Below are 55,194 nucleotides of genomic sequence, written 5' to 3' on the forward strand. Positions count from 1 at the left end.
AYAGGGCCTGGCGCAGCAGGTCGGTGTCGAGGGCGTCGAGGCCGCCCTCGTGGCGCTTCTCACCGAGCTGCAGGCTCAGCTGGTAGATGCCGTAGAGGCGCTGCAAAAACCACCGGTCGATGCGCGTCAGCTCGTACACGCGCTCCACGTCGTAGCCGGCCTGGAAGGCCTCGTTGATGGCGAAGATGCGCTCCTCGTTCGGCTCGCTCAGCAGCCGGTCGAGGTCCGCCAGGTCGATGGGCTCGGGCTTGTTGGCCACGAAGCCGCGCCGGCCGGTGTCGAGCATGCGCAGGCCCTTTTGCACGGCTTCCTCGAAGGTTTTGCCGATGGCCATAACCTCGCCCACGCTCTTCATGGCCGAGCCGATCTGGCGTTGCACGCCCGAAAACTTGCTCAAGTCCCAGCGCGGCAGCTTCACCACCAGGTAGTCCAACGACGGCTCGAAGAAGGCCGAAGTGGTCTGCGTGACGCTGTTTTTCAGCTCGGCCAGCGAGTAGCCCAGGCTCAGCTTGGCGGCCACGAAAGCCAGCGGGTAGCCCGTGGCCTTGGAAGCCAGGGCCGAGGAACGCGACAGACGCGCATTCACCTCAATCACGCGGTATTCCTCCGAGTGCGGGTCGAGGGCGTACTGAATGTTGCACTCGCCCACGATGCCCAGGTGGCGGATGGTCTTGATGCCGATGCTGCGCAGCTTGTGGTACTCGCGGTTGCTCAGCGTCTGCGACGGAGCCACCACGATGCTCTCCCCGGTGTGAATCCCGATGGGGTCGAAGTTCTCCATGTTGCAGACGGTGATGCAGTTGTCGAACTGGTCGCGCACCACCTCGTACTCCACTTCCTTCCAGCCCTTCAACGACTCTTCCACCAGAATCTGGTCCGAGGTCGAGAAGGATTTCTGGGCCAGGGTGCGCAGCTCGTCCATGTTGTTGGCGAAGCCGCTGCCCAGGCCACCTAGGGCAAAGGCGGCGCGCACGATAATGGGGAAACCAATCCGCTCCGCCGCGGCCAAGGCGTCTTCCATCGTCGTTACGGCTTCGCTGCGGGCCGTGAGCACGCCGATCTGGTCGAGCTTTTCCTTGAAGATGTCGCGGTCCTCGGTGTCGATGATGCTCTGCACGGGCGTGCCGAGCACGCGCACGTTGTACTTCTCGAACACGCCGGCGCGGTACAGGGCCACGGCGCAGTTCAGGGCCGTTTGGCCGCCGAAGGCCACCAGGATGCCGTCGGGCTGCTCCTTCTTGATGACTTCCTCCACGAAGTAGGGCGTCACGGGCAGGAAGTACACGTCGTCGGCAATGTCGTCCGACGTCTGCACGGTGGCAATGTTGGGGTTGATGAGGATGGTGCGGATGCCTTCCTCTTTCAGCGCCTTGAGGGCCTGCGAACCGGAGTAATCGAACTCACCGGCCTCCCCAATTTTGAGGGCGCCGGAACCGAGGATGAGGACTTTCTGCGGTTTTTCCATCTATCGTGTGCGGTGGTGGGAGCTACGCTCCCGGCTAGCCCGGCAACTGCCGGCGTGAGGTTTTGTGTTTGTTAGAACGACGTCGTTAGAGCGTCATGCTGAGCTTGTCGAAGCATCTCTACCAGTTTGCTCTTGCGTTTCCGGAGGTTATGCTCTAAATCGGCAACAATGTCAACGTACCTGTCTACTGCAGAACTAAAAGCTCGTGTCCATCTTGGAAAGGAAGTCGAGCAATGGCTTTCCTATGAGCAAGAAGCTGAGTACTCCTTTATCAGATGGTTATCCATTGGCAAAGACAGAAGTCAGTTTACTATCACCTACTTCGAATCCCTTGATGAAGGTGACCAAGACTTTCACGACGTGCATGAGTTTTCCGTGCTGGACCCGGAGGATGCTCCTTATGGGGTAACCCACGAGTTCTATTCAGTAGAAGACGCGCTTTCTTTTGCTGCTGAAGCTTATGGTGCTTCTGCTGACAAATTCGTAGCAGGCGGCATGATTTACACCGAGTACGCGAAGCATCTGCTTCAGCCCCGTTCTTAATTCAGCGAAGCGGTAGAGATGCTTCGACAAGCTCAGCATGACGTTCTTTTTCGTCGTGCTGAGCTTGGGCTTTCGGCTACTTGCCAGCCTTGTACTTCTCTACCTCGTCCAGGAACTGGTCGAAGAGAAACTCCGTGTCCTGGGGGCCGCCGGCGGCTTCGGGGTGAAACTGGGTGGAGAAGAAGGGCTTGGTTTTATGCTTGATGCCTTCGCAGGTGCCGTCGTTGAGGTTTTCGAACAGCATGTCCCACTCGGCGGGCAGCGTGGCGGTGTCCACCGCGAAGCCGTGGTTCTGGCTGGTGATGTAGCTGCGCTGAGTGCCCGTGAGCTTCACCGGCTGGTTGTGGCTGCGGTGGCCGTACTTGAGCTTGAAGGTGTCGCCGCCGGCGGCCAGGCCCATGAGCTGGGAGCCCAGGCAGATACCGAAGATGGGCTTGTCCTGCTGCAGGGCTTTCTGCAGGTGCTCGATGGTGGGCACGCACATTTTCGGGTCGCCGGGGCCGTTGCTTAGGAACAGGCCGTCGTAGTCGAGCTGGGTGAAGTCGTAGTCCCAGGGCACGCGGATCAGCTCCACGTCGCGCTCCAGGAAGCAGCGGATGATGTTGGTCTTGGTGCCGCAGTCCACCAGCACGATTTTGTTTTTGCCGGTGCCGTAGTGCTGCACGCCTTCGGGGCTCACCTGGGCCACCAGGTTGTCCTGGTTGGGGTCGTGCAGGGGCACGTCCTGCTCGGCCACGATTTTGCCGAGCATGGCGCCCTTCTCGCGCAGCTTCTTGGTGAGCATGCGGGTGTCCACGCCGTAGATGCCGGGTATGTTGTACTCGGCCAGCCAGTCGCCGAGGCTCTTGGCGGCGTTCCAGTGGCTGTGCTCCTCGGAGTAGTAGTTTACCACCAGGCCGGCCACGTGAATCTTGTCCGACTCGAAAATGCGGGAAATCGACTCATACAGCTCCTCGCCCGGCACGCCGTAGTTGCCTACGATGGGGTAGGTGAGCACCAGAATCTGCCCGGCGAAGGACGGATCGGTGAGGTTTTCGGGGTAGCCGGTCATGGCCGTGCTGAACACCACTTCGCCCGCGGCCGAGGTAAATGCCCCGAAGGAGTTGCCCTGGATTTCGGTGCCGTCTTCGAGCACTAGCTTCACCGATTTAGCGTTTTCCACTCTGTTCTGCGAAAAAGGGTTTATGCTATGGTTGATTTTCTGCGGTAATCAGGCAGGCCGTTGCTTATTGCATTGCGCCGGGCGGGAGCGGCAGGTGCGCTCGTAGCGCGGAAATCCGTTCCGCGTGGCGCTGTCGGCATCAAGGCGGAACTGCGTAGTGCCGAACACTCGCTTACGACTCGTCGCGAAACGAATTTTCGCGTCACGGCACGCTTTCGGAACTGCCTGGAAACAATTTCGGCTGGAACAGAACCAAACATCAGGGGTCTATTCCAGCCGAACGAGGACTTAAGCCAAACGGGAGCGAAAGAAGGTATATCAATCGGTCCCGCGCCATACCGCTTCCAGATGTCAGGCATCGGAAAGTCTGGTCGGCTCGGCTGCTGGAAAGAAAATTCGGTGGCTGCTCTTTCCTGGAAAGAGCCAGCCGGGTGCTGCGCCGCAATGGGCAATGGCAGCGTGCGGCTAATCAGAAGGTGAGCTTTGCTCGTGAACCTCGTGGTGCCACTCATTAAGGCCGCAAGTTAGGCCACAAGTCGCTTACCTTCTCACTTCCGCCGGAATAATTGCGTACAGCGCCTGCAAAAACTGGTCAACTTCCGCTCGCTTGATGTTGAGCGGCGGCAGCAGGCGCAGCACCGTCGGATCCGACGCGTTGCCGACGAAGATGTGATGCTCCGTTAGCAGCTTATCGCGCACGTCCTTGATGGGGAAATCGTATTTGATGCCCACCATTAGGCCCCGCCCGCGCACTTCCTGCGCGCCGCTGTGGGCCAACAACTCCGTTTTCAGGTATTCGCCCATCTGGGCGGCGTGCTCCAGCAGGTTTTCCTGCTCGATTACCTCCAGCACTGCCAGCGCGGCAGCGCAGGCCAGGTGGTTGCCGCCGAAGGTGGTACCCAGCAGCCCGTAGGAAGCCTTGAATTCCGGCGAAATAAGGATGCCGCCGATGGGGAAGCCGTTGCCCATGCCCTTGGCCACCGAAATGATGTCCGGACGTACGCCGGCGTGCTGGTGCGCGAAAAACCTGCCGCTGCGTCCGAAGCCGCTCTGCACTTCGTCGGCAATGAGTACGGCGCCGTACTGCTGGCACAGCTGCTCCAGCCCCTGCAGGAACTCGTCTGAAGGCATGATGATACCGCCCACGCCCTGAATAGGCTCGATGATGACGCCGCAGGTGTTGCCCTCTTGCAGCACGCGCTCTACTTCCCCTAGGTCGTAGGGTAGGAAAGTAATAGGGTGACCAGCGTTGAACGGCGCTACAATCTTCGGATTGTCGGTAGCGGCTACTGCGCCCGACGTGCGGCCGTGAAATGCGCCTTTGAACGCAATAACGTGGCTTTTGCCAGTGTGAAAGGACGCCAGCTTCAGCGCATTCTCGTTAGCCTCGGCGCCCGAGTTGCACAGAAACAGCGTGTAGTCCGGGTAATCCGATACCTCGCCCAGCTTCTCGGCCAGCTCGCGCTGAATCGGAATGTGAACCGAGTTGGAGTAGAAGCCGATTTTCTGCACCTGCTCGGTAATGCGCTGCACGTAGTGCGGGTGGCTGTGGCCGATGCTGATTACAGCGTGGCCACCGTAGAAATCGAGGTACTGCTTCCCCTTGTCATCCCACAGCTGCGCACCTAGGGCGCGAACTGGTGTGATGTCGTTGAGCGGATAGACGTTGAAAAGCTCCATTAGAAAAGCACCGATTTGAGGTGAAGCCCTGTCGTTTCGGGCAGGCCGAAGAGCAGGTTCATGTTCTGGACGGCTTGGCCCGAAGCGCCCTTCACCAGGTTGTCGGTAACCGAGGTGATGAGCAGCTGCTTGCCGATTTTCTGCACGTGCAACAGGCACTTGTTGGTATTCATTACCTGCTTCAGGTGCACTTCCTTGTCCGACACCGTGGTAAACGGCGCGTCTGCGTAGAACTTCTGGTACAGCTCGCGCGCTTCCTCCTGTGTCAGCTCCGACGGCGTGTAGACGCTGGCGAAGATGCCCCGAGTGAAGTTGCCGCGGTAGGGAATGAAGTTGATGTCCATTGCCAGCTCGGGCTGCAGTTGCTCTAGGCTCTCCCCAATTTCCCCTAGGTGCTGGTGCGTGAAAGGCTTGTAGATGGACACGTTATTAGAGCGCCACGAGAAGTGCACCGTCTCCGACAGACTCTGACCCGCACCCGTTGAGCCGGTAATGGCCGATACGTGCACGTCGTCGGTGAGGCGGCCGGCCTGGGCCAGCGGCAGCAGCGCCAGCTGAATGGCCGTGGCAAAGCAGCCGGGATTGGCAATGCTTTGGGCCTGCTGAATGCGCGTCTTGTTCAGCTCCGGCAGCCCGTACACGAACTCCCGGTCCTGAAACTCCCGATCAGCACCTAGGCGAAAGTCGTTGCTGAGGTCGATGACGTGGGTGGTTTCCGGCAGCTGGTGCTTCTCTAGAAACGCCCGCGAGTTGCCGTGACCCAGGCAGAGGAACACCACGTCTTCGTCGCCGGCAAGCTCCGCAGCAAAGTGCAGGTCCGTTTCGCCTACTAGGTCATCGTGTGCCTCATGCACCGGCTTGCCCGCGCTCGACGAGCTGACAATAGCACCCAGTTCCACGAACTCGTGGTGCAGCAGAATGCGAATCAGCTCGCCGGCCGTGTAGCCCGCCCCGCCAACAATGCCAACCTTAATTTTGCTCATCGAAAGAAGCGTGAATGCGCAGCTGGTTGCTGAAAATCTTGATGAAGCCCTTCGCGTCGCGTGAATCCCAAGCGTTGTTCTCCTCGCCGTAGGTCGCCACCTTCGACTGCATCATGTCGTAGGGCGACTCGATACCTAGGAGCTCAAATTGGTAAGGCTTCAGCGAAACGTACACCGTGCCCGACACCCGCTCCTGCGACGACTCCAGGAAAGCCTCCATGTCGCGCATCACCGGGTCGAGGTACTGGGCCTCGTGCAGCAAGGTGCCGTACCAGTTGGCGATGTAGTCTTTGTGCAGCAGCTGCCAGCGCGAGGAAGTGTGCTTCTCGAGCAGGTGGTGGCCTTTGATGAGGATTAGCGGAGCTGGGGCCTCGAAGCCCACGCGGCCTTTGATACCTAGGATAGTGTCGCCTACGTGCGTGTCGCGGCCGATGGCGTATTTGCCGGCCAGCTCGTTTAAGGCTACAATCAGGTCTACCGGCTTCATGGCCTCGCCGTTCAGCGCTACCGGCTCACCTTTCTCGAAGGTGATGCTGATTTCCTGCGGCTCGGTTGCCGAGAGCTGCGTTGGCCAAGCCGACTCGGGCAGGCCCTGGCGCGAGGTCAGCGTTTCGACGCCCCCCACGCTGGTGCCCCAAATACCCTTGTTGATCGAGTATTTGGCTTTTTCCCAGCTCATCTCCACGCCGTTGGCCTGCAGGTATTCGATTTCCTGCTGGCGCGACAGGCGCAAATCGCGGATGGGCGTGAGGATTTCGGTGTTGGGCGAAATCACCGAAAACGCCACGTCGAAGCGCACTTGGTCGTTGCCGGCGCCGGTGCTGCCGTGGGCAATGTAGTCGGCCTTGTTTTCACGGGCATACTCGGCCAAAGCGAGGCTCTGGAACATGCGCTCGGCGCTGACGCTCAGCGGGTAGGTATCGTTCTTCAGGATGTTCCCCGCCAGCAGATAGCGCAGGCACTCCTGGTAAAACCGCTCGGTTACGTCAATCACTTCGTGGCGCTTCGAGCCCATCTCATAGGCGCGCTTTTCGATGCCGGCCAGCTCCTCTTCGGAGAAGCCGCCCGAGTTGACGATGACCGTGTGGACTTCCAGGCCCAGTTCTTTCGTCAGATACACAACGCAGTAGGACGTATCCAACCCGCCGCTGTAGGCGAGAACTACCTTTTTCATTAGCGCTTTTGGGGTTCTTCGATGAAGTTGATGGTTTCTTGCGGCTGCTGCCCGTATTCGTCGTTGAGGTTATCGTACAGCATGCCGGTGCACAGGCACATGCGGCGCTGGTTTTCCTCCAGAATGGGGTAGTATTTGCACGACGCGCAGCCTTTCCAGAAGTCGTCGGACTGCGTCAGATCGGGGAAGGCCACCGGCCTGTAGCCCAGCTCGGTGTTCATTTTCATTACCGGCCCGGAGGTGGTAATGCCGAACAGCTTAGCGCCGGGGTATTTCGAGCGCGAGAGCTTGAACACTGCGTTTTTGATGGCGCGGCCCAGGCCCTCTTTGCGCAGCTCGGTGTTCACAATCAGGCCCGAATTGACGATGAACTTCTGGTCCTCAAAGGTTTCGATGTAGCAGAAACCCGCCAGCTCTTCGCCGATGAAGGCTATGATAGCGTTGCCGGTTTCCATCTTCTTCTTCAGGTAGTTAGGGTCGCGCTTGGCGATGCCCACGCCCCGCTGCTTGGCCGATTCCTCGTACCATTGACAAAGCGTTTCTACATGCTGCACGTCGGCAGCATTAGCCACTCGTAAAATCATTGGGGTGTAGACGATGGTACCGGCCTGCTCGGCGCGGCAAAAAGTCAGCGGTCAGGAAAAGCAGCAGATGTACGGGAGCCGTACGCGGCGCAACGGGGGCAATGGAAGCCGATGTTGCAACGACCAAGCCGCCTGGGCGGGGCTCGGTATCCGGGGAAGAGTGCCAGTAAGAGATTGGCTGGGGCGGGCAACGCGCTAAGTAAGTGGCGTTGCTCAGGTGGGGCAGTTACGCCAGGCCACCTTCAGTACATATACCGCGTCCTACACTCGGATCTGATTGTTGTCGGTCTGTGATTCGGTTCTCTTGATTGTTCCGCTACTTGGAGCGGAGCCGCCGGTGGGCACTTGGGGCAAACGCAAACGGCTGTCGGCAAGCCAGCTCTAGGCTGGCTTAATTCGCACGATCCTATTCGATCGTCGCAATTGCGCAAGAGAGGAGAAACGAATCATGACAAGCACCAACGCCCTAAAGGGCCAGAAGGAGAGTTTTCTGCCGGTGTAAATGAGTAGTACCGGAAAAACGTTGCAATACTAGATGTTTTTTTTCGGAAACTTTGTCGGCCCGGCCGCAAAAAAATGCGCAACTAATCGCCGCTTTACTGCCTCAGCTCCAAGCGGGCAACCACCACCTAGGGCGAGAAAGTGCGTACCGGGCTTCTCTGCTGACTTTTGGATGAAAGAAACCCTCAAACTATTCAAAATTGGAGGCGGCGTGCTCGACGACGACGCGCAGCTGCACCGCTTTGTGCAGGCGTTTGCGCAGGTGCCAGGACGCAAAATACTGGTGCACGGCGGCGGCAAAGGCGCCAGCCAGATGCTCAGCGACCTAGGCATTGCCCCCCAAATGGTGCAGGGTCGCCGTATTACCGATGCCGCCACGCTCGACGTCGTAACCATGTTTTATGCGGGCAAAACCAACAAGCAGTTAGTGGCCCTGCTGCAGGCCAGCGGCGTAAACGCCCTAGGTCTGTCGGGAGCCGATGGCAACGTTATCCGGGCCGTGAAGCGCCCGGTGAAAGACATAGACTACGGCTTCGTGGGCGACTTGCCCGCCAACAGCGTTGATGCGGCTACGCTGCACACCCTTATTCAGGCCGAGCTTACGCCCGTGCTCTGTGCCATAACCCACGACGGCCACGGCCAGCTGCTAAACACCAACGCCGATACCATTGCCAGCACCGTAGCGCGCGCCCTCGCCGGCCGCTACGAGGTGGAGCTGCACTACTGCTTCGAGAAAAACGGCGTGCTGCTCGATGTAAACGACGACAACTCGGTGATTCCGCAGATTGTGCCCGCGCAGTACCAGCAGCTAAAAGCCGATGGCGTAATTGCCGCCGGCATGATTCCGAAGCTCGACAACGCCTTTGCAGCCCTGGAAGCCGGCGTAGAAAAGGTGGTTATTGAGCACGCGCTGAACATCAACGAGCCCATCAAAACCGTGCTATGCCGCAGCTAGCCGCACCGTTTGCCGACGAGGCCATTGCGCTGCTGATTCAGCTGATCAAAACGCCCTCGTTTTCGCGCGAAGAAGACCAAACGGCCAAGCTGCTGGTTGATTTCCTGGCGCAGCACGGCGCCGAGCCGCAGCGCGCGGGCCACAACGTGTGGGCCGTGAACGAGCACTTCGATGCCAGCAAGCCTACCATCCTGCTCAACTCGCACCACGACACGGTGAAACCCGGCGCCTCCTGGACCTATGACCCGTTCGGGGCGGCAGTGGAGGGCGACCGGCTTACCGGCCTCGGCAGCAACGACGCCGGCGCCTCGGCCGTGAGCTTGCTGGCCACCTTTCTGCATTTCCGGCAGCGCCCCGACCTGGAGTTTAACCTCATTTGCGCCATCACGGCCGAAGAGGAAATTTCCGGGGCCGGTGGGGTGCGCAGCATCCTGCCTCAGCTGGGACGCATCGACCTAGGGATTGTGGGCGAACCCACCCAAATGGACATGGCCATTGCCGAAAAAGGCCTGGTAGTGCTCGATTGCGTAGCGCACGGCCGCACCGGCCACGCCGCCCGCGACGAGGGCGAAAACGCGCTCTACAAAGCTGTGCAGGATATCGAGTGGATTCGGCAATACCGCTTTCCGCAGGTGTCGGAGCTGCTTGGCCCCGTAAAGATGACCGTAACGCAGGTGCAGGCCGGCTCGCAACACAACGTAGTGCCCGACCGCTGCCACTTTGTGGTAGATGTGCGCACCAACGAGTTCTACTCCAACGCCGACGTGGTGCGTACGGTGCAGGAGCACATTGGGGCCGAAGTCACGCCTAGGTCGCTGCATCTCAACTCCTCGCGCATCGCGCCCGAGCACCCGCTGGTGCAGCGCGGGCAGGCCCTTGGTCGGAAGGCATTCGGCTCGGCCACGCTCTCCGACCAAGCCGTGATGCCGTTCAACACCATCAAAATTGGACCGGGCGACTCGGCCCGTTCGCACACCCCCGACGAGTACATCCTGCTCAGCGAAATTCGCGGCGGCATCAGCGGGTATGTAGAGCTGCTGGAAGGTTTCAGTTTTTGATTAGAGCTACAAACTAGTTCCCCTCCTCAGATGAATTCCGCGACTGGAGCGGCGTGGGCTAGGGGTGGTTGACAATCGTTGAATGTCCGCCGAGCCCTAGGTAGCCTTAGCTCTAGTTTTTCAACCACCCCTAGCCCCTCCTCATCTGAGGAGGGGAACTAGCTTTAGTTTCACACCCGAACACACATGAAAATCTGGGATAAGGGCATTGCCGTCGATAAAAAAATTGAGGCGTTTACCGTGGGCCGCGACCGGGAACTGGATATGTACCTGGCCAAATTCGACGTGCAGGCCTCGAAAGCGCAAGCCAACATGCTCGCCAAAGCCGGGCTGATTTCGGATGCCGAAAATGAGCAGCTACAGCAAGGCCTTGCGGAGCTGGCCGCGCAGGTAGAGGAAGGCAGCTTCACCATCGACGAAAGCTTCGAGGATGTGCACTCCAAAATTGAGTATTACCTCACCGAGAAGTTCGGTGACGCGGGCAAGAAGATTCATACGGCCCGCTCGCGCAACGACCAGGTGCTCACAGCTATTCAGTTGTTCCTGAAGGACTATACTGAGCGCACCGCCGCCAAGGTGCTGGAGCTAGTAAGCGTGCTGCTGCAGAAAGCCGAGGCGCACCAAGCCGACCTGATGCCGGGCTATACCCACTTTCAGGCGGCCATGCCCAGCTCATTCGGGTTGTGGTTTTCAGCCTACGCCGAGCACCTGCTGCTCGATTTGGCTTTGTTCGAAGCCGCCCACACCGTAGCCGACCAAAACCCCCTAGGGTCGGGTGCCGGCTTCGGCAGCTCGTTCCCCATCGATCGGCAGCAGACCACTGCGGAACTGGGCTTTGGCCAGATGGCGGTGAGTGCCGTAGGCGCCCAAATGCTACGCGGCAAAACCGAAAAAACGCTAGCTTTTGCCATTGCCGGCATGGCCGCCACCTTCTCCAAGATGGCCTACGACTTGGTCCTTTACAACTCGCAGGACCTAGCGTTTGTGGAGCTGCCCGCTGCTTTCACCACGGGCTCTAGCATCATGCCGCACAAGAAAAACCCCGACGTGTTCGAGCTCATTCGGGCCCGCTGCAACGCCCTGCAGGCGCTGCCGAACACGCTGATGCTGGTGACCAACAACCTGCCCAGCGGTTACCACCGCGACTTCCAGATTCTGAAAGAAATTCTGTTCGAGCCGATGACCCAACTGCTCGACATTCTGGACATCGTGCTCTTCGCGTTGCCGCAGCTTAAGATCAAGCCCAGTCTGCTCGATCAGCCGAAGTACGACGCCGTGTTCACGGTGGAAAATATCAACCAACTTATTCAAGCTGGTACGCCCTTCCGCACGGCTTACAAAGAGGTGGGGCAAGCCGTGGAGGACGGCAGCTACGTGCCGCACAAGGAGTTTAGCACCACGCACCTAGGCAGCGTGCACAACCTAGGGCTGGAGGTGATTCAGCAGAAGGTGGAGCGCCTGCAACAAGGCAGCCGCTTGTTTGGCATGTAGCCACCTGTAGCGTGGGCTTCTGCCCGCGTTTGCCAAAACATTGCCGCTGTGTAGGGTATGCAGCGTAGCTCGTTCTGGCAAACGCGGGTTGAAGCCCACGCTACAATGCAACAAAGCCACCAGCAGCACGGCTGGTGGCTTTGTTGTTCAAGAGGAGCAATGAGATATGTCTTTGCTCGGAATATTACCGGTTGCGGCCGTACTGCTCGTGCGAGCTTACCCAGTCGCTGCTGCTGATGGCGGCCGCCAAGCTTAGCTCGCCGGCCAGCACCACGCCGGCCACTATCTCGGCAAACTTGTTCACGCTGCCGCGGCCGGTGCAGCCCAGCATGCGCAGGCACTCGTTTTGGGTGGCCAGACCGGTGCCGCCGCCGTGGGTGGCTACAATCAGCGAAGGAATGGTGATGCTCAGGTACAGGTCGCCTTCGGGCGTGCGCTCCGAGTAAATGATGCCCGCCGACGACTCCGACACGTTGGCTACGTCCTGGCCCGTAGCGATGAACATGGCCGTAATGCCGTTGGCCGAGTGAAGGCCGTTGTTGTTGGCACCCGACATAAACGCGCCCACGTTGGCTACTTGCCCGTGGTAGGCCAGCTGCTCGGGCGTTACGCGCATGCGCTGCTGCAGCACATCGCGCTTAATCACGGCCTCGGCCACCACGCGTTTGCCGCGGGTACGCATCACGTTTATCTGCGAGGCTTTCTTGTCGGTAGCGAAGTTCGACTCGAGGTAAAAGTTGCGGATGGGCGCGCCTTGGTAGTTGGCCAGTATCCAAGAGCACGCCGCAAAGGTGGCCCGGCCTACCATGTTCTGCCCGGCCGCGTCGCCGGTGCTGTAGTTGAAGCGCAGGTACGCAAACTTGTTGGCCAGGTAGGTATCGATGTACTGCAGCTTGGCCACGCGGGAGGTGGCTTCGGCCTCGTGGCGGATCTTGTCGATACACTCTTCTACCCAGCGGCTGAAGTCGCGGGCGCCGCGGGCGTCGTCGAACACGAATACCGGGGCGCGCTGCATGGCATCGCCGATAACGGTGCACTTCACGCCGCCGCTTAAGTTGAGCAGCTGCATGCCGCGGTTGTAGCTGGCTACCAAGGTGCCCTCGGTGGTAGCCATCGGAATCAAGAAATCACCTTGGGCATGCTCGCCATTTACGCGCAGGGGGCCGGCCAGCCCAATGGGCACCTGCGCCACGCCCGCGAAATGCTCGCAGTTGCCTTTAAGCTGGTGTGGGTCGAAGGAGTACTTGGTGATGTGCTCGAACTCCTGGTTGGTGAAATCCTGGGCGAAGCGTTGCCGCGCCTGAATGGCGGCTTCGGCGTAATCGTCGGGCTCGAAACGCGGGATGCGCACGCGCTGGTCTTGCTGCACAATGGCGTCTTCTACCTCCACTTGCAGCTCGCCGAAGGGGTCGGTTTGGAACTGCAGCTGCACCGGGTGCATGCCCTCGGGCAGCGGATTGGTGTGCAGGCGCAACGTAATGCTTTGCCCCACCGGAAACTCCAAGCCGCCGCCTTCGCCAATTTCCGTGGCCGGCCGGATGTTGCCATTGCCTAGGTCGATGGTAATCTGCTCCGGCCCAAGGGTGCGCCCATCTACATGTACCTGATCGATGCGCGTGAGGCGAACCGTGTCAAGGCGGTTTTTCAGCGAGAAAGCAACGCCGCCGTTATCGGGGAGGTTGTGCAAACTGCCGCGGGTGTACAGCAGCTTCAGCAGCATGGGACTCGGGGTGAAGATCATGGCCGGAGGGAAGTTCGGGTTGTGGAGAACCTAGGAGTAGGCTCCGGCTATAAGTTTAAGACTTTCCGGGATAGATGCTACCCGAAAAGTATTGCAGGCCGCAGCGGAGCCTCGTTTAAGGCGTGCGCTTAGACGAGGAAGCCGGTGGCCGCGAAAAAGTAATTGGTATGGTATACGCCATGTCTACTGGTTGCCCGTTGTGCTTTGCCGGCTCCCAAGCGGGCATTTGCCGAATCACACGCAAAGCTTCCGCGTCGAGCAACGGGTTGCATCCCTTGGTTACCGTTGCCCCTCGGATGCTGCCATTTCTGGCAACAATGAAATGCACAAACACGCGGCCTTCAGCCGTCGTGGCGGGGTAGCGTGTATTGGCTTTCAGGTAGGTAACAAGTGCTTGCATGCCTCCCTTGAATCGGGGCATTTGCTCTGCTGCTATACCTCCGGCCACTATGCCCGAAATTTCGAAATCATCCTGGTGGGTATGCTGTGGGATGCGCGCCACCCTCGATGCGGTTTTCACTTGCGCCCACGCCTGCTGTGCTGACAAGCCCTGCACAACCACCAACACCAAAGCGGCCAAAAACCACCGAAGTTTCGGCCGCAGCATAGGTGTCGTAGCCAATTGCGTCTGCTGAAAGCGGCCGCACAGCCGGCCATCGGGCGAGGCAGCCCGGGCTTCAGCCAACTCAAGCTGCGTGGCGTTGGTGAAGTCGTGCACCACGCGCTGGCAATCGGAGCAGAAATGCCCGCCCACAACGGCCGTAAGCTTATCGGCCGCTACGGCGCAGGGCTGCAGCCGAACGTTGGTGATGGGCAGGGCGTGGAGCATGCCTAGGTGAGTTTAGCTGAGCGGCAAACGCTGGTACCGCCCTAGGTGGTATACGGCGCCATCGTGGCAAGTTACTGCTCGAACTGTGTTGCGCAACTTACGCCCGCAGGTGGTTAATCGAAGTACTCGCGGCCTTCATCATCCACGTAGCCTACTTTGCCTTCGGGGGTAGTTACGCGGGCTACGCCGGCTACAAAGGGTTCGGCGGCCGCGTACTTAGGCTTGATGATGAGCTTGCCGTTGGGCCCTAGATAGCCAAAGCGGCCTTGCTGCTCCACAATGGGGTAGGCGTAGCCGTTTTGCTCGGTAGCCCGAATGTTGTCGAAGGTGAGAGGCAGGCGCTGGCGGCCGCGGTTATCCAACACGCCCCACTTAGGGCCTTGCCGCACCAGCAGTAGGCCGTCGTGGTACAGGTCCCGTACCTCGTCGTACACGGGCGGTACCACGGCATTGCCCACGGAGAACCGGAAACCCACTTTCCCGTCGCGGCGGAGCGGGTCGCCTTGGGCCAAGTAATCTTCCTCGGGCTGCTCGCGCGGCTCAGTAAGCCGGTGGCCCGATACGTCAATATCAAAGGTTTCGCCCTTGAGCACCACCGTGGCGCGGCCCTGCTGAAAGTTGGAGGCCTGCTCGAAATGCACCGGCGTAATGGTATTGCCGCCACCATCGATGTAGCCGTAGCACTTGCCAATGCGCACCCACGCTACCTCGTCGACGAACGGACCGGCTTCGTCGTAGCGCAAGGGTAGCACCATGCGACCTTGGCGGTCGGCGTAGCCCCACTGGTTGCCTTTGCGGCAGGGCACCAGGCGAGCCGGAGCAGGCTGAGCCGCTGCGACATAGCTAAGCGCAAAGGCCAACGGCAGCCAAAAAATGCGTTTCATGCGGTGGAGAGCTGGAGGTGGGTGGAGGAGTAACGTTCCAGCATCCCGAAAATACACAATTTCCGATAAACCGAGCCGTAGCCGTGCTAAACCCTGCATCAGGCTATGCAGAATGCGCGTGGCTGCTGGCCGCCGTTTCTTAACTAGCATTAGCAGAGGCTTTCCAGTGCTGCAGGGGCAGTATTCAACTGCGATTTTATTCCTTTTTGTCGGTTGCCCGTGCTATTGCAAACATCATAAGTAGCTTTTGCGAGACCAGAAAAGATAATTTCTATGACTGAGTATTCTTTGTTTTTGACAATATTTACATGTTAAGATACCGAAGGTGCCGAGCAGTTATAGCAGCAGTGGTTAGCGGGCGGCGTGCCCGTTGGAGCAGCCAAGCACAAAGCAAAACCCGCAGCTGCAGCAACTCCTCCACAGGTGCACCAGGTTTCGGTTGCCGGTGGCTGACCTGGGCAGCCACACCTAGGGATGCGTGCCGTGTTGTACCTTGGCGGGCATACTCCTACCCTTACCTGGCGCCAATGTTCCGCCTTCCTGTTTTGCTGGCCGCTGCTACCGGGCTGCTGGCCCTGAACTCGGCCCCGGCCGAAGCGCAAAAAAAGAATCCTTTAGCCGGGCGCATCGATGCGCTTTCAGCCCGCGTAGAGCCGCAGGTAATTGCCTGGCGCCGCGATATTCATGAGCACCCCGAGTTAGGCAACCGCGAAACCCGCACGGCCGGCATTGTGGCCGCCGAGCTTAAGCGCCTAGGGATGGAAGTGCAAACCGGCGTGGGCAAAACCGGCGTGGTGGGCATACTGCGCGGCGGCAAGCCTGGCCCCGTGGTGGCGCTGCGCGCCGATATGGATGCGCTGCCCGTTACCGAAGAACGCAAGGTGCCGTTTGCCTCCAAAGAGCGCACCCAATACAACGGCCAGGAAGTAGGCGTAATGCACGCCTGCGGCCACGATAGCCACGTGGCCATGCTGCTTGGCACGGCCAACGTGCTCAGTCAGCTCAAGAAAGACATGCACGGCACCGTTAAGTTCATCTTCCAGCCCGCCGAAGAAGGCCCGCCCGCAGGCGAAGAGGGCGGCGCCGCCCTGATGGTGAAAGAAGGTGTGCTCGACAACCCTAAAGTTGAGGCAGTATTTGGCCTGCACATCAATGCGCAAACCGAAGCCGGGCAGATTAAGTACCGCGCCGGCGGCATGATGGCCAGCGCCGACGTATTCCAGATTCGGGTGAAGGGCAAGTCGGCACACGGGGCGTACCCCTGGCTGGCCGTTGATCCGGTGGTTACGGCTTCGCAGATTGTGGTAGCGCTGCAAACCATCGTGAGCCGCGAGGTGCAGCTAACCGAGGATGCCGCAGTAGTTACCGTGGGCATGATTCATGGGGGAGTGCGCAACAACATTATACCGGAGCAAGTGGAGCTGCAAGGCACCCTGCGCGCCCTCAATGCCCAAACCCGCGAGCTGCTGGCCCAAAGCGTACGCCGTGTGGCCACCAACATTGCCGAAGCCACCGGCGCTACCGCCGAGGTGGAGGTGCGCGCCGCCGCCCCGCTGACTTACAACGACCCACGCCTGCTGCAACAAGCCCTGCCCACGCTGCGCAACGTGGCGGGCGCCAGCGCCGTGAGCGAGATGAAGGCCGTAACCGGCGCCGAAGACTTTGGTTGTTACCAAGAGAAAGTGCCCGGCGTGTACCTGTACCTAGGCGGTATGCCGAAAGGTGTAGACCCTGCTACCACCGCGCCGCACCACACCCCTGGTTTCTTCCTCGATGAAAGCGGCTTTGGCCTAGGTGTGCGCACCCTCTCTAACCTCGCCGTCGATTACCTCAGCGGCAAGATGAAGTAGCTGCCGCAAGCCTCGTTGTTTTATCTGTCGCAAACCCGCCGTGCCCTAGGTACGGCGGGCTTTTTGTTTGAGCCAGGGCCCGATGGTGGTACCTTTGCGGCCCATTTGGAGCCGCTGCACCTAGGGCGGTTTTCTTGCTTTCGTACCTATGCATATTGCCTTAGTTTCTTGCGATGCGCTGGCTCAGTACGCCGCTACCAACGTAGCCGCCGAAGACCAGCAGCTTGCCGATTACCTCCGCGCCCGCGGCGTGCAGGTCAGCTACGTTTCCTGGACCGATGCCAGCGTGCGTTGGGAAGCCTTTGATGTGGCCGTGCTGAAGTCGCCGTGGGACTATTTCGACCGCCCCACCGAGTTCCACAGCTGGCTGAACGAGCTCGACGCCCGCGGCGTGCGCCTGCTCAACCCCACCAACATTGTGCGCCACAACGCCGATAAGCTGTACCTGCGCGCTATGGAGCAGGCCGGTGTGCCCATTGTGCCCACGCACTGGCTGCCCCGCGGCAGCCGCGTGGAGCCCGCTGCCCTGCTGGCCGAACTCGGTACCGAGCGCCTGGTGCTGAAGCCTTCCGTAAGCGGCGGCGCCAAGGATACCTTTGCCCTAGGTCTGGCAGAAGCCAATGCGGCCGTGGAGCAGCTACAGGCCCTGGTTGATGAAGCTGACTTCATGGCCCAACCCTTCTTGCCCCAAATCCATACCACGGGCGAATGGTCGTTGGTATTTTTTGGTGGACAGCTCAGCCACTGCGTGCGCAAAACCCCCAAGTCGGGCGACTTCCGGGTGCAGCATTTCCACGGCGGGGCCATCCACCCCGAAACACCGGCCGCCGCTATTCTGGCGGTAGCGCAGGATATCGTCGAGCGCTTTGCCGAAGACTGCCTCTACGCCCGCGTGGATGGAGTAGAAGCTCCCGATGGCGGTTTCTGGCTGATGGAACTGGAGATGATCGAGCCCTTCCTGTACATGGATTCGGAGGGCGAAGCTGCCTACCAGCGTTACTACGAAGCCCTGCTGCGACTAACGCAGGCCACTAAAGTTGAGCTATAGCACGAATTTTGGCTACGCCGACCAACGGTTGCAGTCTGCGTCCACGGATAACCGTTTCTAATAGCTGCTCAGGGTCAGCGGAATGTAGCGTGGGCTTCAGCCCGCGTTTGTTAGAACAATTGCAGTTGAACGAAAAACGCACAACGACACAGTTCGAGCAAACGCGGGCTGAAGCCCACGCTACACCGCTACAGCTTAAAACCCGTAGCCCACAAAGCCGCCATCGACCGAAAGCGTTTGGCCGGTGATGTAGCTGGCAGCGGGCAAGCTCAGGAAGGCCACGGCCGCGGCTACCTCGTGCGGCTCGCCTACGCGGCGCATGGGGGTGCGGTCGAGCACGTTCTGCAGGTAGCTCTCGTTGCTGAGCACTCCGGCGGCCAGTGGCGTGCTGATGTACCACGGCGCTACGCAGTTCACCCGAACGCCGTCGGGGGCCCACTCGGCGGCCAGGTAGCGGGTAAGCTGCACCATGGCGGCCTTCGTCATGGCGTACACGGCGCCGGTGCGCACAGCGGTAAGCCCCGCCACCGATGATATATTCACGATGCTGCCCTGCTGGTTGGCCTTCAGCAGGGGGTAAGCCAGCTGGCACAGGTGAAAAGCCGAGTCGAGGTTGGTTTGCATCACGTGGCGGTACTCCTCGTCGGAGTACGCCGTGGTGGGCTTGCGGATGTTGGTGCCCACGTTGTTCACCAGCCCATCGAGCCGACCAAACTGCGCCTGTATTTGCTCCACTAAGGTTTGGCGGCCAGCAGCCGTGCTCACGTCGGCGGGTATGGCATGGGCATCGAGGCCTTGCTGCTGCCACTCGGCTACGGCCTGCTGCAGCGGCGCGGGACGGCGCGCGGCCGCTACCACCGTAGCCCCAAAGCCAAGCAGCTCGGCCGCCACGGCCGCGCCAATGCCCGCCGAAGCACCCGTTACCAAAAAAACACGGCCTTGTAGCGACCAGCACGTTGCTGCATCAGCAGGAAAAGGCATACAAGAAGTAGTTAGAAGTTGGTATTTGGTAGTGGGTCTGAGCAGGTGGTAATCAGCAGCGAGTACCGAAGCATGGGGAGGCCTAAACGCCAGCCAAGGCGCGGAATGCCTGTCTACTACTCAATACCCAGTACCAATTACTTGCCTAATTGGTATTCGAGTTTTAGCGTAACAGTGCCGTAGCCATCGTTGCGGTCGGGGTTGCCGCGTTGGCTCACGTCGTCGAGGTGGTCGGTAGTGGTGAAGCCGTACGCGCCCTCAGCCGTGAGCCAAAACCGGCGAGTAAGGAAAAACGACAAGCCGCCACCCACGGGTACCGTAATGCCGGTGGCGGTGTAATCGGGCCGCTCGGGCGAAAGGTAGGTGGTGGAGTTGGTGGGGCGCTCGGTGCCGTTGTAGGCCTTGGGGTTATAGAGCAGGTAGCCCACCCCGGCTTTCAGAAAAGGCTTTACGCGAGCAAAACGGTTGCGCGTGCCGGCGTACCACGATGGGTCGCGCAGCGGCTCGTAGCGCACAAACGCCGCAACCGCCAAGTTGCGCCCCCTAAACGCCAGGTTGCGCTCGGGCAATTGGTCGCGGGCTCCGATTTGGAAGGCAGTGGCCTCGCCGCCCACGCTCCAGTGCGGGCGCCAGGTGTACACCAAGCCGAGCTGCCCGGCGGGTCCAATAAAGTTGTCGCCTAGGTTCGCGGTAAGGTCGCCGTTGTACAGGGCAATACCGCCGCCAACCGACAGGCGCAGCGGCCCCCGGAAGTAAGCGCGGCCTTGCGCATCGAAGTGGCGGCGCGGGGCTTGTGCCGACGCGGCCAGCGGCGCCAGCAAGGCTGCCCCGAGCAATAAGTTGGTTATGCGCACGAAGGAGAGGAATGGTAAGCAGCCCGCTTACGCCAGCGGCGCGGGCTGCGTTGTGGGCAAAGGGCTGCGGCTTACTTAAACAAGCCTTTCGGATCGGGCATTTTGTCTTTCAGGCTGGTCACTAACTCAAAGTCGACGCCGCTGAAATTAAGCGTGCTGCTCTTGTGCAACGACTCCCAAGCTTGGGCAAAGTCGTTTTGGTAGAACTGCACCCACGCCAGCTGTTGCCAGGCGTACGAGCTGTTTGCATCGGTTGCAATGGCCTTGCGCAATTGCTCCTCGGCGCCCTTCAAGTCTTTGGTCTTTTTGGTTTGGCCGTAGCGCAACAAATAGCCGCTGCCTAGGTCGGCAAGCAGTTGGGCATTGTTGGGCGATAGTGCCAAGCCTTGGCTGAACAAGCCGATGGCTTGGTCGGGTGAGGTGTTGGCAGCTAGCAAGCCCAAGCCGCGGTAGGCATCAGGGTTCTTGGGGTCGAGCAGCCAAGCCAAGTTAAAGCGGTAACGCGCCGTATCGGCTTGGCCCTCGTTGATGTATTCGTAGCCTTTGTTGGCAAAAAACTGGCTGGCTTCGGTACGCGACGCAAAGCTTTGCTCCAGGCCTTTAAGGTACGGCTCGCCCACCAATTGCTGCGCGGCTTGCGGCGTAAGGCCCCCAAACAGCGGCAGCTGCCGGCGGGCCGCCAACGACAAATCGGCCGCAGCGGCGCCCTTCACTTTGGTTTTCACTTTTTGGGCAGTGGCCGGTGCGCCTGCGCCCAGCAGGGCGGCCAGGGCCCCAATCAAAACATGGTATTTCATGAACTAAGGGTTTCGCCTTGCTGGGTAAAGGTAGCCTCGCCCCATGCTTAGACAGCAAGCTAAACGTGCAGAGGTGCCACTCTAGTGCACAACCTAGTGCGCCGAGGAGTTTGGCGGTAAGATTAATAAAATACATTGGCAGGGGGGCACGGTGCTTTGCAAGCGCAATGCGAGCGTTGCGCCGCTAGGTGCCATAAGCTGCGGCAGTACTGCCTGGTAAGCCAAGAAAAGCAGCGGCACGCAACGGCGCTGGTGCGGCGCCGCACGTTTGTACACAGCAATCTGGCTTTGATCGGGTGCGTCAAAACCCTAGGTGCCCGAAAGCAGTTACTTCGCGCCGAGGCCCGGCCACAAACATTCCGACTATGCCCACAACCTCTACCACCAACTCGGCCGATACACTACGCCGCGAGCTGGGCTTGCTGCAAGCCACTGCCCTCAACATGATCGACATGGTGGGCATTGGGCCGTTTGTGGTGCTGCCGCTGGTAATGCAGCTGCTCGGCCCCTGCTTTTTGTGGGCGTGGGTGGCGGGGGCGGTGCTCTCGGTGATTGATGGGCTGATTTGGTCGGAGCTGGGTGCCGCGTACCCCGAGGCCGGTGGTTCGTACCGTTTCCTGAAGCTGGCTTACGGCGAGCACACCTGGGGCCGGCTGATGTCGTTTTTGTACGTGTGGCAAACCCTGGTGCAGGCCCCGCTGGTGGTGGCCTCGGGCGCCATTGGCTTTGCGCAGTACTTCGCTTACTTGGTGCCGTTGCCTGAGTGGTGGCAGCCCAAGCTAGTGAGCGGCACGGTGGTAGTGTTGCTGGTGGCGCTGTTGTACCGGCGCATTGGCTCGGTGGGCAAGCTGGGCGTGGCTTTGTGGGTGGGCGTGTTGGTGCTGATGGTAGGCCTGATTGGCAGCGGCCTGTTACTGGGCCACGAGCCGGTGCCGTTTCCGCCGCTCACGCCGGTAGCCGCGGCCGATGCCGCCAAGGGCTGGTTTGTGCTGCCGGCAGTGGCCCTAGGTCAGGCCAGCGTCAAAACCATCTACAGCTACTTGGGCTACTACAACGTGTGCCACCTAGGGGCCGAAATCAGGCAGCCGGCACGCATTATCCCGCGGGCTATTTTTCTGAGCATACTGGGCATTGCGGCGCTGTACCTGCTGCTCAACTACAGCGTGGCGCGCGTGCTGCCCTGGGCCGAAGCGGCGCAGTCGGAGTTTATTGTGAGCACCTTTGTGGAGCGGCTGTTTGGCCACAAGGCAGCTTTAGCAGCCACGGCGCTGGTGCTGTGGGTGGCGTTTGCCTCGTTGTTTGCGGTGTTGCTGGGCTATTCGCGCATTCCGTACGCCGCCGCAGCCGATGGCGAGTTTTTGCCGGTGTTTGCGCGCCTGCACCCCACCAAGCACTTCCCGTACGTGTCGTTGCTGGTGCTGGGTGGGGCGGGCTTTGTGTTCAGCCTGCTATTTAAGCTGGCTGCAGTGATCAACGCCATTCTGGCCATGCGCATCTTGGTGCAGTTTGTGGGCCAAGCGGTAGGGTTGGTGCTGTTGCGGCGGCGTAGGGGCACGGCGGGCTTGCCTTTCCGAATGCCGCTTTACCCGCTGCCAGTGGTGGCCGCCGTAGTGGTATGGCTCCTGGTTTTGTGGAGTACAGGATGGTCATTCATGCTCTCGGGCCTGGCCGTCATTGCCCTAGGTGCGCTCGTTTTTCTGGGGATCAACAGGCGGCAAGGGCGTTGGCCGTTTGAGCAGCGTTAGGTCAACAAAATCGGCAGGTTTATAAAACCACAAATAGGAAGCAGATAGGGGGGTATATGAGAGCAAGGAGGCAGAAAAAACTTATATAAAATGGTATTGATCAATTATTAACTATTAAATTATGTATGTTTTTGCCGCTCCTTGTGCCACCGTTTATCCACCCGAAGGCTATGCTACCCACATTCGACCGCGTAATACTGGAGTGGCTAAACCAGTATGTGCACCAATCTGCTCTGCTCGATACCTGCCTCGATTTTTTGAGTTATAACAATTTACTGAAGGGGGTAATTTTCACCGTGGTGTTGTGGTGGACGTGGTTTAAGTGCGGCGACACGCCCAGCGGCAATGCCTGCCGCAGCATCGTTATAGGCGTGTTGGCAGGGTGCTTCGTTGGCATGGCCGCAACGCGCATGCTTACGCACGCATTTCCGGAGCGCCCGCGGCCCCTGCACAACACCGAGATGCAACTCGAGCCGGTACACCCGCAGCTGTTGGCCGACTCGGCCGATAACAGCTCTTTCCCGAGCGACCACGCCACCATCTTCTTTGCGTTGGCCACCGGAATGCTATTTCTGTCGCGGCCTATTGGCATTGCGTCGCTGCTCTACGTGGTGTTCTTTATCTGCGTGCCCCGGCTCTACCTAGGGCTGCATTACCCCACCGATTTGGTAGCGGGCGGCATCATTGGCGTGGCTACGGCCGTAGCGGCCAACCTGCCCGCCGTGCGGCAGCGCTATTGGCTGCCCATTGTGCAATGGCATTATAAGCACCCCAGCCCCTTCTATGTTGGCTTCTTTCTGATGAGCTACCAACTCGACGAGCTGTTTGCCGGCGTGCGTCAGCTAATGCACTTTGTGGCAAACCTCATATAGCTCGGCCGTAAATCTGGTTGCGCCAAGTATCTTGGGCAGTTATTATCTACCCTTGATTACTTAATTCATGCGCCTTTTTAAGGTTCTGGCAGTTGCTGCTGTGGTGCTGAGCAGCAGTGGCTGCGGCTCGGTGCACTGGGTTGTAGCTCCGCAAAAATTTACTTTCTCGAAGGCTGCCCCCGTGCTGTATTTGCCGCCGGTGGGGCTGATCAGCCTAGTCCAAACCGGCAATCAGCCCGCGCCCAGCCCCGAGTTATAGCAGAAAGCAGCCGACCAGCTGCGTACCGCGTTAGTTCAACAACAAGAGCCGTTGCACCTGAGCGAACAGTTGGCCGTGCCTGCCACAGTACAGCTGCGCCTTCAGCGCGAGGTGCTAGCGGCGGTGCAGCAGCTTATGCGCAGCAAGCCTCAAAAAGGCACCACTTTGTATCCTGTTGCACCGCTTCCCGTGCTCGATAGCCTTACCGCAGGCGTCCCGGCACGCCACGTGTTGGGAACGGTGCGCCACGGCTTTACGCGCACATCTGAAAACTACCAAGGCCAAGTAGCCAAAACGCTGGGCGTAGGCCTGCTCACGCTAGGGATGTATGTGCCGGTAGCCGTCAAGGCTTCAGCCGGGCTGTACGCCTTTGTGTACGATCGGCAATAACACCGCATCGTGTATTTCAGGCGGGTGGTTGAGAATGACCGCGAACCGCTAAAAGAGCGCGTGCTAAACAAACAGCTACGAACCGTTTTTGCTGAAACCGCCAAGCTAAACTGAGGCATTGGACGCTGGCAGAAGGGCGAGTCTGAAGCGTTTCAGACGGAACAAAAACAACGAAGGCCCGGCAGAGTAAAGTAGTTCTGCCGGGCCTTCAAGTTATTATCCGCGGCGGAGCACCTGCGCAGCTTCCTTAGCGAAGTACGTCAGGATGGCGTCGGCGCCAGCGCGCTTAATGCTCATCAGTACTTCCAGCATGGTTCGTTCGCCATCAACCCAGCCATTTTGGGCAGCGGCTTTTACCATAGCGTACTCACCGGATACGTTGTAGGCCGTTACGGGCAACTGGGTGTTGTCGCGCACTTCCCGAATTACATCGAGGTAGCTCAGGGCGGGCTTAATCATCACCATGTCGGCGCCTTCCTGCTCATCGAGGCGCAATTCCCGAATGGCCTCGCGGCGGTTGGCCGGGTTCATTTGGTAACTTTTCTTGTCGCCTTTCTTCGGGGCCGAACCTAGGGCGTCGCGGAAGGGGCCGTAAAAAGCCGAGGCGTACTTGGCGGTGTAGCTCATGATGCTCACGTGCGAGAAAGCGTTGCGGTCGAGCACATCACGAATCCAGGCTACGCGGCCGTCCATCATGTCGGAGGGCCCGATGATATCGGCACCGGCACGAGCTTGGGCCAAGGCCATTTGACCAAGCACCTCTAGCGTGGCGTCGTTCAGGATTTCGCCCGAGTCGGGATCCACAATGCCGTCGTGGCCATCGGAGGAGTAGGGGTCCATGGCCACATCGGTCATGATCACCACATCGGGGAAAGCCTTCTTGATTTTCTCGACGGTGCGCACGTACAGCCCATCGGGGTTGTGGCTTTCCTTGGCTAGGCGGTCCTTAAGGCGGTCGTCGATGCTGGGGAAGGGGGCAAAAGCCTTGATGCCTAGGTCGACGCACTGGCCGATTTCATCCAAGAGGCGGTCGGCCGTGAAGCGTTGAATGCCCGGCATCGACGTTACCTCAATGGTTTTGTTTTCGCCCTCGATGAGGAACAACGGATAGATAAAGTCGTGCACCGACAGCGTAGTCTCCTGCACCATGTTGCGGATAACTTCGGACTTGCGGTTCCGCCGGGGGCGGTGAGTGGGAATTATAGCCATGAGAAACGTAGATCAACCGGGCAAAACAGCCGGGGCAAAGATAAAGTTGCGCGGGTGCCGCTTTGCGGCAGACAATAATTACGCCCTGAAACAACATTGGCCCGGCATAGATGCCGAGCCAATCGTCGTTAACCAAACCTTCTAATGTATTCCTATCGGTGGATGCTTTTTACCCTAGGTGCCGCGGGGGCCGCTGCTTCGGAGGCAGGTACTACCACGCGCGTTGGCTCGGGGCTTTGCGAGTCGTGCATCAGCACTACCCGCGTACTGTCGGTATCGAGCATGGCCACGGCGGGCGCCGCGTGCGAGCCAAAAGCCGAGCGGCTTGTTTTGCAGCTGGCCAAGCTAAGGGCCGCAATACCGAAAAGCAGGGTGTAACGAGCTAGCATAGAAGTAGGATAAAAAGCAATACCAACGGCACAAACATAGGCCGCGCGGCTGTCGTCAAACCGTGCTACTCGCCGAAAGCGTTCCGTGGCAATGCGAATTATCGACTTCGCTAGCTGAGCATCTGATAAGTGCTTAGAAAGCAGCGGTTAGCAGTAGAGTTCAATAGCTGCATTCAGCCTAAGAACATAAAACAAAAGCGGACGACCTAGGGCAGGTCGTCCGCTTGGTAAGTGCTTAACTAGTCAGCGCTCTAAAATTCCATAATCACCTGCTCGATGATGTCGCAGGCTTCGTGCAGCTGCTCCTCGGTGATAACCAACGGCGGGGCAAAGCGGATGATGTCGCCGTGGGTGGGTTTGGCCAGCACGCCGCGCTCCATTAGGGTTACGCACACATCCCAGGCGGTGCGGCCGTCGGGGGCAGGCTTAATCACCACGGCGTTCAGCAGACCTTTGCCGCGCACCAGCTCTACTACCTCGGGGCGCTTGGCCTGCACGCGGCGCATCCGCTCGCGGAATACCTCGCCTAGGGCGCGGGCGTTTTCGGTCAGCTTTTCTTCAAGCAGTACATCCAAAGCAGCCATCATCACAACACAAGCCAGCGGGTTGCCGCCGAAGGTAGAGCCGTGCTGCCCGGGCTTGATGCAGAGCATGATTTCGTTGCGCGCCAGCACCGCCGACACCGGCAGTACGCCGCCGCTCAGGGCCTTGCCCAAAATCAGGATGTCGGCGTGCAGGCCCTCGTAGCACGAGGCCAGCAGCTCGCCGGTGCGGCCCAGGCCCGTCTGAATCTCGTCGGCAATCATCAGCACCTTGTGCTTTTTGCAGATGGCGTGGGCGTGGGCCAAGTAGCCATCCGAAGGCACCACCACACCCGCCTCGCCCTGAATGGGCTCAACCATGAAGGCGCACACGTGGGGGTCTTGCACGGCGGCTTCGAGGGCGGCCAAGTCGTCGTAGGGTACTACCTGGTAGCCGGGCATGTAGGGGCCGAAGCCGCCCGTGCTGTCGGGGTCGGTGCTGAAGGAAATGATGCCCGTGGTGCGGCCGTGGAAGTTGTGCTCGGCTACCACAATGCGGGCTTGGTTGGGCGCAATGCCCTTCTGCTCGTAGCCCCAGCGGCGGGCCAGCTTAAGGGCGGTTTCCACGGCTTCGGCACCCGAGTTCATCAGCAGGGCCTTGTCGTAGTTGAACAGCTCGCACAGGTACTTCTCGGCGCGGCCCAGCTGGTCGTTGAAGAACGCCCGCGAGGTAAGCGTAAGCTTTTGGGCCTGCTCGGTAAGGGCATTGATGATGCGCGGATGGCAATGGCCTTGGTTTACGGCCGAGTACGCCGATAGGAAATCGTAGTAGCGCTTGCCTTCTACATCCCACAGGTGCACGCCTTCGCCGCGGCTCAGCACCACCGGCAAGGGGTGGTAGTTGTGCGCACCGTAGTGGTCTTCGAGCTGCATCAAATCGTGGCTGCTCAGCTGAATGGGGGCGGCGGTAGCGGGAGGCGTGCTAACAGACATAGTGGGAAAATTTTGGAGAGCTAAACATGGGTGGGATGCCCAAAAGTACGGATTTCGGGCTGCGAAGGTGTGTTTAGGTAATTGCCTGAACAATAACAAAATACTCGCCGCGTCGTGAACCCAACATACCCAACCTTCAACTCCGGCTGAGGTTCAAGGAGCCTTTCTTCCATCTCTCCACCGCCTACTACCGATCATGACCAAGTCGTCATTTTTCGGGCGGCATCCCGTGCTTGGGGTGCTGCTCGGTCTCATCATATTGCTCGTAGCGGGCGGGTTTATCGGCTTCAAAGCCACCAACAACGGCCAAAAACTGTTACCGACCCTCGAAAATGCCAACCTGCAAATGGGCAACATCACGGCCGATTCGCTGAAGGCGCAAATGCAGGTAAGCCTGCGCAACAACGCGCCCATTGGCATGCGCATCGACAGCTTTAGTTACGAAACGCGCGTGGATGGCAAGCCCATGGCACGCGGCGCCCAGGATGAGCCAACGGTAGTGAAGCGTCGGGGCCTGAGCCAGCTGGAAATACCCATGGCCGTGGACATGGGCGACCTAAAGCGTACAGTTAAAGATGCGCAGCAAGACTGCGTGGAGGTGCAAATGCGCATGCAGATGTACACCCGCTTGCCCGTGGTAGGCACCGAGCGCATTCCGGTAGTAGTGAGCAAGCGGGTGTACGTGCCCAAGATGCCCAAGATTGAGGTGGCCGATGTAGACGTAACCGACCTAGGGCTGAAACACGGCGAAGCGCTGGTGAAGCTAAAGGTGACGAACTACAATCCGTTTTCGGTAACCATCCGGAGCGTGCGGTACCGCTTTCGCATCGGCGACGACGATATGGAAGTGAAAGGCGTAGAAACCAAAGACGTAACCTTCGATGAGCGCGGCACCGAAATCATGCCCGTACGCGTCAGCTTTCAACCCAAAGCCATGCCCAAAGTAGCCTTTAAAAGCCTGTTCAAGGCCGATAAGACCTCGTACGACCTCGACGGGGTAGCCGTGGTGGCTGCTGGCCGCCATAACACCAAAGACATGAGCTTAAACTTCAACAGCGAAGGCACGCTGCAGGAGCTGAAGAACATTCCGCGCAAAGGAGAAGGGGAGTAGCCGCGCCGGGTGCCAAGTAAGCGGCGCGCACCTCGGCATTGGTTGGTACCTTTGCCCGGCAACCAACCCTTGCTTGTAGCACATGCAATTCATCCACCACCCCGATGCGCCCAAAGCCGTTGGGCCTTACTCGCAGGCCATTGTAACGGGCGGCTTGGTGTTCTGCTCCGGCCAAACGCCCCTCAACCCCCAAACCATGCAGCTCGAGGGCACCACCATTGAGGTGCAAACCCAGCAGGCGCTGGCCAACCTAGGCACGGTGCTGTCGGCGCATGGGCTAGGGCTGCAGGACATTGTGAAAACAACGGTGTTCCTGAAAAACTTCGCCGATTTTCAGCGCATGAACGCTGTGTACGCCGAGGTATTTGGGGAACACCGCCCGGCCCGCACCACGGTAGAAGTATCGCGTTTGCCGCTCGAGGCATTGGTCGAGATTGAATGTATTGCCGCCGTTCGGGGTTAGGGGAGCCGCATGAAAGCCAAACCCCAGCCGCTGCAACCCGGCGACTTTTACTACACCCCTGAGGGCTACATGGTGTTTACCGAGCAGTACCACCTGCGCCGCGGCAACTGCTGCGGCAGCGGCTGCCGGCATTGCCCCTGGAAGGCCAAAAAAGCCCTTAAGCGCTAGGTGCGGCAAAGCTTCGGCCCGTTGGGCAACAAGCTCTGCCTCATGAATTTTCGACAGAAGTTTGACTAATTCAGAGTTTTGCCGATATTTGCGCCCCTGTTTCCCGCATTGTCATCTCAAGTAACACATAGCCATGGCCCGAGTTTGTGATCTGACCGGCAAGCGCACGCGCGTTGGTAACAACGTATCGCACGCCAACAACAAGACCAAGCGCAAGTTCTACCCGAACCTGCAGAAGAAGCGTTTCTACATCCCCGAGGAGGATGCATGGGTTACCCTGCGCGTAGCCGCTTCTACCATCCGCACGATCAACAAGAACGGCATTATGGCCGTGTTGAAAAAAGCTAAGCAAGAAGGCTACGTAGTTTACTAAGCTACTACGCGTGCCCGATTTCGGGCGCATGGCTTACTGCATATCCGGAAGCGAGATTTTGGCCGATGTTGCCGCCTATGGCGCGCAACCTTCAGCCGAAATCTCGCTTCTTTTGCTTTAGCCGCTTAGCTACCTCGCACCACCGTACTACGCACCTACATGGCTGCGGCTCTGCATATGCTCCGAACCCCGTTGTGGCTCCGCCGAGGAGCTTTTGCCCTGCTCTGCCTAGGTGCCCTGGGCCTCGAACCTGCCCAAGCTCAGCGCCAAGTCAGCAACGAGCGGCCCACTGATTTTTTGAGTGCCGATTTTCACAAGGGCCGGCGCGAGCTACTGCGCCAGCAAATGCCGGCCGGCTCGGTAGCGGTGCTGTTTGCCTCGCCGGTGCGCAACCGCGCCAACGACGTCAGCTACATCTACCACCAGCACCCCGATTTGTACTACCTCACGGGCTATACCGAGCCCGATGCCGTGCTGGTACTGTTCAAGGAGCCCCAGAACCTAGGCGGCCAAACCGGTGTAACAGAGGCGCTTTACGTGCAGCCCCGCAATGCCGCCCGCGAAATGTGGACGGGCCGCCGCATAGGCAAGGACGGTGCCAAGCAGCAACTGGGCCTGCAGTATACCGCCGACAACACCGAGTTTGCCGCGGCTCCCATTCAGTGGAGCAACTTTGGCCAAGTGCTGATGCTGACGTTGCCAACCGATGCTGCCAACGACCCGCGCAACCCCGCCGACCTACACGACTTAGTAGCTAGCTTCCGGCAAAAAGCTAGCCTGCCGGCCGATTTTAGCCCAGCAGTAGGGGAGGCGCACAAAGTCATTCAGCGCTATGGCACGGCCAACCCCACCGAATTGCGGCCCTACCTCACCAACCTAGTAAGCTCGCAGCCGCAGCTGGCTACCGACGCCTACGTGCAGGCTTATCTGAAAGCCGACACCGACGCCGACCGGCAGAAAGTGGTAGCCTCGCGCCCCGTATCGCGCTTCGATGCCACCACGCTCGATGAGCTGCTGAACCAGATGCGCGAAGTAAAAACGCCCGAGGAGCTGAAGTTGCTGCGCCAAGCCGTACGCATTTCGGCGGTAGGGCAGCAGGAGGTGATGAAAGCCACCAAGCCCGACATGGGCGAAATGGAAATTCAGGGCCTGCACGAGTACGTGTACAAGAAGTACGGCGCCGAGTTCGAAGGCTACCCCAGCATTGTGGGCGCCGGCAACAATGCCTGCGTGCTGCACTACGAAACCAACGACAAGCCGCGCGTTGGCAACGAGCTGCTGCTGATGGACTGCGGCGCCGAGTACCATGGCTACACCTCCGACGTGACGCGCACGATTCCGCCCACGGGCAAGTTCTCACGCGAGCAGCGTGAGATTTACGAGTTGGTATTAGCCGCTCAGGAGGCCAGCTTTAAAGAGTGCAAACCCGGCGCCGAGTTTCAGGCCCCGCACAAAGCAGCGCAGGCAGTGATTACCGAAGGGCTGAAGCGCCTAGGTATCATCAAGACCGACGCCGAGGTGCGCCGCTACTTTCCGCACGGCACCTCGCACTACCTAGGGCTCGATGTGCACGACCGCGGCACTTACGGCCCGCTAAAAGCCGGCAACGTAATCACTGTCGAACCGGGCATCTACATCCCCGAAGGCAGCCCCTGCGACAAAAAGTGGTGGAACATTGGCGTACGCATCGAGGACGATATTCTCATCACGTCGTCAGGCTATGATAACCTATCGAAAGAAGCACCCCGCACCGTAGCCGACATTGAGGCGATGATGGCTAAACCAAGCGCCCTCGACAACTTTAAGCTTCCTATCTTAAAGAACTAGAACAGTTGCAAAACGGCCACAACCAGCGGGCCTGCGCAACCAAGTGTGCGCAGGCCCGCTTATTTTTGTGCTGAAAAGGTGCGATAAACTGTTTCTGAGCGGGTGTAATTACATCTTGCAACGGTTTATACTTCTGTTGTTTGACTTTGTCGAAACAACTCGTATCTTTGCAGTCCTAAAATCGAAACCCACGTCCTGACTGTATCACGATGGCCAAGAAAGGAAACCGGGTGCAGGTAATCCTGGAGTGCACCGAGCACAAGAACTCGGGCCAGCCGGGCACCTCGCGCTACATCACCACGAAAAACCGGAAAAATACTCCGGAGCGCATTGAGTTGAAGAAATACAACTCGGTGCTCAAGAAAATGACCGTCCACAAAGAAATCAAGTAAGCTGAGTCATGGCAAAGAAAGTAGTTGCTACGCTGAAGACTTCGGGCGGTAAGGACTGGGCCAAGGTTATCCGCGCCGTCCGCTCGCCCAAAACTGGTGCCTACACCTTCAAAGAAGAGATGGTACCCGTTGACAAAGTGCAGGAGTTCCTCGCTTCCGGCAGCAAGTAAGAACTTATCGAGTGCGTACGGTCGAACGGCTGTGCCAACGCCCATCCGGTTCCCTTCGGGGCAGCCGCTACGCACTCGTCTAATAGTGAAGAAGTCCCGCCTTCCCGTGGGACTTTTTTGCGTATTAGGGCTTGGTGATTAGGGCCTAGGTCTTAGTTGCGTGCCCTTGGCTGCCAAAGCCAATCCTTCTGGCTTAGCGTGCTGCGCTAAGTGCCAAGACCCAATCCCTAAGACCTAACCCATGGGCCTTTTCGATTTTTTTAAGAAAGACAAGGAGAATAAGGAGCAGCGCGAGTCGTTGGACAAAGGGCTGGAGAAAACCAAAACCAGCTTTTTTGATCAGTTGAGCAAAGCCGTTGTGGGCAAGAGCACCGTCGACGAAGAAGTGCTCGACGACCTCGAATCGGTGCTGGTGCACGCCGATGTGGGCATCGATACTACCGTGAAGGTTATCGACCGAATCGAGAAGCGCGTGGCCCGCGACAAGTACGTGGGCACCTCGGAGCTCGACCGCATCCTGCGCGAAGAAATTGCCGACCTGCTTCAGAAAAACGACTCCGGCTCCACGGCCGTGCTCGAGCGCGCCGACCGTGAAGATTCTGGCGGCCAGCCCTTCGTGATTATGGTAGTGGGCGTAAACGGGGTGGGCAAAACCACCACCATTGGTAAGCTCGCGCACCGTTTCCACTCGGCCGGTAAAAAGGTGGTGCTAGGTGCTGCCGATACCTTCCGGGCCGCCGCCGTCGATCAGCTTATCATTTGGGGACAGCGTGTGGGCGTGCCGGTTATTTCGCACGGCATGAACACCGATCCGGCTTCCGTGGCCTACGACGCCGTGAAAAAGGGCGTGGAGATGCAGGCCGATGTGGTCATCATCGACACGGCTGGCCGCCTGCACAACAAGGTGAACCTGATGAACGAGCTAAGCAAGATCAAGCGTGTGATGCAGAAGGTAATTCCCGATGCACCGCACGAAGTACTGCTGGTACTCGATGGCAGCACGGGCCAAAATGCCTTTTTGCAAGCCAAGGAGTTCACCAAAGCCACGGAGGTGTCGGCGCTGGCCATTACCAAGCTCGATGGCACCGCCAAGGGTGGCGTGGTAATCGGCATTTCCGACCAGCTCAACGTGCCTGTGCGCTACATCGGCGTAGGCGAAAAAATGACCGACCTGCAGCTATTCGACCGCCGCACGTTCGTCGATTCCTTGTTCTCGAAAAAGTAAGCGCACCTAGGTGCGTATCCAAAGCCGTTGCGTAATGCGCAGCGGCTCTTCTGTTTATGGGTGTTGTCACCCTATTATGTGAGTGATTTGCAGCTAGCTTCTGGCTAACTAGACAACCGTTGCGCCACCCGGTGCATCTGGTTGATATGCAAGTAGTAGCCGACCTCCCAACCCCTGCTGACGAAGCCGTTAAACCCAAGCGGCTGGATGCATTCTTGAGCCAGAAACTGCGGTTTTGGTCGCTCGTCGCCATGCTCATGCTGGTGTACGTGCACGCTTACAACCTGCACCCGCGCTACCTGCACGCCGCCTCGGCGGTAGAGGAGCCACTAACGATAGGCTCGTACCTGCAGTATTTTCTGGCCAATGGGCTGTTTCGGTTCCGCATACCGATTCTGTTCGCCATTTCAGGCTATTTGTTCGCCTTTCACGACTCTGGTACGCCGCACAAAGTGCGGGTGCAGCGTCGGGTGCGCACCTTGCTGATGCCGTATCTAATCTGGAGCTTCATCGGCCTAGCGGGCACTTGGGCCATGGAGCAGTTCCCGGCTACGCGGCAGCTTGTGCAGGCTGCAGCTCTAAGCAGTTTCGGGCCCGAAAACCCCTTCGTGAGCGGGTACACGCCGGGGCAACTACTGCTGCGGTGGCTCTTGGTGCCGGTGCCATTCCAATTGTGGTTTTTGATGAGCCTGCTGGTCTACAACTTAGCTTATCCGTGGTTGCGCACGGCCGTGGATCGAGCGCCGGCGGTATACTTCGTCGTGGCCGGGTTGTTGTGGCTGCTAGGTATCGATATCCAACCATTTATCGGCGGCACGGGCCTGCTGTTCTTTGCCCTGGGCGTGTGGCTGCGCCGCCGCGACATCGACGTGCTCCGGCCGCCGCGCTGGTTCCCGGTAGTGCCGATGGCCGTGCTGTGGCTGGTGGTACTGCTTGTGAAAAGCTACTTAGCTTTCCACTTTCAGTCCCCGCCCTTCCTGCCCATGTTGCTGCTCCACAAAGCAGCAGAGGCGTTGGGCATCGGCGTGATGTGGTTTGGCTCCGATGCCGTGGTGCGTGTAGCCATGAGCCAGCGCTGGTTTGCGTTGGTAGCGGGATTCTCGTTCATGATATATGTGCTGCACGTGCCCTTGGTGAACTACGCTACCGAGTGGGCGCTGCGTACCTGGCCGGGCCAGAATTTGCTGGTGTTTTTGCTGCTGCCGCTGCTGATAGCAGGCCTGGCTGTGCTGCTAGGTGCGGTTATGCGCAAACTGGTGCCTGGCGTGTACGGTTTGCTGACCGGTGGGCGTGGAATGTAGTCTGTGCTTTAGACCGCGTTTTTCAGGCGGTAATCATCTGCCGCTACATAGGTCAACTGTTATAAATTACTATCCAAAGAACGCGGACTGAGGTTCGCGCTACATGGTGCTGCCGTCGCTGTAGCTAAAGGAACGTTCGTAGTAGGAAAAGGCGTTGGCTCCTGCGTACCTTTGCGCTCCAATTTTCGCTGGCGGCGAAAGTGAGGCAATATGTTCAGGATTAGGTGCTTTCCGCTAGGTGGCGCCGTTCAACGATACGCGAACTGCAATTCGCGCTACTGCAGAATGAAAGTAAAAGGCAATCGGGCCAATAAGGTTAACGTCATCACGCTGGGCTGTTCCAAGAACCTCGTGGACTCGGAAGTGCTGATGGGTCAGCTGCGCGGCAACGGCTACGACGTAACGCACGAATCGACCAAAGATGAGTCGGGTATCGTCATCATCAACACCTGCGGCTTCATCGACAACGCGAAGCAGGAGAGCATCGATACCATTCTGCAGTACGCCGACGCCAAAGAGGCCGGCAAGGTGGACAAGGTGTACGTGACGGGCTGCCTTTCGCAGCGCTACAAGGACCAGCTCGAGGTAGAGATTCCGCAGGTAGATGCCTATTTCGGTACCCTGGAGTTGCCGCAGTTGCTGAAAACCCTGAATGCCGATTACAAGCACGAGTTGGTGGGCGAGCGTTTGCTGACCACGCCCAAGCACTATGCTTACTTCAAGATTGCTGAGGGCTGCAACCGCCCGTGCTCGTTCTGCGCCATTCCGTTGATGCGCGGTAAGCACGTGGATAAGCCCATGGAAGACCTCGTAACCGAGGCTACCAAGCTGGCCAACATGGGCACGAAGGAGCTGATCCTGATTGCGCAGGACCTTACCTACTACGGCCTCGACAAGTACGGCGAGCGGAAGCTGGCCGAGCTGGTGCGCCGCCTGAGCGACGTGAACGGCATCGACTGGATTCGCCTGCAGTACGCCTACCCCTCGCAGTTCCCGATGGAAGTGCTCGACGTGATGCAGGAGCGCGAGAACGTGTGCAAGTACCTCGACATGCCCTTGCAGCACATTTCCGACAACATGCTCAAGACCATGCGCCGCGGCATCAGCAAGCGCCGCACCGTGGAGCTAGTTGATCAGATTCGGCAGCGCATGCCCGACATTGCCCTGCGCACCACGCTTATTGCCGGCCACCCCGGCGAAACGCAGCAGGACTTTGAGGAATTGTACCAGTTTGTGGAGGCCACCAAGTTTGAGCGCCTAGGTATCTTCACCTACTCGCACGAGGAGAACACCCATGCCTTCAGCCTGGAGGACAACGTGCCCGCCGAGGTGAAGCAGGAGCGCGCCGACGCCATCATGGAGCTGCAGCAGAGCATTTCGATGGACCTGAACGAGCAGAAAGTGGGCAACACTTACAAAGTGCTGTTCGACCGCAAGGAGAGCGGCTACTGGGTTGGCCGTACCCAGTACGACTCGCCTGAGGTCGACAACGAGGTGCTGGTGCCGGCCACCAGCCAGTACGTGCGCCTAGGTGATTTTGCCGACGTGAAGATTACAGAAGCTTCAGACTTCGACCTGTATGGCGAAGTGGTGAGCAAGTAAGCTCAGTAAACAGCATGCAAAAGGCCGCGGCAAGTATTGCCGCGGCCTTTTGCGTTCTAGAGGGTTGTTGGGGTAGGTGGTAGGGTAGGGGTAGAGCTAGTGCGACACGCGACGCCGGTATACGCCGCTGGTCCAGTACTGCCACATGCCAATGAAGGGCAGGTAGGCCACCGACGACATCCAACGCCGCCGTTCCCAGCGGCCCGGAAATTCACCGCTGCGGATGTGCCACAGCGTAAACAGCCAAGGCAGGAGCACCACGGCTGCCAGCCAGTACCAAAGCGGGATAGACGACATCATAGCGGGCGAAAAGGGTGTAGAGCAATCTAGCAAATCAGCGTGAGAATTCCATGACGAAATAGACTGAAATAAAGTTGGGCTTGAACATTAATTTGTAGCCGCGGTTTTTTTGCGAACGTTGCAGCCGCAACGTCTACTCCGCCCATGCCCGTGCACTGTTTGCCCTACGCCGCCACCGGCGCGTTTAGCGCGTTTGTCGCTGACTACCTGAAGCAAGAACCCAAGCTCCAGCCGTTCTACCACCGCTTCCCGACGCTCGAAGCCTTTGCCGCGCAGCTAGAGGAGAAACGCGCGCAGTACCCCGCCGCCACGCGCGAGCGGCTGCAAAATGCCTTGCGCCGCCAATTGGGCGCCCTGCCCGAGTTGCACCCCGCCGTACAAACCAACCTAGGGCTGCTGGCGCAGGAAACCACCTTCACCGTTACCACCGGCCACCAGCTCAACCTGCTTACCGGGCCGCTGTACTTCATCTACAAAATTGCCACGGTGGTAAAGCTCTGCCGCCAGCTGAAGGAGCAGTACCCGCAGTTCGATTTCGTGCCGGTGTATTGGATGGCCTCCGAAGACCACGACTTCGCCGAAGTCAACCACCTGCACCTGTTCGGCAAAAAGCTGGAGTGGCAGGCCGAGCAAACCGGTGGGCCCGTGGGCCGCATGCCGCTGGCGGGGCTTAGCGAGCAGGTACTGGCGCAACTGCCCGCCGAGGTGCCTGCCGCCTTCCGCGAAGCCTACGAGCAAAGCCAAACCCTTGCCGAGGCCACGCGCCGCCTCACGCATACCTTGTTTGGCCAGTACGGCCTGCTCAGCATAGAGCCCGACGACGCCGAGCTAAAGCAAGTGTTGGCACCGGTGATGGCCGCGGAGCTGCGCACCCAAGCCGCCTACCACGCCGTGCAAGCCACCGATGTTGCCTTGGAGGCCGCTGGCTACAAGCCGCAGGTATATGCCCGCCCGCTCAACCTGTTTTACCTCACCAACACGGGCAAGCGCGAGCGGCTGGAGCTGGAAGATGGCCACGTGGTGGTGCGCAACACCGATATCCGCTGGACCACCGACGAGGCCGTAGCGCACGCCCAGGAGCAGCCCGAGTGCTTTAGCCCCAATGTGGTGCTGCGCCCGCTCTATCAAGAAATGCTGCTGCCCAACCTGTGCTACGTGGGCGGCGGCGCCGAAGTGGCCTACTGGCTGCAGCTGAAAAGCGTGTTCGAGCATTACCAAGTGCCCATGCCCATGGTGCTGCTGCGCAACTCGGCGCTGTACGTGGGCCGCACGCACCTAGGCAAGCTGCGCAAGCTGGGCCTGGGCACCAACGATTTGTTCAGGCCGCTGCCCGAGCTGAAAAAGCAGGTGGCCGCTTCCCTAGGTCAGGAGGAGGTGTCGTTGGCCGAGCAGCAGGAGCAGCTGGCCGCGGCTTTTGCCGCTGTGTCGGCACTGGCGCAGCGCCTCGACCCCACGCTGGTGAAAACCGTGGCGGCCGAGCAACAAAAGGTAACCGGCATTGTGGCCGGCCTCGAAAAGCGCCTGAGCAAAGCCGCCGAAGCCAAGCACGAAACCGCTTACAACCAGCTCAGCGGCCTCAAGGAAAAGTTGTTCCCGGCCGGCAGCCTGCAGGAGCGCCACGATAACGTGCTGAGCATTGTGGTAAACAACCCAAGTTTCATCGATCAGCTCGTCGGGGCTTTTGATCCGTTGGCGCTGGAGTTCACTGTAATCGAAGAAGAATAGCGCCCGAAGTTGGCTGCTTACGCCTGCAACGCCCAAAGCAACCTAGGGCGAAGCAAGCCGGCCAAATAAACACAAGTACGGAAAGCAGCCGCTAAACCGCCATGCTGAAAGCCGACCTCCGCCGCGACATGCTAACGCGCCGCCGGGCTTTATCGGAAGCTGAGCTGGCCGAGCGCAGCGCGCGGGTGGGCGCTCATCTGTTCGCGGCGTTCGACCTAGGCGCGTGGCGTACGGTGCACGTGTTTTTGCCCATTGAGCGGCAGCGCGAACTGAACACTTGGCTTATCATCTGGCGTTTGTGGGCAGAGTTTCGGCAGGTGCAGGTGGTGGTGCCCGTGGTGCAACCCGATGGCCAGCTAACGCACCGCCTGCTCGGCCCCGATACGGAGTTGCAGCACAACGCTTGGGGCATACCCGAGCCACTAGGTGCGCCGGCGGTTGCGGCCGCTGCCATTGATGCGGTGCTGCTGCCTTTGCTGGCTTTCGACTTACAAGGGCACCGCGTGGGCTACGGCAAAGGCTTCTACGACCGGTTTCTGCAGGAGTGCCCCAAGGCGCAGCGCATCGGCCTGAGCCTGGAGCCGCCCGTGGAGCGCATTACCGATGCCTGGCCCGGCGACGTACCGCTACACGCCTGCATCGCGCCGGAGCGCGTGTGGTGGTTTGATGAACCGCAGCACGCCGGCGAGTAGGACCCTGCAGCCCTAGGTGCAATAAGCCCGCGAAGCTCGGCGTTTTGGCAAGTGAACACCTCAACCAACACCTCCACCGCCATGGCCGACATCCAGCCCACCTCCGCCCCGAGCCGCAGCACCAAGCCCCGCGCCAAAAAGCAAGCCTTCCGCCTCGACATGACCCCGATGGTGGACTTGGCCTTTTTGCTGCTCACCTTCTTCATGCTCACTACCACGTTTGCCAAGTCCAACGCGATGCAGCTAACCATGCCCGCAGCCGACGGCGACAGCGACACCGATGTACCGGCCAGCCAAGCCCTCACGCTTATTTTGGGTAAGAACAGCCAGGTGCACTACTTCTTCGGGCTGAACACCGCCAAAACACCCGCCGAGCTACGCACCACCAACTTTGGCGCGGCAGGGGTGCGTCAGGTACTGCTGCAGCTCAAGCAGCGAAGCCCGCAGGCCACGGTGCTCATCAAAACCAGCCCCGATGCCAAATACCGCGACGTGGTGGATGTGCTCGACGAAATGAGCATCACCAACCAGAAGAAGTACGCGCTAGTCGACCTCGACCAAGCCGACCGCCAGCTACTCGCCCTGAACACGCGGTAGCCAAGCCCCAGAAAACCAGCAGAGCGCCCCAGTTACGGGCGCTCTGCTGGTTTAGGAGCTATTTCGACGCGGGTAATGCGCGACTGATCCCAAGGGGCCACGCTCACGTGCACCAGCAGCGGCTGCCGACCGGCGCGGCGCTCCAGCTTGCGGCCCTCGCCCTCGGGCACGTAGTAGCGCTCCAGGCCGTAGCGAAGTTGCAAGCCTTGGCGCCACACGTTCACAATCCAGCCGCGCAGGGCTACGTGGTCGGCGGGCAGCGAAGCGGGCTCGGCGGGGTACACGGCCACGGCCTCGTAGTAGCCGGCTGAGGTGGGGCGCAGCTCCACGTATACGGGGCGGTGCCGGCGCGGGGCTTCCGAGCCGCGCCAGAGCGGACGCGGCAACTGGCTTACGTCGTAGTTCAGCGTTACGTAGTCGCCGTACAGCAAATCGCGCGGGTCGACGGGGGAGGTGCGCAGCACCACCGCCCGGCCGTAGCTGCTGATGGCCGAGCCCGCCCCGGCTACCAGCAAGATGAACAGCACCTGCGCGGCCACGGCCAGGGCTACCCAGCGGCGGTGCTTATCGGCGGCTCCCGATAAGAAGAGAGTAGGCACCAGCTTCATCGTTAGGGCGTGGGCGGGTTGGAGGGCGGAATAGAACGAGCCCGGCGGCGCAAGTACCAGCTCAGGCCCAGCAGCAGCAAGCCCCCGAGCAGGAAGAACAACGACTTATCCATGAACTCCCACGTCAGCTTAAAGTAAGCCACCATGGTAGTGAGGATGAACAGTGCCGTGCCCAGGTTTACGCGGTCGGCGGCTTGCTCCTGAAAGCCCCGGTACAGCACCGAGCCGGTATAGGCATACAGCACCACCAGCGCCGCCACGGCCAGCGGCAACCCGCCGGGAAAATAGTAGCCCGGCAGCAGCAGCAACCAATCGGCGGCGCTGCTGAGGTGCCCACGAGCGTGCTTGCCCGCTACCGAGAGGCCAAACACCAGCAGCAGGGCCCCTACAAAGCCCACAAAGTGCGGCCGCAGCTGATCGGTGTAGCTGCCTGCTTCGCCAAACATGCCTAGGCCGAGCATGAACAGGAACGCCGCCACCAACGGCGGGGCTTGCAGGGCGCGGGCGGCGGGGCGGTTGGGCTGCCAGTCGCCGGCGGCGTACACCAGCATGGCCGGCACAAAAAACCACGTGATTTTGATGTGCAGATGGTTGATCAGCAACGCCGATTGCCATAGCAGGCCCGTAGCCAGAATGGCCCCGCAAAGCGCATCGGGCCGGCGCCACCAGTAATAGCCCAAGCCACCGGCCATCAGCAGGGCACTGGCGTAGCTGTAGCTGCTAAGGCTGCCCACGCTGTAGCCCTGCGCCAGAACGCCAATGGCCACGGCCAGAATGAACAGGAAGTGGCTTTGGTAGATGAAGGTGAGCACCACGCCGGCCACTACCCATGCCAACAGCCCCGTTACATCGTAGCCCACCAATTGGTACATCTGGCTTGTGAGCACAATGCCCGCCCCAAACAAAATCAGACCTAAGGCTACCAGGCCGATACCCATCGAGCGGAAACCGCGCTGCAGAAAATGCTCGCCGCCTAGGTAAGCGCCCACCATCGAGCCGATGAGCAGGCCCAGGCGCAGCAGCTCGGGCAAATCCTGCCAGTTGGCTGCCACCAAGCTTAGGGCGCTGAGGCCCACCAGCAGGCTGCCTAGCAGAGGCAACAAGCCAATGGCGCGCTGCTGCTCGGGGTACAAGGCCAGCAGGCGCTGGTGCTGATCGGGGCTGATGATGCCCTGCTCAACCCAGTGCTGGCCTTCTATTTCGATGAATTTTCGACTCATAACTACCGCCAAAGTACGGAAGGCGGGCTACTGAGTCTAGGTAGTAAGGCGAACCTTCGGTGAGTGCATCACCCAATCAACCGTACAATGCCTAGGTCGTCGGTGGGCACTAACCCGCATTGCTGCTGCAAAAACAAAAGCTTTTTCAACAGCATGGTATCAACTTCTTGGTGGCTTTGGTCGATTAGCAAATGAGCTACCGGATTAGGAGCTATTGACGTCGCCGAATTACCTAGGCGCGAAAAGGTGAAAATACCGTCAGTCGACAAGCTTAAGTCTCGAACGTTGCTGGCCGATAGTTTCTGCGGATGAGCATCGTACCACGCGTCAAAAGGTTCTGCTAAGTGGTAGCCTAGGTAATCAGGAATATTGTTCTGTTCGTACTCCGTTAGGCGGCCGTTGATGCACACCAAACCGTCGCCTACTATCAGTACTTCGGCAGTGCGTTCTTGCACATCCACAATTGCCAGCAATAATGTGCTCAGTAGCTCTGTTTGGTTAAGGAGCAACTGGCTTTTCAACGTGCCGAGCTCTGCCATCAGCTGCCGCATCACAGCCCTGAGCAAGGTAGCCGGCGGCAAAGGCAGTGCCTTGTGGTAAAAGCTGTTGTAGTTTTCCTCGGTGGCTATTTTTCGCAGAAGCTTGCCTACAAGGGTTGCCGCGAAATAGCTATCGGTGCCCATGGTGCACCCATCCATAACCGCGCAGAGCAGGGTACGCTCGCTTAAATGCGCTACCAGATTATAGTCTTCGCAGTGGTTGGTATGGTGGGTACCGATTTGCAGCAGCTGATAACTTTTCATGTATTAAGCGACACCCAAAGGTGGCTCAGCAGCGGCATCGGAGCAAATAGATCTGGTGTGGCCAGCCTAAGGCTTGCGGGCCCGCGTCATTTCGCGTTTGCCGGGCGGCCCGGGCAGCGCCTCCACCTCCCAGCCAGCGGCTTTCAGGCTGCGCTTGAAGGCACCCTTGGCGCAATAGCTCACCAGAGTGCCGTCCCGGGCAGTGGCCGCGAATAGCTGCTCGAACACGGACTGCGTCCACATATCGGGTTGCTTTTCGGGCGCAAAGGCATCGAAATAGATGAGCTGGTAGTGGTTGGCGGGCAAGTGCGCCTGCTGCAAAGCCACGTGCAGCTTGCGCAGCTCGAAGTGCGGCGTCAGGTCGACGGGAGTGTTCCAGGGGGCGGCGTGCAGCTGGCGGTGCAGGTCGAGCAGCTCCGGATTCAGCACGTAGCGCTCAATACCTAGGGCCTCCACGATGTCGGGCGGCAGCGGAAAGGTCTCGACGGCGTCGTAGTGAATGCGCACGCGGGCCGTGAGGCTGCGCTGCAAGGTAAGCAGGGCGTTGAGGCCGGTACCCAGGCCCACTTCCAGGATGTGCTGGGGGCGGTCGGCGGTGAGCAGCAGGGGCTCGAGGCCCGCCCGGATAAACACGTGCACCGACTCTTGCAATGCGCCGTGGGTGGAGTGGTAGTGCTCGTCGAGGGCCGGCACGTACAAGGTGCTCGAGCCGTCGCCCGTTTGCCGTACCTCTACCTTTGTAACGTCGCTTCCGCGTTCAGCATTCATAACTCAGCCTTTCGAATTCAGTAGCCTATGGCCCGCGTAAAAGTAGCCTTGCCCGAAACGTTTTCCGTAACTGTGGAGCTGCCCGTGCGCATCACCGACCTAAACTACGGCGCCCACCTCGGCAACGATGCCCTCGTAAGCCTGCTGCACGAGGCCCGCGTGCAGTTTTTGCGGCACATGGAGTTGGCCGAATACAACCCTGCAACCAAGCAGGGCATGATCATGTCGGATTTGGCCGTGGAGTACAAGGGCGAAGGTTTTTACGGCGACGTGCTGCGCGTGCAAATGGCCGCTACCGATTTGCACAAGTACGGCTTCGATGTGGTGTACCACATCCAAACCACCGAAGGCCGCGACATAGCCCGCGCCAAAACCGGCATGCTCTGCTTCGACTACAACACTCGCAAGTTGGCCTTGCTGCCCGAAGCTGCCGCTGCCCGCCTAGGTGCCCCAGCTGCCTAACGACCTAGGCCCCGCGTGCGTACAGGCAGCACATGCTTCACCACCTAAGAAATACAACTGCCTGGCTGACGCTTGCAGGGCTGTGCGCTTGCCAAGCCGAACCCAACCAGCGCGAGAATACCACTGCGGCTACCACACTGCCCAAAACCGGCGGTACACCAGCGGCCGAAGTGCCAGCGGGTATGCCGCCGGCCTCCACCACGCCGCTGCCCGCCAGGCGGGCGCTTATGGAGGCAACGGCCGAGCACCGGTTTTCCTCGCGGCAGGCCAACGATGTGTTTGCACTGCGCATTGTGGGCGATTCGCTGCTCACGGGGCAGGCGCAGTTCACCATCGTATCGGCCAGCGGCGATACGCTGTGGCGCGAGCAGTTCCCGGTGGCGGCATTGCTGGATTACGGCTTGCTGAAGTACGGCGAGCACCCCACCGTGGCCCAGCGCGAAGCGTACGTGCGCGAGCGGCTCGATCGGTTTTTTGCCCCGGAAAGCTTCCGGCAGCCAGCCATAAAACCCGGCACTGCGCCCGACCGCCACGCCAAGCAACCTGTGTGGAAAGAAGTGCAGCAAACCGGCTTGCCGGGCTTCGCCTACAGCCTCTTCGAGGAGGATGGCCGGCAGCTTGCCTACCTGCCCAGCCAGCGCAAAGCGGTGGTGTATTACAACTGCTGTTAGTTGGGCGCATTTTGGGAACCTAAGCGGCTGCTAGGTTGTACCTTTGTGCTATGATCACGCTGCCCATCGTTACCAAACGCGACATCCGCAAACTCACCCTCGACGAGCTCAAGGCCTTTTTTGTTGAGCACGGCGAAAAGCCTTTCCGCGCCAAGCAGGTGATGGAGTGGCTGTGGCGCAACGTGGCGCACTCGTTCGCGGAGATGAACAACATCTCGCTGAGCACCCGCGAGTTGCTCGATGCGCACTTCAGCATCAACTCCGTTCAGATTCAGAAGCAGCAGCAAAGCACCGACGGCACCATTAAGTACGCCTTCCGGCTGCACGATGGGCACTTGGTAGAGGGCGTGCTCATCCCGAAAGACGACCGCATGACGGCGTGCATCTCGTCGCAGGTGGGTTGCTCGCTTACGTGTAAGTTTTGCGCTACCGGCTACATGGAGCGCAAGCGCAACCTCGATACAGCCGAAATTTTCGACCAGGTAGCCATTATTGCCCAGCAAGCCGAGGAGCACTTCGGCAAGCCGCTCACCAACATCGTGTACATGGGTATGGGCGAGCCACTGCTCAACTACGCCAACGTGCTGAAAAGCGTGGAGCGCATCACCGACAACAAGGAGGGCCTAGGTATGGCCGCCCGCCGCCTCACGGTGAGCACCGCCGGCATCTCCAAGATGATCAAGAAGCTGGCCGACGACGGTTTCAAGGCCAACCTGGCGCTGAGCCTGCACGCGCCCACCGACGAGAAGCGCAACGAAATCATGCCCATCAACGAGTCGAACTCGTTGCCGGTGCTGAAGGAGGCCTTGCAGCACTACCACCAGGTAACCGGCCGCATGGTAACCTACGAGTATATCGTGTTCGACAACTTCAACGACTCGATTGAGGACGCCAAAGCCCTGCTCGAAATCACGAAGTGGATTCCCTGCAAGGTGAACCTGATCGAGTATAATCCTATTGCGCCGGCCGCTTTCCTTAATGCCCAGGAAGACCGTCTCGTGCCCTTCATGAAGTACCTCGCCGACCGCGGCGTGCAGGTGAACGTGCGCCGCTCGCGCGGTAAAGACATCGACGCGGCATGCGGCCAGCTGGCTACCAAAGAAGGTCAGCCCGCCTAGGTGCGCCAAGGTGTTGTAAGCAAAAAGAGCCGGCCCGGGGTGCTACCCCGGGCCGGCTCTTTTTGCGTGTAAAGGTTTTGCTTACTCGCGACCAAACTCGGCAACAATGTTCGGGCACTTGCCCGTCATGCTTGCGCCCACCTTCATGCCGAAAGCGTGCAGCTTTTCCTGCTCGAAGAAGATTTCGGGCCCGTAGAGGTCGGTTATTTCCTTGGCGTGCGCTTTCATCACCTTTTGCATGTTCTGCTGCATCAGGGCGGTGCGGTCGGCTTTGGCCATTTTCGCTAGGGGCGTTTTGCTGTCGTGGGCTGAAAACTCCGTGCACAACTCATCGGCCAGCTTATTCAGCAGAGGGCGCTCGGCTTCGGTAGCCGTGAGCAGCGACGCATCGGCCGGGGCCGGGGCGCCAGCCAAACGAGCAAACAACGCCAATGCGATGGGGCACTCCGAGGCCAGGCGGCCGCCCACGCGCTGGCCCATTGCCTGCGCAGCCGAAGGGTCGTTGTTGGCGGCTTTTATCAGCTTTTCTAGCTCTTTGGGGTTGCTGGTGAGGTGGCGCGTCATGAGGCTTTGTAGCAGCGTCATGGCTTCCTCCTTGCTGAGCTGGTTGAAAGAGCGCGTTTTGTTTTCGCGCTCCAAATCCTGGCAAACAGCCGCGGCAACGTCGCGCTCAAATTTGTCGGCCGAGGCGCCGGTGGCCGGGTTGGCTGCTTTGGCCGATTTGCCGGCTTGGGCATACGAGAACAATGGGCCCAAAACAAGGGCAAATGCTAGTAGATAGCGCTTCATAGAAAGAGGATAAAAGCCAAAGGTACCCCGTTAGAGTAGCCCTTCCTAGGCGCCACGAACAGCTTCGTTTACTTTACCTTGCCGAAGCGGTAAGCGGCCTCCAGGTAAGCGGGGTAAATGCCGCCTAGCTCGGTAGCGTACAAAAAGCCAAGGCTGCCGCTAAGGCGTGCTGCCGCCACCCTGATGCCCGCCAGCCCACCTAGGCCGCCCGAAAAAATGTATGTTTCGTTGAGCAGCGATACTCGGCGCGATACGCGTGTAGCGCCACCTACCAGTATTACGGGGCTGCTTTCAACCTCGCCCTCGGCAAACAGGTAGCCCACACCTAGGGTAGCATTTTGGTCGGCGGTGCCGTAGGTGCCGGCGCCGTAGGCAATGCCGCCGCTTGCGCCAAAGCCCGTGGCAAACAGCAGGCCCGCGGCCAAGTTCAGCTTTTCGGTTACGGGCACACCTACTTTAGGCGTAAGGGCCACAAAGCTCAGGCCAGCCCCCGGAATAATGGGCACTAGCGCACCAATGGAGATATTATCGGTGATGCCGTAGTTGGCCCCGATCAGGAAAATGTCGATGTCCTGCACGTAGCCTTCGCCCTTGCGCAGCATGCGGCCGGTGGGCGCAAAAAAGATGCGCGTGCCATTGCCTACCGGCTCCCAACCGCGGCCGGCTTGCCCAACGGTTAGCGGCTGCATGTTGCGGATGTTGTTGCGCTGCACCGTTAGGCGCCCTAGGTCTTTGGTGGCAAACTCGAGCTCGGCGGAGCGGCTGGCTACCAAAGTGCCCATAAACGAGCTACCCGAAATCAGCTCGACGGCGTACATGGTGCCAATGGAGTCGGTTTGGGTGGCAGTGGGCTTTTGCACGCCTACTTGCGCCGGGGACGTAACGGGCCGGGCCACGGCAGCGCGGGCAGTTTGCAATTCTTGCGCACTGATGATGCGTCGCCGCGTGTTGCCGTCGCGGAAGCGGGTGAGCAGCGTAACGGTGCTGTCGGGGCGCAAGGCTTGGTACAGCCGGCCCTCGGCAAAGCTATCGGTAGAGTAGTAGGGGAATAAGCCGTAGGTCGCTTTTTCCTGCGCATCAATCACCTCGCCCACTACTGGGCTTAGAATAAGCACCCGAGCGGTATCAGTTGGGGTTTGGGCGTGGGCGCGCGGGGCTGCAATGCCCAACACGAGCAAAGTGGCTAAGAATAGTAACGGTTGACGCATAGACGGTTTGCTATGCGTCAAACCTATCGGTTTTTGGCCGACAAATCAGAACAAGCTCGACAAAATACTAGCTCCGGAAACGCCCTTCGGCGTGCGGCCGGCCGGTGCTTTGCTCTTCCTTGGTCTCGCCGGGCGGCACCTCGCGCACCTCTATGCGCACGGCATGGGCTTTGGGCTGCACGTGCTGGCCGTAGCAATCGGCGTATTGCTGCGTGAATTCAGCTCCGAAAAAGATGATCAGCGACGAGTAGTAAATCCAGACGAGCAGGATGATCAGCGAGCGAGCAGCACCAAAGGCCGAACCGGGGTCGGAGGTGGAGATGTAGAACGTAATCAGGTACTTGCCGATGATGAACAGCAGCGCCGTAATGAAGGCCCCCGTCCAGACGTCGCGCCACCGGATGATGGCATCGGGCAGAAAACGGTAGATAAGCGCAAACAAAGCCGTGGTAACGCCCAACGACAGAAGCAAATCGATTACACGGATGAAGAATACCGCCACGCCGGGCAATAGCTGTTGCAAGTAATCGGTGAAGAAGCTCAGCACGGCGCTAATCACGAACGAAATCAGCAGCAGCAGGGCCACGCTCAAAATCAGCCCAAACGACAGCAGCCGCGCGTGGATGAACTCCCAAACGCCGTTGCGAGGCTTTACCTTGAGGTTCCAGATGCTGTTGATACTCTCCTGCAGCGTAACGAAAAAGGTAGTGGCCGCAAAAATGAGTGTGCCAATGCCAATAGCGGCTGCCGTGCCCCCTTTCTGCTGTTTGTGAAATGAGCCAATCGACTCCTGGATAATGTTAGCCGCGTCGGGGCTTACAAAGCCGCTGAGCTGCTGCATGAGCTTGCCCTGCACGGCCTCTTCGCCGAAGAAGTAACCGGCCGAGGCAATGACAATCAGCAGCAGCGGCGGAATGGAGAAGATGGCGTTGTAGGCCAACGCGCCCGCCAAACGCAGGGAGTTGTTCTCCATGAACTGCACGGCAGTAGCCTTAAACAAGCTCGGCAGCGAGGATAGCTGAAAGGAAGAAGTAGCCATAGTACAGGGTCGCGTAATTGGGGTAGGCCCGCGGCAAAGGCCCTGCGCGGTACTACGGCAGGATTTGTGCTTTCGTTGAATTGGCTACCTGCGGCGCAGCTGCCAGCGCAAGGCCTGGATGGGTGCTTGCCTTAGCGCATGGCTGAGCTCCTGATCGTCTTTGAACTGCAGCTGGTGCACCACCGATACCTCTACCCCAACCGAAAACTCGTCGGCTGCAAAGGGCCAGGGCTCTACGGTTATGCCGTCGTCGGCGGGGAGCTGGCGTACGTCGTAACGCTGGCCGTCGGGGCCGGTGCTGATTTCGAGGGCGCGCTCCATCTCGGGCAACTCGTGGCGGCACAAAATCAGCGAAAACCGGTCGCACCACTGCAGCAGGGCGTAGGCGCGCCCGGCATCGGCCTTGGTTACTTGCAGCTCGCGTCGCCAGCGCAGTTGGCACTGGCGTTGCTCGTCAAGAAACGCATCAATATCCTTGCGTTGGCCGCGCAGATCTTCGTACAAAAAGCTCATGTGCATGCTGGTAAGCAAGCTGCGCCACCGCCCCTGGAAGCGGGCTTGGTGCATTACCTCGGTGGCTTGCTCCAGCGAAAACTCCTTGGTGGTAAAATCGGCTGGGGCACCGGCGGGAGTTATGGCATAGCGGCCGTCCCAACGGCGCTGGCCGTCGTCGTGTTGGGCCACGGCGGCCAGCAATCCTACCCATTGCTCGAGCGGCAAAAACGCTGGCCATTGGTACAACAGCTGAGCCGCCAGCAGGGCATGGGCCTGCTGATATACAATTTGCCAGCCCTCGGGGGTGTAGTTTACAATCATAGCAGCGAAGACATAAGCCTGCGCTGAGGTACGGATTGTAGGGCAAAAAAGTAGCGCGGGCTTCAGCCCGCGTTTGCGTGAACGACTGGAACTAGGTAGGATTACCCAGACGATTTCGTCCTAGCAAACGCGGGCTGAAGCCCGCGCTACAGCTGTTTGAGCTTACTTAGCCTCGGCGGCCAGCGGGGCCAGGTACTGCGGCTCCTCCTGCAGGTGCTTCAGCATGTCGGCCGTCATGGCACCTAGGTCGAACTGCGGCGTCCAGCCCCAATCCTGGCGGGCGCGCGAGTCGTCGATGCTCTTGGGCCACGAGTCGGCAATTTGCTGGCGCGAGTCGGGCTGGTACGTCACCTCGAAGTTGGGTAGGTGCTGCTGAATGCTCTGCGTGATTTCGCGCGGCGAGAAGCTCATGGCCCCTAGGTTGTAGGACGTCCGGATTTTGATTTGCTCGCTAGGAGCGTGCATCAGATCCAACGTAGCCTTCAGTGCATCGGGCATGTACATCATGGGCAGGTAGGTATCCTCCTGCAAGAAGCACTGGTAGGGCAGGCCGTGCACGGCGTGGTGGTAAATATCCACGGCGTAGTCGGTGGTGCCGCCGCCGGGCAGGCTCTTGTAGCCGATGAGGCCGGGGTAGCGCAGGCTGCGCACATCGAGGCCGTGCTTGCGGTTGTACCAGTCGAGCCACAGCTCGCCGGCCTGCTTGCTGATGCCGTAGATGGTGCCCGGGTCCATTACGGTGTATTGCGGGGTGTTGTCGCGCGGGGTGTTGGGGCCGAACACGGCAATGCTGCTGGGCCAGTACACGCGGCCGGTGCCGTGCTCCACGGCGGCGTCGAGCACGTTGAAGAGGCCGTCCATGTTCAGCTCCCAGCCGAACTTGGGGTTCTTCTCGGCCGTGGCCGAGAGCAGCGCGGCCAGGTGGTACACCTGCTTGGGCTTGTAGCGCTGCATTACCTCACCTAGGCCCGCTTTATCGAGCACATCGAGCTGCACAAACGGGCCGGCATCGGCCAGCTCGGGGTGTTTGGGCAGGCGCACGTCGGCGGCTACTACGTTGGAAGCGCCGTAGATCTGGCGCAATTCGTGGGTAAGTTCGAAACCCAGTTGTCCGCCGGCGCCAATTACCAGAATTGTGTCGCCTGTGCCGGTTGTGCTCATGCGTAAAAGGGAAAACGGGTGGGGAAAAGCAGATCAGCAAAGAAGCCCGCAGGCTGAATGCACAAAGATACCAACTTCGGGTGCCTCGGTGGTTGCCGTTGCCGCCGCTGCTGCAACCGATTGGCCTAGGTGGGCATCGTAGGGGTATGCAGTTACGTCAGCTTTGTTATACGACCCTGGCCTTGTTGGGGGCCAGCTTTGGTGCTGTGGCTCAAGGAACAACCCAGTACCGCAACCTCGTGATGGAGGGCGGCGGCATCAGGGGTATTGCCTACGGCGGGGCGTTGCAGGAGCTGGAGCAGCGCGGAGTACTGGCCCACATCGAGAGGGTAGGCGGCACCTCGGCCGGGGCCATACAGGCGGCGCTGCTGGCTGTGGGTTACACCCCGCAAGAAATAGCGGCGGTGATAAACCAAACGCCCGTGCAACGTCTCAACGATGGCCGCTTCATCTTCGTGGGCGGCAGCACGCGCCTGGCTAAGCAATACGGCTGGTACCGCGGCGACGCCTTTGCCCGCTACTTAGGCGAACTGTTGGCCCGCAAAACCGGCAACGCTCACCTAACCCTAGGTGAACTGCACCAACTAGCCCAGCAGCAGCCCGGCCGCTACCGCGACTTGTACACCACCGGCACCAATCTTACCACGCAGCGCACCCAGGTATTCAGCTACGAAACCAACCCCGGCATGCGGGTGGCCGACGCCGTGCGCATTAGCATGAGCATTCCGATGTATTTCCGGGCGGTGCTGCTCGATACCAACGGCAATGTGGTGCAGGGCAAACCGGCCAAAGGCCAACCCGTGCACGTGCTCGTGGATGGCGGTTTGCTGGCCAATTACCCCATTGATTTGTTTGATAAGCCGCGTTACCTGCCCGCTGGCCTGCACGCGGCGCCCGACGCGCGCGGCAACGTGTTCAACCCCGAAACCCTAGGTCTGCGGCTCGATCGGGCCGAGCAGGTAGCCCTCGACTCGGCTGCTACCGGTCGGCAACAGCTGGCCGGGTACGCCATCCACAACTTTCCGTCGTACGTGGGCGCGTTGTACAACGTGGCCATCGAAAACCTGAACCCCGCCCATCCGCAGGATTGGCAGCGTACCATCAGCATCAGCACCCTGGGGTTTAGCCCCAAAATCAAACGGGTGACTGATGCACAAAAGCAGCAGCTGATGGAAAGCGGACGGGCCGGCGTACAAACCTTTATGCAGCGGCCGCAGGTGCAGCGCTAAAGCAACCGCCCCAGTACCTAGGGCATTGCGTTGCTGCCGCTCTGCTGCCTGAATACGCCTTTAGTTCAGCCCTACCTTGCCTTTCACCGATTCGAAGATCTTGCCCGAATTAAACCCCACGCCGCGCTTAAACACTACCTCCATGCGCCGCAGCTGTTGAATGTCCTTTTCCGGGTCGCCGTCGATGAGCACCAAGTCGGCCTGCTTGCCGGCCTCGATGCTGCCGATTTCCTTTTCGCGCCCTAGGTACACGGCCCCGTTCAGCGTGCTGATTTTGATGGCCTGCACCGGCGTAAAGCCTGCCTCTACCAGCAGCTCTACCTGCCGGCGGTTGGAGTAGCCCGCAATGGTGCGGCCCGCGCCCGTAGGGTCGGTGCCCGATACCAGCAGGCCGCCGGCATCGTGAAACTGTTTTTCCCAGGCCATTTCTTTCTTGAACAGCGCCGTGCTGGCCGAGTCTTTCTGCTGATTCTGCTGCCAGGTTTTGGTTTCGCGCTCCTGCAGCTGCGGTATCAGCGCCTCCAGCCCACCGCCCAGCACCACCTCGCGGCCCGTGAACGGCTCAAATACGGGCAGGGTAGAGGTAAGCGCCACTTTCTTGCTCACCAGAAAGCGAATAAGGTTTTGCATGTCGGGGCTGTTGGCGGGCAGGCTCAGCAAGCCTTTGCGAGCGGCCGGGTAGTCGCAGTTATCGGCGGCTTTACCCTGGGCAAAATCCGAGCTGGCCATAAAGCCGTGCTCCAGGTTATCGATGCCCAGCTCGGCCGCCTCGCGGTAGGTAATGGCGCACAAGTGGCCCGTCACCTTCAGGTTGCGCTGATGCGCCTCGCGCACCACGGCGGCTAGGTCGGCGCGGGTGGCATGCATGTACATTTTGTAGGAGGTGCAGCCTTTTTCGGCCCAGAAGCGGGCAGTTTTGGCGGCATCCTCGGGGCCGTTGATGGTGTTCAGGGCCGGAATGTCCATGCCGGGCTCCTCCATGTACGGTGCCGTTACGTCGATGTCGGGCCCGATGAGCTTGCCTTCGCCAATCATGCGCTTGATGGCCAAATCCGTCTGCGGCTCGATGCTGCCCGCCGTGCGGATGGTGGTAGCCCCGCCCGCCAAGTACAACCTAGGGAAGGAGTACGGCATTTGGGCGATGTTGAAGTACGAGCCCGTGGGCATGGTGTAGTACAAGTGCTCGTGCAGCATTACAAACCCCGGAATCAGCGTTTTGCCGGCGCAGTTAATCACCTGTGCGTCCTTGGGCACCTTCACCTTTTTCAGGGGGCCTACTTGCTCGATGCGCCCGTTGCGCAGCAGCACCGTTTGGTGCAGTTGCGCCGGCTTGCCCGTGCCGTCGATAACCTTGGCATCGATGAGGGCAATCAGCGGCGCATCGGTACGAATGTACTCGCGCACTTGCGGCGTAAAAGTGGGTTGGCTTTGTGCTTGGGCTGCCGCGCAGGACAGGAGCAGACATAGGGCCAGGCCGAGCAGGCGTAAGGGTTGGTTCATGAAATGGGCACGGTAGAGCGGCGTGCAAGTATACACCCCAGATACCAAGAGCAGCGTACGCAGCCAATAGGAGCTTACGTTGTTTATCGGCTGTATGAGCTGGCGACAGAAACAGGGCGCTGGTTTCGCTTCAGGCCGTAGCTTTGGAAAAGGCGGCCACCTTCAAGGCCCTAAGCCGTACCTTCGTATCCATTCCCAAGTTCTCACTGCATGTATACCACTCTTCAGCCCGACCTCCAGCAGCAGCTGGACGAGATTAAAGAAGCCGGTCTTTACAAGAAAGAGCGCATTATTACCTCGCCGCAAGGCGCCGAAATCGAGACCAACGAAGCGGGCGAGGTGCTGAACTTCTGCGCCAACAACTACCTAGGGCTGTCGTCGCACCCCGAAGTAATTAAGGCCGCCAAAGAAGCCATCGATACGCACGGCTACGGCATGTCGTCGGTGCGCTTTATTTGCGGCACTCAGGATATCCACAAGGAGCTGGAGCGCAAGATTGCCGAGTTCCTGGGCACCGAAGACACCATTCTGTACGCCGCTGCTTTCGACGCTAATGGCGGGGTGTTTGAGCCGCTCTTCAACGAGCAGGACGCTATTATCAGCGACGCGCTCAACCACGCCTCTATCATCGACGGTGTGCGCCTGTGCAAAGCACAGCGCTACCGCTACAACCACAACGACATGGCCGACCTGGAGAAGCAGCTCCAGGATGCCGTGGCCAAAGGCACCCGCCACCGTATCATCGTTACAGACGGCTCGTTCTCGATGGACGGCACCATTGCCCGCCTCGACCAAATTTGCGACCTGGCCGACAAGTACCAGGCTTTGGTGATGATCGACGAGTGCCACTCGATGGGCTTCCTCGGCAAAACCGGCCGCGGCACCCACGAGTACCGCAACGTAATGGGCCGCGTCGACATCATCACCGGTACACTGGGCAAAGCCCTAGGTGGCGCCATGGGTGGTTTCACCTCGGGCCGCAAAGAAATCATCGACATGCTGCGCCAGCGCAGCCGCCCGTACCTGTTCTCCAACACGTTGGCGCCGGCCATCGTGGGGGCCAGCATCCGAGTGCTTGATCTGCTGACCGAAAGCACCCAGCTGCGCGACCAACTGGAAGAAAATACCAAGTACTTCCGCGAGAAGATGACCGCCGCCGGCTTCGACATCAAGCCCGGTGAGCACCCCATCGTGCCGGTAATGCTTTACGACGCCAAGTTGGCGCAGGAGTTTGCCGCCAAAATGCTCGAGAAAGGCATTTACGTCGTGGGCTTCTACTACCCCGTGGTGCCGAAAGGCCAGGCCCGCATTCGGGTGCAGCTCTCCGCTGCCCACACCCGCGCGCATCTCGACAAGGCCATCAATGCCTTCATCGAAGTAGGCCGCGAGTTGGGCACGCTGAAGGACCGCTCGGCCGCGCAACCCGAAGCCGGCCAGGTGGTGCAGAATACGCCGTAAGCACCCAAGAGCACATTGCTTAACCACTGCGCCCCGCTGGTAAACCAGCGGGGCGCAGTGATTTTGACCTTATCAAATTTATATTAAAAAAATTATATATTTAGCGTAACATAATCCCCTCAACCATGCTGGCTACCACAATCGGCGCTTCACCCAACAAGTATGCCCGGGCTGGCGGCATAGCTTATCTCATCATTATCGCAGCTGGGCTACTCGGCGAAATGTTCGTGCGAAATAGCTTGGTGGTACCGGGCGACGCTGCCGCCACGGCGCAGCGCATTACCGCCGCTCCGCAGTTGTGGCGGGCAGGCATTGCCGGCGATTTGCTGATGCATGTGCTCGATGTAATGGTAATGCTCATCCTGTACACGCTGCTCAAACCCGTAAGCAGAAAAATAGCGTCGATGGCACTGCTGTTCAATTTGGTGCAAACGGCCGTGCTGGCCCTAAACAAGCTGAACCTGATTGTGCCCTTACTTGTGCTGAGCAACAGTGCTTACCTAGGTGCTATGGAGCCAGTGCAGCGGCAGGCGTTGGCCTATGTTTTTATTCAGGCCCACAGCTACGGCTTTGGCATCGGTCTGATCTTCTTCGGCTTCACCTGCCTGGTTGAGGGGTACTTGATTATGCGCTCGAGCTACCTGCCGCGGCTGCTCGGGGGCATGATGCAAGCCGCGGGCGTGTGCTACATCGTCAACAGCTTTCTGCTGATTTTGGCACCGGAGGCTGCCAACAGCCTTTTTCCGTTCATCATGTTGCCGCCGTTTCTGGGCGAGTCAGCTTTCGCAGCTTGGCTGGTAATCAGAGGAGTTGATGTGCACCAATGGCAGGCAGCCAAACGCGCGCGGCGGGCAAAGCAACGAGCGGAAACAGCTGCTTATTCCGCTGTTTAGTCCTTTTCCGAGGGGCCAACAAGGTTTTAAGCCGCTACCTCGGCTGCCGAACGGGCCGAAGTGGTACCGGCACCCGTGCGCGGCATGGCATCGAACAAGAATTCGTTGAGCTTGGAGCGCAAATCCTGACCCGAGAGGTTGCGGTACACCTCGCCGCCGCGCACGATGGACATTTGCCCGGTTTCTTCGCTTACCACTAGCACCACCGAATCGGTTACTTCGGAAAGGCCAATGGCGGCGCGGTGACGCAGGCCCATGGAGGCAGGCACATCGGGATTTTCGCTGACGGGCAGGATGCAACGCGCGGCTTTGATGCGGCCGCCGGCCACGATAACGGCGCCGTCGTGCAGCGGGGAAGTTTTGTTGAAGATGCTCATCAGCAGGCGCTTGCTCACGGCTGCATCAAGCAAGTCGCCGCTTTCGGCATAAAACTTCAAATCGGAAGCCTGCTGGAATGCAATCAGCGCTCCGGTGTTTTTGCTGGAAAGGCTCTTGGCGGCTTCCACAAAGGGCGTTACGCTCATGCGCTGTTGCTGCTGCTCGCGGC

At 59.6% G+C, this 55,194-nt stretch carries 56 protein-coding genes (1 of these 56 only partly in view); 29 read left to right on the forward strand and 27 right to left on the reverse strand.

Annotated elements, in window-relative coordinates; all coding sequences use genetic code 11:
• The coding region (gene carB, locus ASU33_RS20955) for a carbamoyl-phosphate synthase large subunit (RefSeq protein ID WP_149867054.1) at nt 1-1,465 on the reverse strand (1,465 nt) is incomplete at its 3' end.
• A gap of 168 nt (nt 1,466-1,633) precedes the next feature.
• Between carB and ASU33_RS04830 the strand changes: the two genes are divergently transcribed.
• Nucleotides 1,634-2,008 carry a hypothetical protein gene (locus tag ASU33_RS04830; protein ID WP_059068801.1) on the forward strand — a complete coding sequence of 125 codons (375 nt, stop codon included), beginning with the start codon at nt 1,634-1,636 and terminating at the stop codon, nt 2,006-2,008.
• A gap of 76 nt (nt 2,009-2,084) precedes the next feature.
• Here ASU33_RS04830 and carA read toward each other — a convergent pair whose 3' ends face one another.
• From carA to ASU33_RS04855, 5 genes are all read right to left on the reverse strand, one after another.
• Nucleotides 2,085-3,170: a glutamine-hydrolyzing carbamoyl-phosphate synthase small subunit gene (gene carA / locus ASU33_RS04835; protein ID WP_059068804.1), complete on the reverse strand. Its 1,086-nt coding sequence runs from the start codon at nt 3,168-3,170 to the stop codon at nt 2,085-2,087.
• A gap of 540 nt (nt 3,171-3,710) precedes the next feature.
• Entirely contained in the window at nt 3,711-4,850 is a 1,140-nt protein-coding gene (locus ASU33_RS04840; protein WP_059068806.1) for an aspartate aminotransferase family protein, read from the reverse strand.
• Entirely contained in the window at nt 4,850-5,833 is a 984-nt protein-coding gene (argC, locus tag ASU33_RS04845) for an N-acetyl-gamma-glutamyl-phosphate reductase (protein WP_059068808.1), read from the reverse strand. Before argC ends, ASU33_RS04840 begins: the two co-directional genes overlap by 1 nt.
• On the reverse strand, nt 5,820-7,007 hold the full coding sequence (gene argG / locus ASU33_RS04850) for an argininosuccinate synthase (RefSeq protein WP_059068810.1): 1,188 nt from the start codon (nt 7,005-7,007) through the stop codon (nt 5,820-5,822). Before argG ends, argC begins: the two co-directional genes overlap by 14 nt.
• Complete coding sequence (locus tag ASU33_RS04855) at nt 7,007-7,591, reverse strand: N-acetyltransferase (protein WP_059068812.1); 585 nt, start codon at nt 7,589-7,591, stop codon at nt 7,007-7,009. The genes argG and ASU33_RS04855 overlap by 1 nt, the downstream gene beginning before the upstream one ends.
• 673 nt (nt 7,592-8,264) lie before the next feature.
• On the opposite strand from ASU33_RS04855, the gene argB reads away from it, so the two are divergent.
• The 3 genes from argB to argH all read left to right on the forward strand — a co-directional run bounded on the left by argB (nt 8,265) and on the right by argH (nt 11,596).
• Nucleotides 8,265-9,047: an acetylglutamate kinase gene (gene argB, locus ASU33_RS04860; protein WP_059068814.1), complete on the forward strand. Its 783-nt coding sequence runs from the start codon at nt 8,265-8,267 to the stop codon at nt 9,045-9,047.
• Nucleotides 9,035-10,105, forward strand: coding sequence for a M20 family metallo-hydrolase (locus tag ASU33_RS04865; protein WP_059068817.1), 1,071 nt, complete (start codon nt 9,035-9,037; stop codon nt 10,103-10,105). The genes argB and ASU33_RS04865 overlap by 13 nt, the downstream gene beginning before the upstream one ends.
• 186 nt (nt 10,106-10,291) lie before the next feature.
• A complete protein-coding gene (argH, locus tag ASU33_RS04870; protein ID WP_059068820.1) occupies nt 10,292-11,596 on the forward strand; it encodes an argininosuccinate lyase in 1,305 nt (434 codons plus the stop codon).
• A gap of 184 nt (nt 11,597-11,780) precedes the next feature.
• On the opposite strand, the gene ASU33_RS04875 is transcribed toward argH, so the two are convergent.
• From ASU33_RS04875 to ASU33_RS04885, 3 genes are all read right to left on the reverse strand, one after another.
• Nucleotides 11,781-13,337, reverse strand: coding sequence for a hydroxymethylglutaryl-CoA reductase (locus ASU33_RS04875; RefSeq protein ID WP_059068822.1), 1,557 nt, complete (start codon nt 13,335-13,337; stop codon nt 11,781-11,783).
• A 115-nt stretch (nt 13,338-13,452) separates the two neighbouring features.
• Nucleotides 13,453-14,166 (reverse strand): energy transducer TonB, encoded by a 714-nt coding sequence (locus ASU33_RS04880; RefSeq protein WP_059068825.1) that lies wholly within the window; start codon nt 14,164-14,166, stop codon nt 13,453-13,455.
• A 113-nt stretch (nt 14,167-14,279) separates the two neighbouring features.
• Nucleotides 14,280-15,050 (reverse strand): WG repeat-containing protein, encoded by a 771-nt coding sequence (locus tag ASU33_RS04885; protein WP_059068828.1) that lies wholly within the window; start codon nt 15,048-15,050, stop codon nt 14,280-14,282.
• A gap of 527 nt (nt 15,051-15,577) precedes the next feature.
• Here ASU33_RS04885 and ASU33_RS04890 point away from each other — a divergent pair.
• Complete coding sequence (locus ASU33_RS04890) at nt 15,578-16,900, forward strand: amidohydrolase (protein ID WP_059068831.1); 1,323 nt, start codon at nt 15,578-15,580, stop codon at nt 16,898-16,900.
• Between the two features lie 148 nt (nt 16,901-17,048).
• The gene (locus ASU33_RS04895; RefSeq protein WP_059068833.1) at nt 17,049-17,948 is read left to right on the forward strand and encodes an ATP-grasp domain-containing protein; all 900 of its coding nucleotides are present in this window, start codon (nt 17,049-17,051) and stop codon (nt 17,946-17,948) included.
• 195 nt (nt 17,949-18,143) lie between these two features.
• Here ASU33_RS04895 and ASU33_RS04900 read toward each other — a convergent pair whose 3' ends face one another.
• The 3 genes from ASU33_RS04900 to ASU33_RS04910 form a co-directional block, all read right to left on the reverse strand.
• Nucleotides 18,144-18,929 carry an SDR family oxidoreductase gene (locus ASU33_RS04900; RefSeq protein ID WP_059068836.1) on the reverse strand — a complete coding sequence of 262 codons (786 nt, stop codon included), beginning with the start codon at nt 18,927-18,929 and terminating at the stop codon, nt 18,144-18,146.
• A 137-nt stretch (nt 18,930-19,066) separates the two neighbouring features.
• Complete coding sequence (locus tag ASU33_RS04905) at nt 19,067-19,783, reverse strand: outer membrane beta-barrel protein (RefSeq protein ID WP_059068838.1); 717 nt, start codon at nt 19,781-19,783, stop codon at nt 19,067-19,069.
• A gap of 71 nt (nt 19,784-19,854) precedes the next feature.
• Nucleotides 19,855-20,580 carry a tetratricopeptide repeat protein gene (locus ASU33_RS04910; RefSeq protein ID WP_059068841.1) on the reverse strand — a complete coding sequence of 242 codons (726 nt, stop codon included), beginning with the start codon at nt 20,578-20,580 and terminating at the stop codon, nt 19,855-19,857.
• Nucleotides 20,581-20,945: 365 nt separating this feature from the next.
• Between ASU33_RS04910 and ASU33_RS04915 the strand changes: the two genes are divergently transcribed.
• The 4 genes from ASU33_RS04915 to ASU33_RS04930 all read left to right on the forward strand — a co-directional run bounded on the left by ASU33_RS04915 (nt 20,946) and on the right by ASU33_RS04930 (nt 23,846).
• Nucleotides 20,946-22,325 (forward strand): APC family permease, encoded by a 1,380-nt coding sequence (locus ASU33_RS04915; RefSeq protein ID WP_059068843.1) that lies wholly within the window; start codon nt 20,946-20,948, stop codon nt 22,323-22,325.
• Nucleotides 22,326-22,495: 170 nt separating this feature from the next.
• A complete protein-coding gene (locus ASU33_RS04920) occupies nt 22,496-23,197 on the forward strand; it encodes a phosphatase PAP2 family protein (RefSeq protein ID WP_160328133.1) in 702 nt (233 codons plus the stop codon).
• 67 nt (nt 23,198-23,264) lie between these two features.
• On the forward strand, nt 23,265-23,456 hold the full coding sequence (locus tag ASU33_RS04925; RefSeq protein ID WP_059068848.1) for a hypothetical protein: 192 nt from the start codon (nt 23,265-23,267) through the stop codon (nt 23,454-23,456).
• Nucleotides 23,457-23,531: 75 nt separating this feature from the next.
• Nucleotides 23,532-23,846, forward strand: coding sequence for a hypothetical protein (locus tag ASU33_RS04930; RefSeq protein ID WP_149867055.1), 315 nt, complete (start codon nt 23,532-23,534; stop codon nt 23,844-23,846).
• A gap of 216 nt (nt 23,847-24,062) precedes the next feature.
• Here the strand turns inward: ASU33_RS04930 and hemB are convergent, their stop codons facing one another.
• The 3 genes from hemB to rocD all read right to left on the reverse strand — a co-directional run bounded on the left by hemB (nt 24,063) and on the right by rocD (nt 26,958).
• Complete coding sequence (gene hemB, locus ASU33_RS04935) at nt 24,063-25,055, reverse strand: porphobilinogen synthase (RefSeq protein ID WP_059068853.1); 993 nt, start codon at nt 25,053-25,055, stop codon at nt 24,063-24,065.
• A 152-nt stretch (nt 25,056-25,207) separates the two neighbouring features.
• Nucleotides 25,208-25,444: a hypothetical protein gene (locus ASU33_RS04940; protein WP_059068855.1), complete on the reverse strand. Its 237-nt coding sequence runs from the start codon at nt 25,442-25,444 to the stop codon at nt 25,208-25,210.
• 251 nt (nt 25,445-25,695) lie between these two features.
• Complete coding sequence (rocD, locus tag ASU33_RS04945) at nt 25,696-26,958, reverse strand: ornithine--oxo-acid transaminase (RefSeq protein WP_059068858.1); 1,263 nt, start codon at nt 26,956-26,958, stop codon at nt 25,696-25,698.
• A gap of 196 nt (nt 26,959-27,154) precedes the next feature.
• Between rocD and ASU33_RS04950 the strand changes: the two genes are divergently transcribed.
• From ASU33_RS04950 to rimO, 10 genes are all read left to right on the forward strand, one after another.
• The gene (locus ASU33_RS04950; protein ID WP_059068860.1) at nt 27,155-28,069 is read left to right on the forward strand and encodes an LEA/WHy family protein; all 915 of its coding nucleotides are present in this window, start codon (nt 27,155-27,157) and stop codon (nt 28,067-28,069) included.
• An 82-nt stretch (nt 28,070-28,151) separates the two neighbouring features.
• A complete protein-coding gene (locus tag ASU33_RS04955; RefSeq protein ID WP_059068862.1) occupies nt 28,152-28,532 on the forward strand; it encodes a RidA family protein in 381 nt (126 codons plus the stop codon).
• 9 nt (nt 28,533-28,541) lie between these two features.
• Nucleotides 28,542-28,700, forward strand: coding sequence for a C1orf53 family protein (locus tag ASU33_RS21425; RefSeq protein WP_160328134.1), 159 nt, complete (start codon nt 28,542-28,544; stop codon nt 28,698-28,700).
• Nucleotides 28,701-28,833: 133 nt separating this feature from the next.
• Nucleotides 28,834-29,073, forward strand: coding sequence for a 50S ribosomal protein L28 (rpmB, locus tag ASU33_RS04960; RefSeq protein WP_059068864.1), 240 nt, complete (start codon nt 28,834-28,836; stop codon nt 29,071-29,073).
• Between the two features lie 177 nt (nt 29,074-29,250).
• Complete coding sequence (locus ASU33_RS04965; RefSeq protein ID WP_078063033.1) at nt 29,251-30,900, forward strand: aminopeptidase P family protein; 1,650 nt, start codon at nt 29,251-29,253, stop codon at nt 30,898-30,900.
• A gap of 209 nt (nt 30,901-31,109) precedes the next feature.
• Entirely contained in the window at nt 31,110-31,292 is a 183-nt protein-coding gene (rpmG, locus tag ASU33_RS04970; protein WP_059068866.1) for a 50S ribosomal protein L33, read from the forward strand.
• An 8-nt stretch (nt 31,293-31,300) separates the two neighbouring features.
• Nucleotides 31,301-31,462, forward strand: coding sequence for a DUF4295 domain-containing protein (locus ASU33_RS20960; RefSeq protein WP_078062888.1), 162 nt, complete (start codon nt 31,301-31,303; stop codon nt 31,460-31,462).
• Between the two features lie 241 nt (nt 31,463-31,703).
• The gene (gene ftsY, locus ASU33_RS04975; protein ID WP_059068868.1) at nt 31,704-32,687 is read left to right on the forward strand and encodes a signal recognition particle-docking protein FtsY; all 984 of its coding nucleotides are present in this window, start codon (nt 31,704-31,706) and stop codon (nt 32,685-32,687) included.
• 131 nt (nt 32,688-32,818) lie between these two features.
• Complete coding sequence (locus tag ASU33_RS04980) at nt 32,819-33,988, forward strand: acyltransferase family protein (RefSeq protein ID WP_149867056.1); 1,170 nt, start codon at nt 32,819-32,821, stop codon at nt 33,986-33,988.
• A gap of 285 nt (nt 33,989-34,273) precedes the next feature.
• Nucleotides 34,274-35,590 carry a 30S ribosomal protein S12 methylthiotransferase RimO gene (gene rimO / locus ASU33_RS04985; RefSeq protein WP_059068872.1) on the forward strand — a complete coding sequence of 439 codons (1,317 nt, stop codon included), beginning with the start codon at nt 34,274-34,276 and terminating at the stop codon, nt 35,588-35,590.
• Between the two features lie 96 nt (nt 35,591-35,686).
• Here the strand turns inward: rimO and ASU33_RS04990 are convergent, their stop codons facing one another.
• Nucleotides 35,687-35,890 carry a hypothetical protein gene (locus tag ASU33_RS04990; RefSeq protein ID WP_149867057.1) on the reverse strand — a complete coding sequence of 68 codons (204 nt, stop codon included), beginning with the start codon at nt 35,888-35,890 and terminating at the stop codon, nt 35,687-35,689.
• 144 nt (nt 35,891-36,034) lie between these two features.
• On the opposite strand from ASU33_RS04990, the gene bshC reads away from it, so the two are divergent.
• The 3 genes from bshC to ASU33_RS05005 all read left to right on the forward strand — a co-directional run bounded on the left by bshC (nt 36,035) and on the right by ASU33_RS05005 (nt 38,904).
• Nucleotides 36,035-37,615 (forward strand): bacillithiol biosynthesis cysteine-adding enzyme BshC, encoded by a 1,581-nt coding sequence (gene bshC, locus ASU33_RS04995; protein ID WP_059068878.1) that lies wholly within the window; start codon nt 36,035-36,037, stop codon nt 37,613-37,615.
• Nucleotides 37,616-37,716: 101 nt separating this feature from the next.
• Nucleotides 37,717-38,307, forward strand: coding sequence for a 5-formyltetrahydrofolate cyclo-ligase (locus tag ASU33_RS05000; RefSeq protein WP_059068880.1), 591 nt, complete (start codon nt 37,717-37,719; stop codon nt 38,305-38,307).
• An 81-nt stretch (nt 38,308-38,388) separates the two neighbouring features.
• Nucleotides 38,389-38,904: an ExbD/TolR family protein gene (locus ASU33_RS05005; RefSeq protein ID WP_059068882.1), complete on the forward strand. Its 516-nt coding sequence runs from the start codon at nt 38,389-38,391 to the stop codon at nt 38,902-38,904.
• A gap of 32 nt (nt 38,905-38,936) precedes the next feature.
• Here the strand turns inward: ASU33_RS05005 and ASU33_RS05010 are convergent, their stop codons facing one another.
• The 4 genes from ASU33_RS05010 to mnmC2 all read right to left on the reverse strand — a co-directional run bounded on the left by ASU33_RS05010 (nt 38,937) and on the right by mnmC2 (nt 42,303).
• Nucleotides 38,937-39,512, reverse strand: a complete 576-nt coding sequence (locus ASU33_RS05010; RefSeq protein ID WP_059068886.1) for a GDYXXLXY domain-containing protein — start codon at nt 39,510-39,512, stop codon at nt 38,937-38,939.
• Between the two features lie 2 nt (nt 39,513-39,514).
• The gene (locus tag ASU33_RS05015; protein WP_059068888.1) at nt 39,515-40,732 is read right to left on the reverse strand and encodes a DUF2157 domain-containing protein; all 1,218 of its coding nucleotides are present in this window, start codon (nt 40,730-40,732) and stop codon (nt 39,515-39,517) included.
• Between the two features lie 68 nt (nt 40,733-40,800).
• Nucleotides 40,801-41,535 carry a protein phosphatase 2C domain-containing protein gene (locus ASU33_RS05020; protein ID WP_059068891.1) on the reverse strand — a complete coding sequence of 245 codons (735 nt, stop codon included), beginning with the start codon at nt 41,533-41,535 and terminating at the stop codon, nt 40,801-40,803.
• 66 nt (nt 41,536-41,601) lie between these two features.
• A complete protein-coding gene (gene mnmC2, locus ASU33_RS05025; RefSeq protein ID WP_059068894.1) occupies nt 41,602-42,303 on the reverse strand; it encodes a tRNA (5-methylaminomethyl-2-thiouridine)(34)-methyltransferase MnmC2 in 702 nt (233 codons plus the stop codon).
• A gap of 27 nt (nt 42,304-42,330) precedes the next feature.
• On the opposite strand from mnmC2, the gene ASU33_RS05030 reads away from it, so the two are divergent.
• The 3 genes from ASU33_RS05030 to rlmN are packed head-to-tail and all read left to right on the forward strand — an operon-like array spanning nt 42,331 to nt 44,554.
• Nucleotides 42,331-42,765: a thioesterase family protein gene (locus ASU33_RS05030; protein WP_059068896.1), complete on the forward strand. Its 435-nt coding sequence runs from the start codon at nt 42,331-42,333 to the stop codon at nt 42,763-42,765.
• A 32-nt stretch (nt 42,766-42,797) separates the two neighbouring features.
• A complete protein-coding gene (locus tag ASU33_RS05035; RefSeq protein WP_059068898.1) occupies nt 42,798-43,436 on the forward strand; it encodes a hypothetical protein in 639 nt (212 codons plus the stop codon).
• A 50-nt stretch (nt 43,437-43,486) separates the two neighbouring features.
• Nucleotides 43,487-44,554 (forward strand): dual-specificity RNA methyltransferase RlmN, encoded by a 1,068-nt coding sequence (gene rlmN / locus ASU33_RS05040; protein ID WP_059068900.1) that lies wholly within the window; start codon nt 43,487-43,489, stop codon nt 44,552-44,554.
• A gap of 81 nt (nt 44,555-44,635) precedes the next feature.
• On the opposite strand, the gene ASU33_RS05045 is transcribed toward rlmN, so the two are convergent.
• The 5 genes from ASU33_RS05045 to ASU33_RS05065 all read right to left on the reverse strand — a co-directional run bounded on the left by ASU33_RS05045 (nt 44,636) and on the right by ASU33_RS05065 (nt 49,567).
• The gene (locus ASU33_RS05045) at nt 44,636-45,343 is read right to left on the reverse strand and encodes a hypothetical protein (RefSeq protein ID WP_149867058.1); all 708 of its coding nucleotides are present in this window, start codon (nt 45,341-45,343) and stop codon (nt 44,636-44,638) included.
• A 68-nt stretch (nt 45,344-45,411) separates the two neighbouring features.
• A complete protein-coding gene (locus ASU33_RS05050) occupies nt 45,412-46,551 on the reverse strand; it encodes a hypothetical protein (protein WP_149867059.1) in 1,140 nt (379 codons plus the stop codon).
• Between the two features lie 67 nt (nt 46,552-46,618).
• Nucleotides 46,619-47,590, reverse strand: a complete 972-nt coding sequence (locus ASU33_RS05055) for a YihY/virulence factor BrkB family protein (RefSeq protein WP_059068906.1) — start codon at nt 47,588-47,590, stop codon at nt 46,619-46,621.
• Between the two features lie 84 nt (nt 47,591-47,674).
• Complete coding sequence (locus tag ASU33_RS05060; protein WP_059068908.1) at nt 47,675-48,406, reverse strand: DUF3891 family protein; 732 nt, start codon at nt 48,404-48,406, stop codon at nt 47,675-47,677.
• A gap of 162 nt (nt 48,407-48,568) precedes the next feature.
• Nucleotides 48,569-49,567 (reverse strand): NAD-dependent epimerase/dehydratase family protein, encoded by a 999-nt coding sequence (locus ASU33_RS05065; protein WP_059068911.1) that lies wholly within the window; start codon nt 49,565-49,567, stop codon nt 48,569-48,571.
• Nucleotides 49,568-49,773: 206 nt separating this feature from the next.
• Here ASU33_RS05065 and ASU33_RS05070 point away from each other — a divergent pair, with 206 nt between their 5' ends.
• Nucleotides 49,774-50,796 (forward strand): patatin-like phospholipase family protein, encoded by a 1,023-nt coding sequence (locus ASU33_RS05070; protein WP_160328135.1) that lies wholly within the window; start codon nt 49,774-49,776, stop codon nt 50,794-50,796.
• 60 nt (nt 50,797-50,856) lie between these two features.
• Here ASU33_RS05070 and ASU33_RS05075 read toward each other — a convergent pair whose 3' ends face one another.
• Complete coding sequence (locus ASU33_RS05075; protein ID WP_059068915.1) at nt 50,857-52,296, reverse strand: amidohydrolase family protein; 1,440 nt, start codon at nt 52,294-52,296, stop codon at nt 50,857-50,859.
• Nucleotides 52,297-52,506: 210 nt separating this feature from the next.
• Between ASU33_RS05075 and kbl the strand changes: the two genes are divergently transcribed.
• Nucleotides 52,507-53,754, forward strand: a complete 1,248-nt coding sequence (kbl, locus tag ASU33_RS05080) for a glycine C-acetyltransferase (RefSeq protein WP_059068917.1) — start codon at nt 52,507-52,509, stop codon at nt 53,752-53,754.
• Nucleotides 53,755-53,879: 125 nt separating this feature from the next.
• Complete coding sequence (locus ASU33_RS05085; RefSeq protein WP_078062890.1) at nt 53,880-54,647, forward strand: DUF4386 domain-containing protein; 768 nt, start codon at nt 53,880-53,882, stop codon at nt 54,645-54,647.
• Between the two features lie 26 nt (nt 54,648-54,673).
• Here the strand turns inward: ASU33_RS05085 and cdaA are convergent, their stop codons facing one another.
• Nucleotides 54,674-55,194: the 3' portion of a diadenylate cyclase CdaA gene (gene cdaA, locus ASU33_RS05090; RefSeq protein WP_059068920.1), read on the reverse strand. It continues 325 nt past the right edge of the window; 521 of the gene's 846 nt are visible here — the last part of the coding sequence; its start codon lies off the right edge, out of view; its stop codon occupies nt 54,674-54,676.

The organism is Solirubrum puertoriconensis, assembly GCF_001483135.1.
In the GTDB taxonomy this organism is placed as follows: domain Bacteria; phylum Bacteroidota; class Bacteroidia; order Cytophagales; family Hymenobacteraceae; genus Solirubrum; species Solirubrum puertoriconensis.

What these genes read in the sequence shown, in the direction of transcription:
- ASU33_RS04830 (WP_059068801.1), top strand. Translation starts at nt 1,634, where the DNA reads ATGTCAACGTACCTGTCTACTGCAGAACTAAAAGCTCGTGTCCATCTT.
- ASU33_RS04840 (WP_059068806.1), bottom strand. Translation starts at nt 4,850, where the DNA reads ATGGAGCTTTTCAACGTCTATCCGCTCAACGACATCACACCAGTTCGC.
- argC (WP_059068808.1), bottom strand. Translation starts at nt 5,833, where the DNA reads ATGAGCAAAATTAAGGTTGGCATTGTTGGCGGGGCGGGCTACACGGCC.
- argG (WP_059068810.1), bottom strand. Translation starts at nt 7,007, where the DNA reads ATGAAAAAGGTAGTTCTCGCCTACAGCGGCGGGTTGGATACGTCCTAC.
- ASU33_RS04855 (WP_059068812.1), bottom strand. Translation starts at nt 7,591, where the DNA reads ATGATTTTACGAGTGGCTAATGCTGCCGACGTGCAGCATGTAGAAACG.
- argB (WP_059068814.1), top strand. Translation starts at nt 8,265, where the DNA reads ATGAAAGAAACCCTCAAACTATTCAAAATTGGAGGCGGCGTGCTCGAC.
- ASU33_RS04865 (WP_059068817.1), top strand. Translation starts at nt 9,035, where the DNA reads ATGCCGCAGCTAGCCGCACCGTTTGCCGACGAGGCCATTGCGCTGCTG.
- argH (WP_059068820.1), top strand. Translation starts at nt 10,292, where the DNA reads ATGAAAATCTGGGATAAGGGCATTGCCGTCGATAAAAAAATTGAGGCG.
- ASU33_RS04875 (WP_059068822.1), bottom strand. Translation starts at nt 13,337, where the DNA reads ATGATCTTCACCCCGAGTCCCATGCTGCTGAAGCTGCTGTACACCCGC.
- ASU33_RS04880 (WP_059068825.1), bottom strand. Translation starts at nt 14,166, where the DNA reads ATGCTCCACGCCCTGCCCATCACCAACGTTCGGCTGCAGCCCTGCGCC.
- ASU33_RS04885 (WP_059068828.1), bottom strand. Translation starts at nt 15,050, where the DNA reads ATGAAACGCATTTTTTGGCTGCCGTTGGCCTTTGCGCTTAGCTATGTC.
- ASU33_RS04890 (WP_059068831.1), top strand. Translation starts at nt 15,578, where the DNA reads ATGTTCCGCCTTCCTGTTTTGCTGGCCGCTGCTACCGGGCTGCTGGCC.
- ASU33_RS04895 (WP_059068833.1), top strand. Translation starts at nt 17,049, where the DNA reads ATGCATATTGCCTTAGTTTCTTGCGATGCGCTGGCTCAGTACGCCGCT.
- ASU33_RS04900 (WP_059068836.1), bottom strand. Translation starts at nt 18,929, where the DNA reads ATGCCTTTTCCTGCTGATGCAGCAACGTGCTGGTCGCTACAAGGCCGT.
- ASU33_RS04910 (WP_059068841.1), bottom strand. Translation starts at nt 20,580, where the DNA reads ATGAAATACCATGTTTTGATTGGGGCCCTGGCCGCCCTGCTGGGCGCA.
- ASU33_RS04915 (WP_059068843.1), top strand. Translation starts at nt 20,946, where the DNA reads ATGCCCACAACCTCTACCACCAACTCGGCCGATACACTACGCCGCGAG.
- ASU33_RS04920 (WP_160328133.1), top strand. Translation starts at nt 22,496, where the DNA reads ATGCTACCCACATTCGACCGCGTAATACTGGAGTGGCTAAACCAGTAT.
- ASU33_RS04925 (WP_059068848.1), top strand. Translation starts at nt 23,265, where the DNA reads ATGCGCCTTTTTAAGGTTCTGGCAGTTGCTGCTGTGGTGCTGAGCAGC.
- hemB (WP_059068853.1), bottom strand. Translation starts at nt 25,055, where the DNA reads ATGGCTATAATTCCCACTCACCGCCCCCGGCGGAACCGCAAGTCCGAA.
- ASU33_RS04940 (WP_059068855.1), bottom strand. Translation starts at nt 25,444, where the DNA reads ATGCTAGCTCGTTACACCCTGCTTTTCGGTATTGCGGCCCTTAGCTTG.
- rocD (WP_059068858.1), bottom strand. Translation starts at nt 26,958, where the DNA reads ATGTCTGTTAGCACGCCTCCCGCTACCGCCGCCCCCATTCAGCTGAGC.
- ASU33_RS04950 (WP_059068860.1), top strand. Translation starts at nt 27,155, where the DNA reads ATGACCAAGTCGTCATTTTTCGGGCGGCATCCCGTGCTTGGGGTGCTG.
- ASU33_RS04955 (WP_059068862.1), top strand. Translation starts at nt 28,152, where the DNA reads ATGCAATTCATCCACCACCCCGATGCGCCCAAAGCCGTTGGGCCTTAC.
- ASU33_RS21425 (WP_160328134.1), top strand. Translation starts at nt 28,542, where the DNA reads ATGAAAGCCAAACCCCAGCCGCTGCAACCCGGCGACTTTTACTACACC.
- rpmB (WP_059068864.1), top strand. Translation starts at nt 28,834, where the DNA reads ATGGCCCGAGTTTGTGATCTGACCGGCAAGCGCACGCGCGTTGGTAAC.
- ASU33_RS04965 (WP_078063033.1), top strand. Translation starts at nt 29,251, where the DNA reads ATGCTCCGAACCCCGTTGTGGCTCCGCCGAGGAGCTTTTGCCCTGCTC.
- rpmG (WP_059068866.1), top strand. Translation starts at nt 31,110, where the DNA reads ATGGCCAAGAAAGGAAACCGGGTGCAGGTAATCCTGGAGTGCACCGAG.
- ASU33_RS20960 (WP_078062888.1), top strand. Translation starts at nt 31,301, where the DNA reads ATGGCAAAGAAAGTAGTTGCTACGCTGAAGACTTCGGGCGGTAAGGAC.
- ftsY (WP_059068868.1), top strand. Translation starts at nt 31,704, where the DNA reads ATGGGCCTTTTCGATTTTTTTAAGAAAGACAAGGAGAATAAGGAGCAG.
- rimO (WP_059068872.1), top strand. Translation starts at nt 34,274, where the DNA reads ATGAAAGTAAAAGGCAATCGGGCCAATAAGGTTAACGTCATCACGCTG.
- ASU33_RS04990 (WP_149867057.1), bottom strand. Translation starts at nt 35,890, where the DNA reads ATGATGTCGTCTATCCCGCTTTGGTACTGGCTGGCAGCCGTGGTGCTC.
- bshC (WP_059068878.1), top strand. Translation starts at nt 36,035, where the DNA reads ATGCCCGTGCACTGTTTGCCCTACGCCGCCACCGGCGCGTTTAGCGCG.
- ASU33_RS05000 (WP_059068880.1), top strand. Translation starts at nt 37,717, where the DNA reads ATGCTGAAAGCCGACCTCCGCCGCGACATGCTAACGCGCCGCCGGGCT.
- ASU33_RS05005 (WP_059068882.1), top strand. Translation starts at nt 38,389, where the DNA reads ATGGCCGACATCCAGCCCACCTCCGCCCCGAGCCGCAGCACCAAGCCC.
- ASU33_RS05010 (WP_059068886.1), bottom strand. Translation starts at nt 39,512, where the DNA reads ATGAAGCTGGTGCCTACTCTCTTCTTATCGGGAGCCGCCGATAAGCAC.
- ASU33_RS05015 (WP_059068888.1), bottom strand. Translation starts at nt 40,732, where the DNA reads ATGAGTCGAAAATTCATCGAAATAGAAGGCCAGCACTGGGTTGAGCAG.
- ASU33_RS05020 (WP_059068891.1), bottom strand. Translation starts at nt 41,535, where the DNA reads ATGAAAAGTTATCAGCTGCTGCAAATCGGTACCCACCATACCAACCAC.
- mnmC2 (WP_059068894.1), bottom strand. Translation starts at nt 42,303, where the DNA reads ATGAATGCTGAACGCGGAAGCGACGTTACAAAGGTAGAGGTACGGCAA.
- ASU33_RS05030 (WP_059068896.1), top strand. Translation starts at nt 42,331, where the DNA reads ATGGCCCGCGTAAAAGTAGCCTTGCCCGAAACGTTTTCCGTAACTGTG.
- ASU33_RS05035 (WP_059068898.1), top strand. Translation starts at nt 42,798, where the DNA reads ATGCTTCACCACCTAAGAAATACAACTGCCTGGCTGACGCTTGCAGGG.
- rlmN (WP_059068900.1), top strand. Translation starts at nt 43,487, where the DNA reads ATGATCACGCTGCCCATCGTTACCAAACGCGACATCCGCAAACTCACC.
- ASU33_RS05045 (WP_149867058.1), bottom strand. Translation starts at nt 45,343, where the DNA reads ATGAAGCGCTATCTACTAGCATTTGCCCTTGTTTTGGGCCCATTGTTC.
- ASU33_RS05050 (WP_149867059.1), bottom strand. Translation starts at nt 46,551, where the DNA reads ATGCGTCAACCGTTACTATTCTTAGCCACTTTGCTCGTGTTGGGCATT.
- ASU33_RS05055 (WP_059068906.1), bottom strand. Translation starts at nt 47,590, where the DNA reads ATGGCTACTTCTTCCTTTCAGCTATCCTCGCTGCCGAGCTTGTTTAAG.
- ASU33_RS05060 (WP_059068908.1), bottom strand. Translation starts at nt 48,406, where the DNA reads ATGATTGTAAACTACACCCCCGAGGGCTGGCAAATTGTATATCAGCAG.
- ASU33_RS05065 (WP_059068911.1), bottom strand. Translation starts at nt 49,567, where the DNA reads ATGAGCACAACCGGCACAGGCGACACAATTCTGGTAATTGGCGCCGGC.
- ASU33_RS05075 (WP_059068915.1), bottom strand. Translation starts at nt 52,296, where the DNA reads ATGAACCAACCCTTACGCCTGCTCGGCCTGGCCCTATGTCTGCTCCTG.
- kbl (WP_059068917.1), top strand. Translation starts at nt 52,507, where the DNA reads ATGTATACCACTCTTCAGCCCGACCTCCAGCAGCAGCTGGACGAGATT.
- ASU33_RS05085 (WP_078062890.1), top strand. Translation starts at nt 53,880, where the DNA reads ATGCTGGCTACCACAATCGGCGCTTCACCCAACAAGTATGCCCGGGCT.